Source organism: Pseudoalteromonas sp. SG43-6, assembly GCF_014164365.1.
GTDB lineage: Bacteria > Pseudomonadota > Gammaproteobacteria > Enterobacterales > Alteromonadaceae > Pseudoalteromonas > Pseudoalteromonas rhizosphaerae.
The window spans coordinates 1-42295 of sequence record NZ_JACJEZ010000044.1; the positions used below are offsets into that span (position 1 = coordinate 1).

At 40.5% G+C, this 42295-nt stretch carries 41 protein-coding genes; 31 read left to right on the plus strand and 10 right to left on the minus strand.

The window, feature by feature from the left end; genetic code table 11:
• Window positions 1-293 precede the first annotated feature (293 nt).
• Window positions 294-434 (plus strand): hypothetical protein, encoded by a 141-nt coding sequence (locus H5201_RS16880; RefSeq protein WP_182785099.1) that lies wholly within the window; start codon window positions 294-296, stop codon window positions 432-434.
• 336 nt (window positions 435-770) lie between these two features.
• Here H5201_RS16880 and H5201_RS16885 read toward each other — a convergent pair whose 3' ends face one another.
• From H5201_RS16885 to H5201_RS16910, 6 genes are all read right to left on the minus strand, one after another.
• Window positions 771-1607, minus strand: a complete 837-nt coding sequence (locus H5201_RS16885) for a hypothetical protein (protein WP_182785100.1) — start codon at window positions 1605-1607, stop codon at window positions 771-773.
• A gap of 2 nt (window positions 1608-1609) precedes the next feature.
• Window positions 1610-2197 (minus strand): hypothetical protein, encoded by a 588-nt coding sequence (locus H5201_RS16890; RefSeq protein WP_182785101.1) that lies wholly within the window; start codon window positions 2195-2197, stop codon window positions 1610-1612.
• Window positions 2194-3015, minus strand: a complete 822-nt coding sequence (locus H5201_RS16895) for a TIGR04255 family protein (protein ID WP_182785102.1) — start codon at window positions 3013-3015, stop codon at window positions 2194-2196. The genes H5201_RS16890 and H5201_RS16895 overlap by 4 nt, the downstream gene beginning before the upstream one ends.
• A gap of 202 nt (window positions 3016-3217) precedes the next feature.
• Complete coding sequence (locus tag H5201_RS16900) at window positions 3218-3856, minus strand: hypothetical protein (protein WP_182785103.1); 639 nt, start codon at window positions 3854-3856, stop codon at window positions 3218-3220.
• Complete coding sequence (locus tag H5201_RS16905; RefSeq protein WP_182739898.1) at window positions 3843-4394, minus strand: RNA polymerase sigma factor; 552 nt, start codon at window positions 4392-4394, stop codon at window positions 3843-3845. Before H5201_RS16905 ends, H5201_RS16900 begins: the two co-directional genes overlap by 14 nt.
• Before the next feature lie 26 nt (window positions 4395-4420).
• Entirely contained in the window at window positions 4421-5059 is a 639-nt protein-coding gene (locus tag H5201_RS16910; protein WP_182759493.1) for an energy transducer TonB, read from the minus strand.
• A gap of 152 nt (window positions 5060-5211) precedes the next feature.
• Here H5201_RS16910 and H5201_RS16915 point away from each other — a divergent pair, with 152 nt between their 5' ends.
• From H5201_RS16915 to H5201_RS16930, 4 genes are all read left to right on the plus strand, one after another.
• Window positions 5212-5718: a DUF3087 domain-containing protein gene (locus H5201_RS16915; protein ID WP_182739897.1), complete on the plus strand. Its 507-nt coding sequence runs from the start codon at window positions 5212-5214 to the stop codon at window positions 5716-5718.
• A gap of 69 nt (window positions 5719-5787) precedes the next feature.
• A complete protein-coding gene (locus tag H5201_RS16920; RefSeq protein ID WP_149981696.1) occupies window positions 5788-6306 on the plus strand; it encodes a hypothetical protein in 519 nt (172 codons plus the stop codon).
• A 306-nt stretch (window positions 6307-6612) separates the two neighbouring features.
• On the plus strand, window positions 6613-6828 hold the full coding sequence (locus H5201_RS16925) for a TIGR02450 family Trp-rich protein (protein WP_149981694.1): 216 nt from the start codon (window positions 6613-6615) through the stop codon (window positions 6826-6828).
• 72 nt (window positions 6829-6900) lie between these two features.
• On the plus strand, window positions 6901-7353 hold the full coding sequence (locus H5201_RS16930) for a low molecular weight protein-tyrosine-phosphatase (RefSeq protein ID WP_145240896.1): 453 nt from the start codon (window positions 6901-6903) through the stop codon (window positions 7351-7353).
• Window positions 7354-7427: 74 nt separating this feature from the next.
• On the opposite strand, the gene H5201_RS16935 is transcribed toward H5201_RS16930, so the two are convergent.
• Window positions 7428-8510, minus strand: coding sequence for an energy transducer TonB (locus H5201_RS16935; RefSeq protein WP_145240898.1), 1083 nt, complete (start codon window positions 8508-8510; stop codon window positions 7428-7430).
• A gap of 255 nt (window positions 8511-8765) precedes the next feature.
• On the opposite strand from H5201_RS16935, the gene ribA reads away from it, so the two are divergent.
• From ribA to csrA, 5 genes are all read left to right on the plus strand, one after another.
• Window positions 8766-9389: a GTP cyclohydrolase II gene (gene ribA, locus H5201_RS16940; protein WP_145240900.1), complete on the plus strand. Its 624-nt coding sequence runs from the start codon at window positions 8766-8768 to the stop codon at window positions 9387-9389.
• Window positions 9390-9467: 78 nt separating this feature from the next.
• Window positions 9468-10256, plus strand: a complete 789-nt coding sequence (locus H5201_RS16945; RefSeq protein ID WP_149981689.1) for a BPSS1780 family membrane protein — start codon at window positions 9468-9470, stop codon at window positions 10254-10256.
• 11 nt (window positions 10257-10267) lie between these two features.
• Complete coding sequence (locus H5201_RS16950) at window positions 10268-10720, plus strand: regulatory protein RecX (RefSeq protein WP_182718042.1); 453 nt, start codon at window positions 10268-10270, stop codon at window positions 10718-10720.
• 19 nt (window positions 10721-10739) lie between these two features.
• The gene (gene alaS / locus H5201_RS16955; RefSeq protein ID WP_145240904.1) at window positions 10740-13340 is read left to right on the plus strand and encodes an alanine--tRNA ligase; all 2601 of its coding nucleotides are present in this window, start codon (window positions 10740-10742) and stop codon (window positions 13338-13340) included.
• A 689-nt stretch (window positions 13341-14029) separates the two neighbouring features.
• Window positions 14030-14221, plus strand: a complete 192-nt coding sequence (gene csrA, locus H5201_RS16960) for a carbon storage regulator CsrA (protein WP_004587515.1) — start codon at window positions 14030-14032, stop codon at window positions 14219-14221.
• A 26-nt stretch (window positions 14222-14247) separates the two neighbouring features.
• On the opposite strand, the gene H5201_RS16965 is transcribed toward csrA, so the two are convergent.
• A complete protein-coding gene (locus tag H5201_RS16965) occupies window positions 14248-14715 on the minus strand; it encodes a YcxB family protein (protein WP_145240906.1) in 468 nt (155 codons plus the stop codon).
• Window positions 14716-14841: 126 nt separating this feature from the next.
• On the opposite strand from H5201_RS16965, the gene H5201_RS16970 reads away from it, so the two are divergent.
• Window positions 14842-15771, plus strand: a complete 930-nt coding sequence (locus tag H5201_RS16970; RefSeq protein ID WP_182785104.1) for a hypothetical protein — start codon at window positions 14842-14844, stop codon at window positions 15769-15771.
• Here H5201_RS16970 and barA read toward each other — a convergent pair.
• Window positions 15768-18533 carry a two-component sensor histidine kinase BarA gene (gene barA / locus H5201_RS16975; RefSeq protein WP_182785105.1) on the minus strand — a complete coding sequence of 922 codons (2766 nt, stop codon included), beginning with the start codon at window positions 18531-18533 and terminating at the stop codon, window positions 15768-15770. The two genes, H5201_RS16970 and barA, sit on opposite strands and share 4 nt — an antisense overlap.
• A 98-nt stretch (window positions 18534-18631) precedes the next feature.
• Here barA and rlmD point away from each other — a divergent pair, with 98 nt between their 5' ends.
• The 5 genes from rlmD to eno all read left to right on the plus strand — a co-directional run bounded on the left by rlmD (window position 18632) and on the right by eno (window position 26126).
• Window positions 18632-19957 carry a 23S rRNA (uracil(1939)-C(5))-methyltransferase RlmD gene (gene rlmD, locus H5201_RS16980; RefSeq protein WP_182785106.1) on the plus strand — a complete coding sequence of 442 codons (1326 nt, stop codon included), beginning with the start codon at window positions 18632-18634 and terminating at the stop codon, window positions 19955-19957.
• An 8-nt stretch (window positions 19958-19965) separates the two neighbouring features.
• Window positions 19966-22122: a GTP diphosphokinase gene (gene relA, locus H5201_RS16985; RefSeq protein WP_145240914.1), complete on the plus strand. Its 2157-nt coding sequence runs from the start codon at window positions 19966-19968 to the stop codon at window positions 22120-22122.
• 8 nt (window positions 22123-22130) lie between these two features.
• The gene (gene mazG, locus H5201_RS16990; protein WP_145240915.1) at window positions 22131-22943 is read left to right on the plus strand and encodes a nucleoside triphosphate pyrophosphohydrolase; all 813 of its coding nucleotides are present in this window, start codon (window positions 22131-22133) and stop codon (window positions 22941-22943) included.
• A gap of 138 nt (window positions 22944-23081) precedes the next feature.
• On the plus strand, window positions 23082-24716 hold the full coding sequence (locus H5201_RS16995; protein WP_182785107.1) for a CTP synthase: 1635 nt from the start codon (window positions 23082-23084) through the stop codon (window positions 24714-24716).
• 111 nt (window positions 24717-24827) lie between these two features.
• Entirely contained in the window at window positions 24828-26126 is a 1299-nt protein-coding gene (gene eno / locus H5201_RS17000; protein ID WP_145240917.1) for a phosphopyruvate hydratase, read from the plus strand.
• Between the two features lie 106 nt (window positions 26127-26232).
• Here eno and mutH read toward each other — a convergent pair whose 3' ends face one another.
• Entirely contained in the window at window positions 26233-26904 is a 672-nt protein-coding gene (mutH, locus tag H5201_RS17005) for a DNA mismatch repair endonuclease MutH (RefSeq protein ID WP_149981676.1), read from the minus strand.
• A 427-nt stretch (window positions 26905-27331) separates the two neighbouring features.
• On the opposite strand from mutH, the gene rppH reads away from it, so the two are divergent.
• The 15 genes from rppH to H5201_RS17080 all read left to right on the plus strand — a co-directional run bounded on the left by rppH (window position 27332) and on the right by H5201_RS17080 (window position 42207).
• Window positions 27332-27853: an RNA pyrophosphohydrolase gene (gene rppH / locus H5201_RS17010; RefSeq protein ID WP_145240920.1), complete on the plus strand. Its 522-nt coding sequence runs from the start codon at window positions 27332-27334 to the stop codon at window positions 27851-27853.
• A 17-nt stretch (window positions 27854-27870) separates the two neighbouring features.
• Complete coding sequence (ptsP, locus tag H5201_RS17015) at window positions 27871-30144, plus strand: phosphoenolpyruvate--protein phosphotransferase (protein ID WP_182785108.1); 2274 nt, start codon at window positions 27871-27873, stop codon at window positions 30142-30144.
• Window positions 30145-30388: 244 nt separating this feature from the next.
• On the plus strand, window positions 30389-31198 hold the full coding sequence (locus H5201_RS17020; protein ID WP_182761005.1) for a sulfite exporter TauE/SafE family protein: 810 nt from the start codon (window positions 30389-30391) through the stop codon (window positions 31196-31198).
• Between the two features lie 11 nt (window positions 31199-31209).
• Complete coding sequence (lgt, locus tag H5201_RS17025; protein ID WP_149981669.1) at window positions 31210-32013, plus strand: prolipoprotein diacylglyceryl transferase; 804 nt, start codon at window positions 31210-31212, stop codon at window positions 32011-32013.
• Between the two features lie 14 nt (window positions 32014-32027).
• Complete coding sequence (locus H5201_RS17030; RefSeq protein WP_182768048.1) at window positions 32028-32879, plus strand: thymidylate synthase; 852 nt, start codon at window positions 32028-32030, stop codon at window positions 32877-32879.
• Between the two features lie 35 nt (window positions 32880-32914).
• Complete coding sequence (gene galU / locus H5201_RS17035; protein WP_169019966.1) at window positions 32915-33793, plus strand: UTP--glucose-1-phosphate uridylyltransferase GalU; 879 nt, start codon at window positions 32915-32917, stop codon at window positions 33791-33793.
• A 122-nt stretch (window positions 33794-33915) separates the two neighbouring features.
• Entirely contained in the window at window positions 33916-34548 is a 633-nt protein-coding gene (locus H5201_RS17040; protein ID WP_259398479.1) for an SPOR domain-containing protein, read from the plus strand.
• 120 nt (window positions 34549-34668) lie between these two features.
• Window positions 34669-35262, plus strand: a complete 594-nt coding sequence (locus H5201_RS17045) for a DUF4402 domain-containing protein (RefSeq protein WP_182739892.1) — start codon at window positions 34669-34671, stop codon at window positions 35260-35262.
• A 7-nt stretch (window positions 35263-35269) separates the two neighbouring features.
• Window positions 35270-35737, plus strand: coding sequence for a DUF4402 domain-containing protein (locus tag H5201_RS17050; RefSeq protein WP_149981657.1), 468 nt, complete (start codon window positions 35270-35272; stop codon window positions 35735-35737).
• Window positions 35738-35745: 8 nt separating this feature from the next.
• On the plus strand, window positions 35746-36558 hold the full coding sequence (locus H5201_RS17055; RefSeq protein ID WP_182718035.1) for a molecular chaperone: 813 nt from the start codon (window positions 35746-35748) through the stop codon (window positions 36556-36558).
• A 93-nt stretch (window positions 36559-36651) separates the two neighbouring features.
• Window positions 36652-39525 (plus strand): hypothetical protein, encoded by a 2874-nt coding sequence (locus tag H5201_RS17060; RefSeq protein WP_182785109.1) that lies wholly within the window; start codon window positions 36652-36654, stop codon window positions 39523-39525.
• A gap of 10 nt (window positions 39526-39535) precedes the next feature.
• Complete coding sequence (locus H5201_RS17065) at window positions 39536-40201, plus strand: SPOR domain-containing protein (RefSeq protein ID WP_182785110.1); 666 nt, start codon at window positions 39536-39538, stop codon at window positions 40199-40201.
• A gap of 51 nt (window positions 40202-40252) precedes the next feature.
• Window positions 40253-40846 (plus strand): FlgO family outer membrane protein, encoded by a 594-nt coding sequence (locus tag H5201_RS17070; RefSeq protein ID WP_145240937.1) that lies wholly within the window; start codon window positions 40253-40255, stop codon window positions 40844-40846.
• Window positions 40847-40858: 12 nt separating this feature from the next.
• Window positions 40859-41539, plus strand: a complete 681-nt coding sequence (locus tag H5201_RS17075; RefSeq protein ID WP_182761007.1) for a FlgO family outer membrane protein — start codon at window positions 40859-40861, stop codon at window positions 41537-41539.
• An 8-nt stretch (window positions 41540-41547) separates the two neighbouring features.
• Window positions 41548-42207, plus strand: a complete 660-nt coding sequence (locus H5201_RS17080) for a FlgO family outer membrane protein (protein WP_404936356.1) — start codon at window positions 41548-41550, stop codon at window positions 42205-42207.
• The last annotated feature ends 88 nt before the right edge of the window (window positions 42208-42295 follow it).

Consider the following 42295-nt stretch of genomic DNA (forward strand, 5'->3'; position numbering starts at 1 on the left):
CGTTGGTCAGGAAAATCACGCGATTGGTCAATAATTAAGGAAGTAAATTTAAATCCTGAGAAAAAAGAAGAAATGCGGGTGGCATAAAATTTAACTTGAGGCGACAACTAACTTGAAAAACTCCGTAAGTTAACCTGCGTAGGCGCCAAGCTTGCTGGCGCGCGAGGTTTGGTTGGCTAAAGTGCAACGATAAAACCAATGGGGGCGTTTAAATTGTAGGTCGCCCTTTAGGGCGAGAAAGTGAATATCACCACCGAGAGCACAGAGGGGCTTCGCTACACAGAGGTTAAATATTGGAAGTAGGTGATGGCTTTAGCCACGAAGGATTTAACACCAGTGATAAGTTCACCACCGTAGGCGCTAAGCTTACTGGCGCGTGTAACTTTTGGTCATTGCTTGCTAACTTGTCGCTTTCAAACTCGCTAACTGTTTAAACAAACCTTATTCAAGGTTTTGTCGCGCTGGTGACAGCAGCCAAAGAGGGGCTTCCGCTGGCCTCTCTTTGGACTCTCTGTAGGAGCTGGCTTTAGCCGCGAATGTTTTCCACCCTAGCATCACGCTATTTCCTGTAAAGCATAATTGATGTGAATGTAAGCGCCGTTTTTTCGCCATCCTTGGCGAAGTCACGGCTTAACGCGCATCCATGCGCGATATTACTCATCAATTACTTATTTTCAGGGCGTGATGACGGGGGGAGGGTGTTAAACGTGGGATTGGCTTTTGTTATTGGCACTATGCTAAGCTTGTTTAAAATAAATTGATATATTTTCCTAGTCGATAGGTAACATTCCTTTTTTACCTAATGAAACATAGTCGAATTGCCATCGCTTTAACTTACCTGATTCTAGCTGGGCTACTGTCAATGTTTTTTCATTTATAAATACTGCTTTATTTAACACAATTCCTTCACAATCTTCAATTTTATTACTTATGGTAGTTAAAAATTTATTAAAGATAGAGTTTGGGTTATCTTCAGTTTCGAAATAGGCTTCATAGTCAGAATTTTGTAGTACAAAAAACATATGTAAAACATAGTCTTCATGTTTTTGTAGATCTCTGGTGAACTCATTTAAATTAATATAAACACTTTTACATTTTTTTCCGATATCACCAGCAAAAATTTTAGCTAGTTTTGATTTTTGCTTATTAATTCTACTTTCAAATTCGTCTGGTAAAGCCGTTGTTGTGTATCGATTTGCCATCCACCGCGTGACACTTTGTTCATTTGAGATTGAACCAACTAAAGGTTTTTCACTGTGAATAGAGATTTTATTTATAAATCCTCTCTTTTTTTGTAAAGCTCTAATTTTAATGTTATTTAATTCAGGAATTTCAAAATCCAGAACTCTTGGGTTTTTACCATAAGTATTGTTACCGTCGATATTATCTATTTTTTCACACACAATATATTCAAGTGTAGGCTCTAGATCTAAATTACCGTTAAGCAGTGAGCATAAATGAGATAACACAAGGTAGTAGTAGCTTTCATTCTGGTGGTTGCTTGGAATTTGATCGTATAGGATTGGTGATGAAGTTTTATTAAAAATTGAACATTGTCTCCATCCATTATTAATAGCTTGTGCTCGATCAAATGCCAATTTGCTCATACTTAACTTATACCTAAAAGTTCGTCAAGTTCATTAGACATTTCCATAGACTTGAGACCTAAATTAACTTTACTAAGTAGCTCAATAATATCTTCTTTATTTATAGCATTACTTTCTAATATTTCTCTTGTTGAAAGGACATCATTATCTAAAGGTGTTTTCAACCAGCTACCTAGTAGATTTTTTCTATTGCTGTGAATTCCGACTAAAGAATTATTAAGGATATTTAGCCTATTTAGATTTTTACTTTGTACTTTTTTTAATGGAGTATTTAGATCATGCCATTTATAGATAGTTGCGCGTGTAACTTTCATAATTTCGCTATATTGCTTAATAGAGAAACCATACATTTCCATCAGTTGTAAACTTAACTTTTGAAATTCTAAAGCTGAATTATTTTGTTGTTTATCTTTTTCTAAACTTATAGTTAAGTTATTGTTGATGATTGCACTTTGGGGATTGTAGCTTCTATCAACACTTGTAGCGGAAGAAAAAGAGCTCCCACCAGTACCAAGTAACAATGTCCCTAGTAAAATACCTGCAGACAAACTTGTAGAGCTAGAAACCTTTGTAGTAGCTTGATTCTTCATTTCCATTCCTCCATGCCTTCTTTGGTAACTACACTGCAAAATAAATGAGAAGTATATGTGTGCATTTGGTCTAAAAGCTTTATCACATTTATAGAGTCAGCATCAATTATCGTCTGAAATTGTTTGTAGTGATCCGTATCAACTAAAGCTGAAATACACTCACTCTCAGGTATACTTTCTTTATTACCTGCTTTTATAAATAAAGGCTCAACCATTGGGATAAGATCGTCAGGAACCATTTTATGATTCTTGCCAGCAAACACTCTTAAAAAGAGTATGGAGTCAAGATCAGTTCTAAAAGTATGTTGCATACGTGCTTCAACTGGTTTTACACTAGAAATATCTAAATTAGGACTTAAAACTGATGGTTTTAAGTAAAAGTCTAGATTATTTTTCCCTTTAGGCTCAATTAAATCGATATAACGTAGCCCAATAGCCCTAATTAATTTCATATCAGTAACAGATGAATATATTTCATGTGCTTTTTCTACGATCTCAGAAAACAGTTCAAAGTTTATGTAATTTTTAGTTTGAATAAAGATATTACCACCAGAAACAACAATTCCATTGTTATAATCACCACTGATGAAGTGGTAAGTATGAACTTCTTTTTCTTCTATACTGATACCATGACTGGTTTGTATGTGAACATCTTTAACTATTTGGTGATGAAAAATTGGAAAACCTTTTTTACGAAATAACTCTTGGCTTTCTTTCAAAAAATCATCAAAAGATAGCAAGTCACCGCAATCAATTTTGCAAATAACGTATTTAACTGGAGCGTTTTTCAAAGCTCCTGTTTTTCTTAGTGTTTTCAAAATAAGGCCCAATAATTAAACGTACGAAGTGTATACTTTGTCAAAGTATACAACAAAAAAGTTCAATTGGATCTAAATAACTTACAGTTTAGACAAAGAAATTTATAAATTTGGTTTAAACTTAGATCAAAAAACATATTCTTACTAATAACCTACTAGGGTTTACTTGAGTCGTGGGTCCGTTAAGTCATTCTTTAAAAACCTAACCCCTACAAACCTTCACCCCATCCCCTGCATGTTTAAGCGCTATGATCTGGCCTTGGCTGTTGTGGGCCATGGCGAGCATGTCGCCTTTCATTATATTGCTCTCTATAGCGTGTTTGGTTTTTAAGTTATTCAATAGCGAGTCTTTTATTTGAATGAGTACTTCGCTGTGGCAGCTGGCGATGTACCAGTCGTTATCCACTTTTACTAATTGCCCGTATTCTATATAGCGTTGTTGGTGTAGGCGCAGGTCGGCGGCGAGTTTGTCATCGAGTTGTTGTTTTTGGCGGGTTATCTCACTTGAATAACTGCCCGCATTATCTACTTGGTGTACTTCTATAAAGTGGTAACTGCTTTGCTGTACGGCAAAGGTGTTGTTAAGTGTGTGTTGTTGTTCTGTGTTGTTATCTGTGGTGTTATCTGTGGTATTAAACACGGTAAAGCCCAGTACTACTAGAGCGCAGGCGAGGCCGGTCATTTGCAGGGGTAATAAAAATCGAGTCGGCTTTTTATTAGCTTTTTGATTCGGCATTTGCGTAAACAATGCCTGTTGTTCTGGCGTCAGTGTGTGGCGTTTTTTACGCTCACTAAAATGCTGGTTAAGTTGCTGCTCAAACTGTTCGTTATGCTTGTTCATGGTAGCCTCCTAATAATGTTTTTAAGTTTTGTTTTGCATAACGTAGCCGCGTTTTTACGGTTTCATGATTGCTTTGGGTGATCTGTTGTATGTCTTCAAGCGAAAAGCCTTCTTGCTGTAAGCTGAGCGCTTCGCGTTGTACAAAGCTTAGTTGCATTAAAGCGTGGTTAAAGACTTCGTAATCAAAGCTTTGCTGAGTATTAGGTGCTGCAATTGCAGTATCGTCTTCTAATTCTACAAAACGCTGTTGTTTGCGAAACTCATCGATTAACGCATTACGGGCAAGGCGGAACAACCAGGCTTTCGGGTTGTCTTGCGGTTGATAATAATGGCGTTTTTCCATCACTTTTAACCATGTTTGTTGGCTTATATCAAAGGCGAGTTGCTCATTACTTTGCGTGACTAAGTAATGATATAAATCGTTGCCAAACAAAGTAACGAGTTTAGTTAAGTGGCGATTGTCGCCACTTTTTGCGTAGTCAGCCAAGTAGTCGTTACTGGGCTGACTAATAAACCATGACTTTAAGCTTGTAAGCATAGGCACCCTTATCCGTTAATGAGCTTTTATTGCGTTTGGTCTAACTTAAAATCAAGTTGTACACTTTGCCCAGTTTGCATTTGTGCTACGCCATCAATCACTTTTGGGCGGTATTTCCAGCGTTTAATTGCCCGTAGTGCTTCACGGTCGAAAATGCGTTTTGGTTCTGCGTCAGTAACTTGTGCATCTATTACTTCACCGGTTTGAGATACATTAAAGCTTAATTGTACCCAGCCTTCAATGCCTTCTCGTGCGGCAATGGGCGGGTATTTAGGATTTATACGTACTATGGGGGTCGCATCACCGGTTGGTCGCTGTAAGTTAGCTTTTATATCGCCACCTATTTTATCAATACTTATATCTGGCGTTATTGCGGTTGTTACTATATTAGTATCAGTACTTGGCGGTGTACGCGGCGGCACTTTAGGCGGCGTTTGCATTTTAGGTGGCGGCGGCAAGGTTTGCTTGTGCTGCACTTTAGAATCTTCTGGTGCTTGGAATATTTCTACAATGATGCTGTCATCAATAAAGCTTGGCGCGCGTTGCTCGCCACTAATTAAGTACTGCATAAATGCAAATGCCGCAAAGGTCATGGCTGCACCGCCAACAATGGCCGTTGATGTTTTTAAAGCATGATTAGTGTGTGGTAAAGCTACTGTTTGCATAAGCAAATCCTCGATAAGTTAAGTGGTATTCATCACTAAAACGTGCGCTAGATTAAAAAGGGGTGAAATATTTTTAAAAAGTTTCGTGTTTGCTTATGGGCATTGGTTACAATGGCGGCTGTGAATTTTGGTTTTTATTTTATTAGGCAGTTATGCAACTTATTCAAATTGATAAAGCTCGTTATCGTAAGCATTTAAACCGCGTTATTATCGGCTGCGGCTTGGCGTTGGCTATTGGCAGTTTAGCAATCTCACAACTACTAATCGCGTTATTCCCTGATGAAAGTGGCAGTCATTTTCATTGGAATTTAATAGGTGTAGTTATTACTAGCCTAACAATTGGCTGGGCGCTGAATAAATACCGCACACATGAATATATGACCGAAGTGGTGTATGTGTGGGATCTCAAACAAGCATTGAATAAAATCACCCGAAAAATGGCAAAATTAAAAGCGGCGGGGCGAGAGGGAAATCCTCAAGCATTGTTAGCAATTCATTATAGTTATGCTGGCTCGCGGTTATTATGGCAACTAGACGATAACACTATCACCATGGATGAATTAGCTATTAAGCAAGCTGAGCTTGACAGTGTGGCGGCTAAGTTTAATGTGACGTTAAACGTTGATGATTATGATGATGTTATTTTGAAGCAATTTTAGTTGCCTTTTTGTTTCTAAAATGTGTAAAGTAGCGTTCGCTTTATAATAAAAAACTTAAAAGGAACTTTAATGACATTAAACAAGCTTTGCCTAGGTGCTTTGCTAACGATTTGTACTTTTTCATCTAATGCAAACGATGTTAATTTTTCAATCGGTGGCGGCTACCCTTACTTTGTTATACCAGAGGTATCATTATCAGCAGCACAAGGTACACAGCGCTGGTATGCTAACTATAAAATAGGCTTAGATGATGGTTTTTCTGTCGGGTTTGAACATGCGCTAACGAGCGATAAAAAGCATGCTTTAGGCTTAGTTGTTGGCGCCATTGGTGCACAAGATGATGGTCGTGAGTGTTCGGATACTGATGATAAAGACATTGGTGAGGCATTTGGTAATATTTTTGGCTGTGCACTATCAGGTATGTTTGATACAGAAACGACCAACGGTGTAGGCGTGAGTTATAGTTACCTTTTTAGTGGTTTAAATGAAGGCGGTTGGCGCGTTCGTTTTGAATTAGGCTACGGTGAAGGCAGCAACAGTAATGAAAAACGCGCTGATGGTGGCGTGAGTATTAGTTACGAATTTTAATAATTGCATTAGCTTATATAGGCTTTAGTGATAAATTAAAGCCTACCTCTACCTTGTAATACATAGTGAGTCATCTGATGTAACTGGTTATTTAATTCCTCTTACTAGCACCGCAAATTCCAACCCTGCTTGGTAAATACTACCTGAAAATAGACAACCCACTTGATGGTCGAGCCAGACTTATACCTCTATGCAGCTGTGATTAGTTAGCTGTAAAATCACATTTCATTCAGTTAAATGTAAACGCAGTGGGTGGTGTTTACGTATCACGATGATCAATGCTTAATGATGTTAGATAGGAATCATATGAATAAAATTAACCACAGAAAACTATTAAACAGTAAATGGACGGCCGTTTCACCCGTCAATAAAGAAAAGCATTTTATGATTACCGATATGGAGTTTGATGAAGAGGGCGTTGTTATCAGCTGTGTTATTGAAGCGGTGATGTCAAAGCGTTCGATGGAAATAAATTGGCATGATTTAAAAGATCAACAGCGCTGGTTACAAGGTTGGAAGTAACCTTGGTATGCAGGTTTTAATTTTATTGGTATCTTATGAATGCATGTTGATGCTAGTGGATGAAATTTAATCATGAAAAAAATACTGATCGTTTGTTTAGGTAATATTTGCCGCTCACCGACTGCGGAGGCGGTGTTAAAGGCTAAAGCATTACAGCGTGGATCACAGTTTGAAATTGACTCAGCGGGTACCGCAGGCTACCACATTGGTAATCCTCCCGATAAACGCTCGCAAGCGGCGGCACTTAAACGTGGCTATAGCTTTGAGGGGATACGTTCACGACAAGTCAACGCTCATGACTTTGAGTACTTTGATTTGATCCTCGCTGCAGATAAAGCCAATTTAGCTGATCTAACTGCACTTTGTCCGGCGCATTTGCAGTATAAGCTGTCGTTATTTTTAGCTTATGGAACCTGCGTTGATGAGATCCCCGACCCTTATTATGGTGGCGAAAATGGTTTTGAACAGGTACTTGATTTAATCGAGGATGCCAGTGACAAAATACTCGATACCTTACAAAAATAGCCCAGTCATGCTGGGCTTAAAACGTGTTTATAAACAGTATTACAAACACTGATGTTATTAGTAATTACGTGTATTTACCTGCCAATTTTAAAGTCTAGCTGCACTTGAGCTTTTGCAACCACTGCTTTTCCGTCTTCAAACTTAGGGGCATAACGCCACTTTTCCATTGCTTTAATGGCTTCTTGTTCAAATGCTTCACCACCTTCAGATTTAATGATAGTGATATTTTTTACAAAGCCAGCGGTGTTAACGTCAAATTCCATTTGCACTGAACCATCTTGCCTAAACCTTGCTTTACTATCTGGGTAGTTAGGTTCTTGACGATAAAGTGGGGTTTGTTGCTGGTTTTCTTGCCACGGCACCATTTTAGCTATAGCTAAACAATGTTTGGTCGCTTCGTCACTTTTACCTGTTTTTTCATAAAGGTGAACTAATTTAGAGTGAGCACTAAGCTCTGTTTCATGATCGAAGCTAAGCGCATCATCAAATACACTTACAACTCGATTTAAACGCTCAATCGCTTTAGAATATTGTCTTTTACCTTCTGCAAAAGCGGCAACTAAAAAGTCAGCTTTGATCCGCTCTACTGAGTTCTCAGGTAAGTTTTGGCTGTAAAACTCGTCTGCCTCAAGTAGGTAACGTTTGGCTTGGTTGTATTTCTTCCCTTGAAAGCCATACGCTAATCCTTGTGCTGCAGCCAGTTTCATATCTGCTACTAATTTTGGGACTTTTTGGACTGCAGCGATTTCAATAACTTGTTTGTATAGGGCGTCGGCTCTATTTACCGAATCAGTATTGGTTGCCATACCAAGCAATGCATCGATGAGTTCAATGCTACTTGCTGGATGATTAGCCGCTAAAATAGTGTAAGCCTGCTCAAACAAGGTAAAACGTTTTTGTTTGTTTTCTGCAGGGTATTGATGAAGCTCATTAGCATAGTTTATGGCTAAATTTGCAGTGTTATCTGATTTATCTCCATAGATTTGCTTACCTAGCAAATAGGCTTGTTCAGCTTTATCTTCTGCGCCTTTGCCTTGTTGCTGTGCATCAAGGTATTGCTGGTAAACTATTTTAAATTGACTATGTATAGATTCATCGGCGTGACTATAACCAGAATAGGCGATGGCAAGACAAAGTAGTAGAGAGGAGGCTTTCATAATGTTCCTTATTATTATGTTTAATTAAATTCTACCAAATAGGTACAACCATGTCATTGATTTAGAGTATCGGGTAAGAATTTTGTTTTTGGTGGGGTGGAATTGTCGATTTAGCGCAGGGCAATGCTTGAATTGCGAGTAACTGCCTCAATATAGTTATTACTCATTGCGGTGTTGTATTATTTTCAATGCAGTTTGTTTTTGTGATATTATCACGTTTGCATTATCGCATTACTTTTTAATTTTGGATTTGTCGTGGCGCAAGTAAGAGCTAGAGTCCAGCTAAATGTTGGCAAAAACAGTGATATACCCGCAGAAATCGTGTCATTTAGCGATTTAAAAGATGGCCAAGAGCATGTTGCTTTGGTGTTTAATCGTGCTGATAGCGAGCAGTCTGTGCCGCTTATTCGTATGCATTCTGAATGTTTAACCGGTGATGTATTTCATTCATCACGGTGTGATTGTGGTGAACAACTCAACGAATGTATTGAAATGATGCATCAACAAGGTGGTATTTTACTTTATTTACGCCAAGAAGGGCGTGGTATTGGTTTATACAATAAAATTGACGCCTATGTATTGCAATCACAAGGTATGAATACCTATGAAGCAAATAATCATTTGGGCTTTGCTGATGACTTACGTGACTTTTCTGACGCGGTATTAATGCTAGAAGCGATGGGGTTGGCTCATGTAAAGCTGATGACCAATAATCCTAAAAAGCTTAATGCTTTGAAAGATGCAGGTATTGAAGTTGAATCAGTGGTTGGCACGCATGCACACATTAAAGCTGGTTTAGCGGGCAATAAAGCATACCTAGAGACGAAAATTAAGCATGGTGCGCATATGTTAGATATAAAGAAGATTAAAAAACCGTAATTTTAAGCTGTCGTCTATGTAATCCCATCCAACGCCGAGTTATACTCGGCGTGTTTTGTTGTTAATTTAAGAGCAAGTATGTCAATTGAATTACGAGTATTTAAGGCCGATGCAGGGCTGAAATGGTTTAAAGCAGGCTGGCTTATTTTTAAAACTCAGCCTTTTACCTTTATTTTTATGCACTTATTTATAGGTATTATTGGTTTACTATCGCTATTTTTACCTTTTTTACAAATTATAGCAGCCATTGCCACGCCATTCTTAACTGCGGGGTTTTATCAAGCGGTGATCACCAAACAGCAAGGCGGCAAAATTATGTTGGCCGATATCCTAAAGCCGTTTACCGCCAAGGGTAATCGCATGGGGCTGCTTCGTTTAGCGCTTTATCAAATGGCGGCAGGTGTGCTAATGGCCTTGTTAGCTGCTGGCTTATTTGCTGAAGCTGTTGAGATTATGAGTAATCCGAATGTCGATCCTAACATTGCCTTGCAGCAAGTAATTGATAGCATCTCGATGGCAAATTTGGCGCTGTTTTTAATTGCGTTATCGGTGTATTTAACGGCTTTTTCTTATGCAGTGCCGTTGGTTTATTTTAATCAACAAAAACGTATTTTTGAGGTGCTAAAAAGCTCACTTATGGTGTTTTACCACAACATGGCACCATTGAGTGTATATGGGGCAATTACTGCAGGCTTGATGATGCTTTCAATGTTTTTATCATTCTTGCCGCTGTTGGTTTTAATGCCAATTTGCTACATTAGCTTTTTTGTTTCTTATCAAGCTATTTTTATGCCGATCGTACCGCCTGCAGAGGCAGAGCCTGTTGCGCCGCAGCATAATGATCAAAGCGGTCGTTTTGACGCATAATGGCTGAAGAAATGGATGAAGCATTACAAAAGAAGTTAAAAAATTATGTACTTTGGTTACTCGGGCGCCAAGAATATTCGCGTCGAGAGTTAACCCAAAAATTACAGCAAAAAGAGGCGACGCCTGAATTTATCGAAGCTTTATTAGATTGGTGTGAAGAGCACAATTTTATAAATGAGCAGCGTTATGTTGAAGGTTTTGTACGTCGCCACATTGCTAAAAAACATGGCTTAAAACGTATTCAAAGCGAAGCCATGGGCAAAAGGATTGACCGAGCACTGTTAGAAAGTGTGATTGAATCATTCGAAATTGATTGGTTTGGGTTAGCGCAGGATGCGTATTTAAAGAAGTATTCAAATTCACAGGACGACTTCGATCACAAAGAAAAAGCTAAGCGCGTGCGCTACTTAATGTATCGAGGGTTCAGTTACGAACAAATAGATTTTGCAATGCAAGCACAGTAAAAATGGGTGAGACGTTCACATGCAGCACATGACTACCGCACAGATCAGGCAACAGTTTTTAGATTTTTTTGCCTCTAAACAACACCAAATTGTTCCATCAAGCTCGCTTATTCCGGGTAACGATGCGACGTTATTATTTAATAACGCCGGCATGGTGCAATTTAAAGATGTATTTTTAGGCGCCGAAAGCCGCCCTTATAACCGCGCAACTAGCTCACAACGTTGTGTGCGTGCCGGTGGTAAGCATAATGATTTAGAAAATGTAGGCTACACAGCACGCCACCATACATTTTTCGAAATGTTAGGTAACTTCAGCTTTGGTGATTACTTTAAGCAAGACGCGATTAAGTTTGCGTGGGAGTTTTTGACTGACGTTGTAAAACTGCCGAAAGAAAAACTGCTCGTTACTATCTATCATGATGATGAAGAAGCATTTGGTTATTGGGCTAACGAAATTGGTTTGCCTGAAGATCGCATTATTCGTATTGCTACTTCAGATAATTTCTGGTCAATGGGTGATACTGGCCCGTGTGGTCCATGTTCTGAAATTTTTTATGATCATGGCGAACAGATTTGGGGCGGACCTCCAGGCTCACCTGAAGAAGATGGCGACCGTTTCATTGAAATTTGGAACTTGGTATTTATGCAGTATAACCGTCAAAGCGACGGTACGATGGAGCCGCTTCCTAAGCAGTCTGTTGATACAGGTATGGGTCTTGAGCGCATTGCTGCAATTTTACAAGGCGTGCATTCAAACTACGAAATCGATTTATTCCAAGGCTTAATTAAAGCTGCTGCAGAAGTTACCAATGCACAAGATATGGATGATAAATCACTGCGCGTAGTGGCGGATCATATTCGTTCATGTGCGTTTTTAATTTCTGATGGGGTTATGCCATCAAACGAAGGCCGTGGTTATGTACTGCGCCGTATCATTCGTCGTGCAGTTCGCCATGGTAACAAGCTTGGCGCACAAGGTTCGTTCTTCTATAAGTTAGTTGCTGCGCTAATCGAACAAATGGGTCAAGCGTATCCAGAGCTTGCAAAACAGCAAGAAATCATCGAAAAAGTACTGCGTATTGAAGAAGAGCAGTTTGGCAAAACTCTTGAGCGTGGTTTAGCTATTTTAGAAGAAAGCCTGACTGATTTAACTGGCGATGTGATCCCAGGTGAATTGGTATTCAAATTATATGACACCTATGGTTTCCCTGCCGATTTAACCGCAGATGTAGCGCGTGAGCGCTTTATGACGATTGATGAGCAAGGCTTCCAAGAGTGCATGGCTGTACAGCGTAAAACTGCACAACAAGCTGGTAAATTTGGTGCTGACTATAACCAGCAATTAAAGTCTGACAAACACACTGACTTTAAAGGCTATGACGCAACGCACTATAGTGGCACTGTGATTGAAATGTTCGCGCAAGGTGAAGCTGTATCAGTACTTGAAGATGGCCAACAAGGCATTGTGGTACTAGATCGCACACCGTTTTACGCTGAATCTGGTGGCCAAGTTGGCGACACCGGCACATTAACGGTAGCTGGCGGTGAGTTTACAGTAACTAATACTACTAAACTTGGTAATGCATTCGCGCATCACGGAACAGTGATGGGGCGTATTGGTGTGAATGATAAAGTTGACGCTAACATTGATGATAAGCGCCGTGATCGTGTTAAAAAGAATCATACAGCGACGCATATTTTACATGAAGCACTACGTCAGTTATTGGGCGATCATGTGTCGCAAAAAGGTTCGCTCGTAGACCCTGAACGTTTACGTTTTGACTTCTCGCATTTTGAAGCAGTCACGAAAGCTGAACTACGTGAAATTGAGCGAGTTGTGAATGACGAGATCCGTCGTAACTTTGCACTAAATACTGAGCTGATGGCAATCGATGCCGCCAAAGAAAAAGGCGCAATGGCGTTATTTGGTGAGAAGTACGATGATGAAGTTCGCGTAGTGACTATTGGTGATTACTCTATAGAACTGTGTGGTGGTACTCACGTAAATCGTGCTGGTGATATCGGTTTATTCAAAATAGTTTCTGAGAGCGGTATTGCTGCCGGTGTGCGCCGTATTGAAGCGGTAACAGGTGCTGATGCAATTGCTTATGTAAGTGAGCAAGAGCAACACCTAAACGACGTAGCGGCTCTTGTTAAAGGCGACAGCGCATCAGTACTTGAAAAAGTAACTGCCTTGCTTGAAAAGTCGAAAGGGCTTGAAAAACAAATAGCACAGCTAAGCGACAAGCTAGCCAGTGCTGCGGGTGCATCATTAATTGATTCAATTGTTGAAATTAATGGTGTTAAATTACTTGTGGCAAACGTTGAAGGCACTGAATCAAAAGCCTTACGCGGCATGGTTGATGACCTTAAAAACAAGATTGGCTCAGGTGTTATTGCACTTGGTGTTGCTGATGGCGACAAAGTAAGCTTAATTGCTGGTGTGACTAAAGACTTAACTGGCAAAGTGAAAGCCGGTGAGCTGGTAAATCACATGGCATCACAAGTTGGTGGTAAAGGCGGCGGTCGTCCTGATATGGCGCAAGCTGGTGGCTCTGAGCCGCAAAACTTAACTGCAGCACTTGATAGCGTAACCGCTTGGTTAACTGAGCGTACTTAATAGCTCAGTACGTAAAGTTGATTTAACACTTTAGGAGGCTCAATTGAGTCTCTTAAGGTGTTTACTCTAAATCTGCTTTAACAGCTAAGCCACGTCCTAAATTTATAGCTAAAACGGCATACCTTACTAAATACACACTACCGCATTTTTTATTGCCACTGGATTTACCTTAATTACGAAAAAACTCGGAACTATCCCCATAAACTCTCCACAGCGATGATAAAACTAATTTTTATTGAAACTTTTTCTCGATAACTGCGTCCAAATAGTTAAGATTAATCATAACTTTGAAAAAATAGGCTATGCTTATATCGACTGCCGTTATAGTGCACAGAAAAGATTTTAGTAACTACTTGAAGTATTAAATGACAACCACCATTATATTAACAGTAAAGAAATTTCTGTTGGTTGCTCAGTTACTAAAGTCGCCATTGAGGCAGTGACTATGAAATCATATCGTAGTGTAGTAAGTTTGTTTTTATAGATTAACGTAAACACGTATCAAGATCTGATATTAAAATATTAGTTTGAATAGATGAAACATACTTAGAATTGGCAATAGGCGCATTATAAAGAGTTTTTTTAACAGAAAATGAATCGATTTAGAGTTTTTACTTACTATTAAGGCTTATTTTCTTTAATATACAGACGCGGAATCTTTTAATTTATTGGAATACGGGAGCAAGAGAATGCTAATACTAACTCGTCGAGTAGGTGAAACCCTAATGATTGGTGACGAAGTAACTGTCACTGTACTAGGTGTTAAAGGAAATCAAGTACGTATTGGTGTTAATGCACCTAAAGACGTTTCGGTACACCGTGAAGAAATTTACATGCGTATTCAAGCTGAAAAGTCTAACCCAAATCCGGGCAATGCTTAATCAATTTAATTGATATGAAAGAGCCACTATTTAGTGGCTCTTTTTTTTATGTATTCAATAATCTCATCACTCAGTACGCTGTTTGAAACGTACTGCATGCCGCGACGACTTTTTAAAATAATACCGCGAACAGTAAAAATTACTTCATCAATATCTTGCCATGCTAGCTGATAGCTTTTATGTGGGTTTTCGCTTTTAAAACCGCTTTCATCAATAGTTAACGTTGCCTCAGAGCCTGATGCTCGACTAAGCATTTGCCGCGTTACCCACCAAGGCCTGCGATAATAAAAAGCAACACATTCAAGTACTGCGGCCATGATCAAGAAATTTCCTAAATAGTGTTTTTCTAACCAATAAATAGCTGTAAGTCCTAAACTAACCAATAATACTAAAAAAACATATTTCGGCTTTGCTTGTGCGCTGTAAGGCAGAGACTCATCAAAACATTCGTAAAAGTAGGGTTTATCTAATGTATAAGTGGTGCTAAATGACATGATTAACAAATTCAGGATTACTGTGCGGTTATTTTAGCAAGCTTAGTCGCAAAAAGCCGTTCTTTTAACTGTTCATTTGTTTGTTACTATGAGAGCTTAAGATCATTTGCGTGATAGGGGATGGTGATGTTTAGTTTAATTGGTTTGACTTGGGCGCTGTCCAGTAATGCGTTTTTGGTGATGGGGGATATGCCATATACTCCAATTGATGAAATGAATTTAGCGCCAATAGGAGCTTTGGGTAAAAAAATAAAAACGACTGAGCATGCTTTTTTGATCCATGTTGGCGATATGAAATCCGGTTCTGAGCCTTGCACCAATGAGTTGCTTGAGAAGCATAAACAGTTACTTACCTCTTTAACTACGCAGCCATTCATTTACACCCCCGGTGACAATGAATGGACTGATTGCGACCGCAAAAATTTAACTCCTCGTTATGATGAATTAGAGCGCTTGGTATTTTTAAAAACCTTGATGTTTGATGATAAATACCTTGAAAAAGCCAATACCTTAGTTGATTTTCAGCAACAGCCTAGCATGCACGAAAATGCGCGTTGGCGGTTCGCTGATGTAGAGTTTATAACGCTGCATATTGCAGGCACCCACAATGGCCGTCGAGAGGTGCTAAAAAGTGATAAACAACTTGCTTATCAACAAGCTGATACAAGAGACGGCAACAACCTTAACTGGTTAGCGCAAGCAAACCCAGCAGCCAAAGGTTATGTGATTGCTTTTCAGGCAGATATTTACACCCATCAAACAGCACAACCGGCATGCAGTAAAACTCAGCCAGAACAGTGTGATGGTTTTAAAGTGTATCGTGATGCTTTGGCGGAATTTGCAAATACAGTAAAAAAGCCGGTATTAGTGATCCACGGTGATACAGGCCCTTATTGTCAGCAACCATTATCACAAAATTTAACGCGGCTTAATGTACCCGGTGATTTTATGTTTAGTGACATTGCCAAAGTAAGTCTGGTGCAACAAGATACAGATGTAACTTGGCAGATCAGTAGCTTAAAAAGTGGTAAATCACTTAAGCGGATCTGCCGTTAATGTTCGGCTAAGCCGGCATCGGTCATCAGGTTTTCAAGTTCGTCTTGCAGCTCAAAAAGCTCAGGCTCAATATAACTTAAATCACAATCGCCTTTTAACGCGGTTTCCAGTGCTTCAGCGAGTGCCTTGAGCTTGGGTACGCCAGTGTAACAACAAGCACCGTGAAATTTATGAATAATACTTAGCACATGTTCGCAATCTTGGCTGGCGGTTGCTTCTTCAAGTAGTCGCAGGGTTTCTGGCACACTGAGTAACAACATATTAAGCATTTCAAGCGCCAGTTCGTTTTTACCGCCGGCACGTTGCAGTGCTAATGGCCAATCCAGTGAAGAGCTTACAAAAGGAGGCTCAATAGCAACTAGCTCATTGCGGCTTTTGTCTCGTCGCAGCGGTGATTGTGGACTATGATCACTGATAATTTGTTTCAGCATATCTTCATCAATAGGTTTAGTTAAATACCCTTTAAAGCCATCGGTAATAAGTTGCTCTTTCTCGCCTGCTAAGGCGTGTGCTGTGACTGCAATAATAGGGGTATCTTCGTTTAAGGATGATTCTAGGATCAGTTTACAGGCGGTAATACCGTCCATAATGGGCATTTGAATATCCATAAAAATAATGTCGTATTTATGGCTTTTGCTCAAACTATAGGCTTGTGAGCCATTATGAGCGGTATCGATAGTTTCAATTTGCTCTTCTAATAAAGTACAAAGTAACTTTAAATTGGCATCATTATCATCAACGACTAATACTTTTAGCGGTAATAACTTTTCGTCATTTTCTTCAATATTGTGTACGGGATGATCGAGTCGATAAGGTGCTGCAAGCACTTCACAGAGCTTGCGGTGGTTCAGCGGTTTACTTAAACACGCATCTGCACCACAGCCAATATATGCTTCGCGCATATTATGCGATACCGAATTAAGCATTAAATACAGGTAGTCAGTCGATTCACGGACTGCTTTGATATAGCTTTTTAAGCGTTGCATTTCGTCAACTGCGGCAACATGACCAATAATACAAATATCGTAATTAAACTCTTTGTTTAACTCTTGTAAAAAGGTTTCTTGGTCAAAGCACGCAGTAACCCTTGTTTGCCACTCGGTGAGTAAAGAGAGCACCGCATTATGGGTATGTTCATGCGGTTCTAGGTATAAAATACGTTTATTTGCAAGAGATCTACTTGGTAAGTCGCTGTTATAAATATGGCTTGGAAGCCTAAATACACCATTAAAAGTAAAGCAGGTGCCGTTACCAGGTGCTGAGTTTAAGGTAATGCGGCCACCCATGGTTTCAACTATGTGCTTGGTAATAATTAAGCCAAGGCCTGTGCCACCAAATTTACGGGTAATGCTTGAATCAGCTTGGCCAAAAGGAGTGAACAAGGCATCTTGTTTATCCATTGGAATGCCAACGCCTGTATCGGTTACCGACACTAATACTGAGGTCCGTTCTTCATCAAGTAAACGATGGCCAACATCAATTTTAATTGAGCCTTTTTCAGTAAACTTAATTGCATTACTAATCAAGTTGATCAGAATTTGTTTAAAGCGGGTCGGATCACCAGTAATGTTATCAGGCACCAGTGAGTTGATATAAATCGATAGCTCTAATTGTTTTTCATGCGCACTGGGGGCCAGTAGCGTAAGTACTTCGTTTATTGTGTCACGTAGTTGAAATTGAATGGACTCAAGTTCCATGGCGCCTGCTTCAAGCTTCGAAAAATCTAAAATATCGCTGATGATAGTCATTAAACTATTGGCTGAGAGTTCGATGGTATCGAGGTAATCTTTTTGATGTTTATTAAGCGGTGTTTTATGTAATTGACGAGTAAAGCCAATTACACCATTGAGTGGTGTGCGCAGTTCGTGACTCATTTTCGCTAAAAAGTCCGATTTTACGCGGTTGGCGTCTTGGGCATCGGTTTTAGCAATACTGAGCTGAATATTTTGTGTTTCGTATAATTCTAACGACTCGCGCAAGTCACTGGTCGCCTGATCGATGTGCTTTTGCATTTCATCTTTTTGCATCACCATAGTATCAGAAATGGTGTTTAGCCCTTGGCGTAATAATTCAAACTCGCCCATCATCGGAGCGGTTAGGCCGGTTTCTCTTTTCCCTTCGATTAATTTGTCGGTAGCCAGTACTAACTTATTTAATGGGGTCATAAACATATGGCTAAGCCTGATGGCTAAAATAGCCGCCAACACTAAGGCTAAAATAATGACAATACCGCTGACTAATAATGCCTGTTGCTGACCAATAATCGCTTGGTCTTTGTTGAGCTGAATAACCACAGTGCCAAGGGATGTTTGAAACGTTGCATTATTCCACTGTGCGTCTGGCGTTGAGTGGTTGATGATCGGCGTAAAAAATGTAACTAGGTGGTCGCTGGGCACTACTTTGGTGTTTTTTCCTGCTTGCAAGTACTCACTGTGCAGTAGATCATCAAAGTCACGGTGATAGTTACTGGTTAATACCAGTTCATTATGCTCGTCAAAAATGGCGATGGTTTTAATTGCTGGTGAGTGTTTATTATGCGCATGGCTGATCAAACGGTTTAGTAGCTGTTTATTTTTTGCTAATAATGGCTGCTCAATGGCAATCGACAGTGGCTCTGAGATAGTCGCACCTTGCTGATATAAAATTTCATCAAGCTCAATGTAACGATTTATTGTAAAATAGCCGCCAAGTAGTAATCCGATAATCACTGTGGGAATAAGTGTTAGCGTTAAAACTGAGTCGCGCAAACCAAGTTTAGTCATAAGTGAACGTTGTTATCATTATTAGTTAGTTAAAGAGTATATACTTATAAGCTAGTAATCAATCACCCTCGTAGAATCAATATTTAAGGTGTTGCCCGATGGCGCAGTTTTTCCAAGCAAAAAAGAAAACCCTTTCTGGGCAGTCGTTAACTTTAGCCATTTCAGGAATGGATCATCAAGGTCGGGGGATTGCCAAGCATAATAATAAAGTGTGCTTTGTTAGCGGTGCACTGACAGGTGAAACGGTTAAGGCCAAACTAACCGAAGATAAAGCTCGTTATAGCGCGGCTAAAACGATAAAAGTTGAGCAGGCCAGTGAAGCACGGGTTAAACCGTTTTGCGAACATTATCAACAATGTGGTGGTTGCCAATTACAGCATTTGCGACTTGATCAACAATTAGTTGAAAAGCAAGTGGCGGTTAGCCAGCTGTTTTCAAAGTTTGCCAAGCTTGATGCAATGAATTGGCAAGCGCCGTTATTGAGCGAGCCGACGCACTACCGTCGCAGTGCGCGGTTAGCGGTGATGTTTGATAAAACCGCAAAAAAAATGCGGGTTGGTTATCGCGCGCAAGGTTCTAAACAAATTGTCAGTGTGCAGCAGTGTGCAGTACTGAGTGACGATTTTGCCGCAATTTTTACTGTTTTTGATCAGTTATTGAACCAATATGGCGAACTTCGCAGTGTTAGCCATATACAATTATGCCAAGCAGATGAGCAAAATTTTGTGGTGATCCGCCACACTAAAAGCATCAGTGATAAGCTAAAAGCAACTATTGAGCAGCAGGGGCTTGATCATCAGTGGCAAATAATATGGCAAGGAGATACTCAGCAAATTAACCACAGCCATTTACCTATGCCGTTTTATAGCTTACCTGAGCTTGGACTAAAATTTACGTTTGGGCTGGAAAACTTTATTCAAGTCAATGCGCAGGTAAATCAAGCTATGCTTTCTCAAGCGGTTGACTGGCTTAGTTTAAAAGGGGACGAACAGGTACTAGACCTATTTTGTGGGATTGGTAACTTCGCTTTAGCGCTGGCAAATAACGCAAAAAGCGTAATTGGTGTTGAAGGAGTGGCTTCTGCGGTTGCAATGGCGGCGCAAAATGCGCAAACTAACCATATAGCCAATGCTCATTTTCATTGTTTTGATTTAACACAAACAATGCAGCAAGCTCCGTGGTTTAGTAAAGAGTTGAATGTATTAGTACTGGACCCTTCACGTACCGGTGCCTTAGCTATTTTAGAGCAACTGCCTCTGAAGCAATTTAAAACGATTTTATATGTATCTTGCGACCCTGTTACTTTAGCCCGTGACAGCGCAATTATTACGCAAGCTGCATTTTCACTTGAAAAAATAGGGCTAATGAATATGTTTCCACACACGGGGCATATCGAAACGATGGCGTTATTTCAACGGAGGTAGAGCGCATTATGGTAGCTACTCGGCAATCACACCAACACGACAAACCGGGTGATTTTAGCACACGACTTGGTTTACTTAACTTAACGCAAGAAAAGCGCGAACTATTAAGTAAAGCGAATACCCTTTGCGCTGAACTGCATAATCATCAGCAACAAAATATTGCCATGGAAATGGTCGAAATTTTGGTGGAAATGAATCTCGATGCAGACACCCTCGCTACCGCATATATTACGCCGAGTTTTTTGGCTAATCTAATCGACATCGATACAGTAAGCGATGTGATGGGGAGCCATGTGGCAACTCTGCTAACGGGTGTTGCACAAATGGCTACTATTAGCACTTTGGCTCATCAAGGTACTGGCACCGTTCAAGTTGATAATATACGCCGTATGTTATTGGCGATGGTTGAAGATGTGCGCGCTGTGGTTATTAAACTTGCTGAGCAGGTATGTCATTTACGAGAGGTTAAAAACGCCAACGAAGAAGAGCGGGTGATTGCTGCAAAAGAAACCGCTGATATCTTTGCGCCACTTGCTAACCGGTTAGGGATTGGGCAATTAAAGTGGGAGCTGGAAGATCTATCGTTTCGCTATTTGCACCCTGATGTGTATAAAAATATTGCCAAGCAATTGGATGATAAGCGCCTAGGTCGCGAAGCTTATATGGTAGATATGGTTGAGCAAGTTAAAACTAAACTGGCTCAAGCAGGTATTAAAGGCGAGGTATATGGTCGGCCAAAACATATCTACAGTATTTACAAAAAAATGGCGCAAAAGAATTACGAGTTTGACCAGTTATTCGATATTCGCGCCATGCGTATTGTGGTGGATGAATTGCAAGATTGTTACGGTGCGCTGGGGATCGTACACACCAATTGGCGCCATCTAAATAAAGAATTTGATGATTATATTGCCACCCCTAAACAAAATGGTTATCAATCTATTCATACCGTAGTATTTGGCCCAGAAGGCAAAACGGTTGAAATCCAAATTCGTACCCACGCGATGCACCAAGATGCTGAGCTCGGAGTCGCTGCGCACTGGATGTATAAAGAAGGGGCGTTACCTGGGCGTGGTTCTGGGTATGAGCAAAAAATTAGCTGGTTGCGTAAATTATTGCAATGGCAAGAAGAGGTGGTTGATGGCAGCGATTTAGCCGAAGAGCTAAAAAATCAAGTGGTCGAAGATCGGGTGTATATTTTCACCCCTCGAGGCGATATTTTTGATTTACCGCTGGGCGCAACACCATTGGATTTTGCTTATTATATTCACTCAAATGTCGGTCATCGTTGTATTGGTGCAAAAGTATTTGGCAAAATTGTGCCTTTTACCCATCAATTACACACTGGCGATCAGGTTGAAATTTTAACCCAAAAACAACCTAATCCTAGCCGCGATTGGTTAAATCCATCACTGGGATATATTAAATCATCCCGCGCGAGAGCGAAAATACACCACTGGTTTAAACAACTCGATCGCGATAAAAATCTCAGTGCTGGTAAAGAAATTCTAGATAATGAATTGCAAAAGCTCGATCTGACCTACAAAAACTTAGAGCCGGCTATTACTCGCTATAACTTTAAAGAGTTAGATGACTTAATGGTTGCGATTGGCGCCGGTGATGTGCGTTTAAATCAGTTGCTGAATTTTATCACGGATCGCTCTGATGACGAGCCCGTCATCCGCTTTAAGAACCCGACTAAAATCAGCGGTGATAAAAATGGTATCGTGGTTGATGGGGTTGGTAGTTTAATGAGCCATGTGGCTAAATGTTGCCGCCCAGTTCCTGGTGAGTCAATAATCGGTTATATCACGCAAGGGCGTGGCATAGGTGTGCATAGGACTGATTGTGATTCTTTTAATAATCTAAGAACACAACATCCTGAGCGTGTTATTGCGGTTAGTTGGTCAGACGAAATTAACGGCTCTTATGCCCTGTGTATTAAAATTGAAGCAAGTGACAGAGCTGGGCTTATACGTGATATTAGTTCGGTACTGGCCAATGAAAAAGTTAATGTGCTGAATATGAATATGGAAACCGTGGACGACCGCCAATTAGCGTTGTTTACCATGCAAGTGGAAGTACATGATTTATCAAGTACCAATCGATTACTATCAAAATTAGATCAAATCGAAGGCGTGCATGAAGCAAAACGTAGTCACTAGGAATGTAAATGAACCAGACAACTAATACCTCAACGAATACATTAACTGAGTTATTAGCCATTATGGCTAAATTACGTGACCCAGCAACAGGCTGCCCGTGGGATTTAAAGCAAGACTTTACATCCATCGTACCGCATACCTTAGAAGAAGCATACGAGGTAGCCGATTGCATTGAAAAAGGTGATTTCGGTGAGCTTAAAAATGAACTGGGTGATTTACTCTTTCAAGTGATTTTTTATGCGCAATTGGCACAAGAGCAAGGGTTATTTGATTTTAATGATGTAATGGCTGGGCTAAATAATAAGTTAGTGCGTCGCCATCCACATGTATTTGCCGATCAGCAAGGGCTGACTGAACAACAACTCAGTGAGCAGTGGCAAACCATAAAAGCACAGGAGCGGGCAGCAAAAGCTGAACCGCAGAGCAACACATTATGGCAAGATATACCTGCAAATCTGCCTAGTTTGAGTAAAGCCAAAAAAATTCAGCAGCGGGTTGCAGGATTAGGCTTTGATTGGCCTAGTTATCATGGTGCATTAGATAAAGTGGCTGAAGAAGTTGATGAAGTAAAAGAAGCGTTAGCCGTTGATCCATTTTCAGCACACAGCGCAGAAGAAATCGGCGATTTATTGTTTGCTACAGTTAATGTAGCACGGCATATTAAACGTGACCCAGAGCAATTATTACGTAGCGCCAACGATAAGTTTTCAGCGCGATTTGAAAAAGTACAAGCCTATTTATGTGAGCGTGGGCAATCGCTTGATACAGCAACCCTTGCTGAAATGGATGCCGCATGGGATGCGATAAAAAAGCAGCAGTAAATAATGCGAAACGCTGAGTGCGTTTTTTGTGCAGAGAATTACTAACTTTCGCTGGATTGATGGCAGTGCCTTTGCTATAATTTCGCCCCGTCTTGATTCTATATTTTTCCTTTTAATTCCTGATATTCTAGGGTTCGCATGAGTACAAAATTTATCTTCGTTACCGGCGGGGTTGTTTCCTCGTTGGGTAAAGGTATTGCAGCAGCATCGTTGGCAGCTATTTTAGAGGCCCGTGGTTTAAATGTTACCATTTTAAAGCTGGATCCTTATATCAACGTTGACCCAGGCACAATGAGCCCAATTCAACATGGTGAAGTATTTGTCACCGAAGACGGCGCTGAAACCGATCTTGATTTAGGTCACTATGAACGTTTCATCCGTACCAAAATGACAAGCCGTAACAACTTCACACAAGGTCGTGTATATGAAGATGTGCTGCGTCGTGAGCGTCGTGGTGAGTACCTTGGTGCAACAATTCAGGTTATTCCACATATTACCAACGATATTAAGCAACGTGTTTATGACGGTGCTGAAGGCCATGATGTGGCACTCGTTGAAATTGGTGGAACGGTTGGTGATATTGAGTCACAACCATTCTTAGAAGCAATTCGTCAGCTTGGCACAGAGATTGGCCGTGAGCGCGCATTGTTTATTCACTTAACGTTAGTGCCATTCTTAGGCCCTGCGGGTGAAGTGAAAACCAAACCAACACAGCATTCTGTTAAAGAGTTACGCTCGATTGGTATTCAACCAGATATTCTTATCTGCCGTTCAGATCGTAAATTACCAAATAACGAACGTGCAAAGATTGCTCTTTTTACTAACGTTGAAGAAAAAGCGGTTATTTCATTACCTGATGTAGACAGCATTTATAAAATTCCTGCGCTATTAAAATCGCAAGAGCTTGATAACTTTGTATGTCGTCGCTTCCATCTTGATTGCCCTGAAGCTGATTTAGTTGAGTGGGAACAAGTGTTATACCAAGAGTCAAACCCAACGGGTGAAGTGACTATCGGTATGGTTGGTAAATACATTGAACTACCTGATGCCTATAAATCTGTAAACGAAGCACTTAAACATGCAGGTCTTAAAAATCGTTTAACAGTAAACATTCAATATGTTGATTCACAAGATGTTGAAAGTAAAGGTACTGAGTTATTAGCTAACCTTGATGCTATTTTAGTTCCTGGTGGTTTTGGTGGTCGCGGTGTTGAAGGTAAAATTTTAGCGGCACAATATGCCCGTGAAAATAAAGTACCTTACCTTGGTATCTGTTTAGGTATGCAAGTTGCGCTAATTGAGTATGCACGTAATGTTGCAGGCTTATTAGATGCAAACTCAACCGAGTTTAATGCTAACTCGTCAAGCCCTGTGGTTGGTTTGATCACAGAATGGTTAGATGCTGAAGGCAACATTGAAACACGTAGCGAAAAATCTGATTTAGGTGGCACTATGCGTTTAGGCGCACAAAAATGTCATTTAACACCAGGCTCAAAAGTACGTGAAGTATATGGTAGTGATGAGATTGTTGAACGTCATCGTCATCGTTACGAAGTAAACAATAATTTTGTTGAACAGCTTGAAAAAGCTGGCTTGAGTTTCACTGGTTTATCGGAAGATAAGAAGCTAGTTGAAATCATCGAGAATAAAGATCACCCGTGGTTTATTGCGGCTCAATTCCACCCGGAATTCACCTCAACACCGCGTGATGGTCATCCGCTATTTGAAGGGTTTGTTGCCGCTGCGCATATTCATCAAAAAGCGTCATCGTAATATGAATAAGCCGTGCACTATGCACGGCTTATTTGTTTTCAAAGTCGACGGCATTAAGGAAAATTAATAAAGTCGGAGTAGACTCACCATTTTGGGAAAAGAGGAATCAAGATGTCAAATATCGTAAAAGTGATCGGTCGCGAAATTATGGATTCGCGTGGTAACCCAACTGTAGAAGCTGATGTTCATTTAGCTGACGGTTCATGGGGCCGCGCTGCTGCACCATCAGGTGCATCAACAGGTACTCGCGAAGCACTAGAATTACGTGATGGTGATAAAGCACGTTACTTAGGTAAAGGTGTATTAAAAGCGGTTGGTTTTATTAATAATGAAATCGCGACAGCCTTAGCTGGCCAAAATGCACTAGAGCAAAGCACTGTTGACCAAGTAATGCTAGATTTAGATGGTACCGAAAATAAAGAAAAATTAGGTGCAAATGCAATCTTAGCAGTGTCATTAGCAACTGCAAAAGCTGCTGCACAATCTAAAAAAGTAGAGCTTTATGAGCACATTGCTGACTTAAACGGTACACCAGGTGTTTATTCTATGCCGTTACCAATGATGAACATCATCAATGGTGGTGAGCATGCTGATAACTCAGTTGATATTCAAGAATTCATGATCCAGCCAGTTGGCGCTGCCAACTTCCGTGAAGCGCTTCGCATGGGTGCAGAAATATTCCACAGCCTTGCCAAAGTACTTAAAGCTGATGGTCATTCAACCGCAGTGGGTGATGAAGGTGGTTTTGCACCAAACCTTGCCTCTAACGAAGCGGCACTTGCAGCAATTAAAGTTGCTGTTGCTAATGCAGGCTACGAGTTAGGCAAAGACATTACTCTAGCACTTGATTGTGCTGCGTCTGAGTTTTATGACAAAGAAGCAAATATCTACGACCTTAAAGGCGAAGGTAAAAAATTCACCTCAGAAGAGTTTAACTACTTCTTAAAAGATCTAACTGAACAGTACCCAATCGTGTCTATCGAAGATGGCCTTGATGAGTCTGATTGGGACGGCTTTGCACACCAAACAAAACTACTTGGCGATAAGATCCAATTAGTTGGTGACGATTTATTCGTGACAAACACTAAGATCTTAAAGCGTGGTATCGACAACGGTATTGCTAACTCAATCTTAATCAAGTTTAACCAAATTGGTTCACTAACTGAAACGTTAGCTGCAATCAAAATGGCTAAAGACGCTGGTTTCACTGCTGTTATTTCTCATCGCTCAGGCGAAACTGAAGATTCAACAATTGCTGATTTAGCAGTGGGTACTGCAGCTGGTCAAATCAAAACAGGTTCATTGAGCCGTTCTGATCGTGTAGCGAAGTACAACCAATTGCTACGTATTGAAGAGCAATTAGGCGCTAAAGCACCTTTTAATGGTCTTAAAGAAGTTAAAGGTCAGTAATTCTTTTATAAGAAGCTGATTTAAACTTTTGAAAAATCCTCGCAAATGCGGGGATTTTTATTTAAGTGCCTTGTAGGCGCGAGTTTATCTCGCGCATTTTTAGGCGTTAAAGCTGAAATTGCTGCTTCAAAATCTGCCCTGTAAAGCTGGTTTTTAAATAAAAACCTCGGGGTAGGGTTTTAATAATTTGCCCGTTTGGACCGATGGCATCGGTGACTATTCTGCTATTAGCTGCTTTTGGGCGAATTTGCATCGCATCCCCTAAATGCCCTGAGATCTCATCAACACGTCCCAGTGCTATCAGCTCCATTTGTTCTTCCCAGTCTCGCTGTAACTGCGCATCTTGCTCTGCTGAGGGTTGCCATAAAAAGCCACTACCAATGGTTCTATCAAATGGCACAATGTCGCGCTCGCCTAGTATGGGTAGCCACAAGACATGATTGAGTTTTTTACGCACATTACTTTGCTGCCATGTCATACCTGTGACATTCAATAACGGTGTCACAGACACAAAAGTGGTCTCTAATGGTTTGCCTTTATATGAGATTGGTAGCGTTTTAAGTTCAATCCCGAGCTCTTCAAAATCAGGGGTAGGTTTGGAACCTGCTGTAGCACCTAATGCATATTCAATCAATTGCCCCGTCCAGCCTTTCTCCTTTAATAAATGCTCAGGTGTTTTAAACTGATAATGACTTGCTAATTGGCCTAATGTCAGTCCTGCAATGTTGCTAACACGTTGCATTAATTCATTGATTGAATGTGGTTTTATCGGTTTCATAGCGAGTTATTTGGTTGTATAAATTCACTACTCATGATAGCAAAAGAGTTTAACCGTGGATATCTTTGCGTTTGGGTGTTTTTTGTCCAGTGATAGTTCGCTGTGTTTTTAGACAAGGTGAAACTTGCTGACTTTAAGCTTAATGTATTGAATTTAATGGTTTTTAACTGTTGAATTTGTAAAGCCTTTAAGCTGTGTTGAAAACTTGTTGGGATAAATACATAACTATGAACAATGTTATCCACAGAAACTGTGGAAAAGGCAAGTTATTGGATCTGTTATTGTGGATTTGTTTGCAAAATGAGCTGTATAAACTAAAGTTATGCACAAGCTGTGAGTAAGATGCGTAAAACTCTGAATATTGTTTGCCGTATTGCAGGTAATGTGGAACAATCATTAAAAATCGACTTACAAATGAGGCACTAAGGTGATTGATGCCGAAGGTTTTCGTGCCAATGTCGGAATTGTAATTTGCAATAATCAGGGACAGGTCTTTTGGGCCAGACGTTATGGTCAGCATTCTTGGCAGTTTCCTCAAGGTGGTGTTGATAGTGGCGAAACAGCAGAGCAGACCATGTTTCGTGAATTACACGAAGAAGTCGGCTTGCGCCCTGAAGATGTAGAAATTGTCGCAAGTTCAAAACATTGGTTACGTTATAAATTGCCCAAGCGTTTGATCCGCCGAGACTCCAGTCCGGTGTGTATTGGGCAAAAGCAAAAATGGTTTTTATTGAAACTGCGTTGTAAAGACGAAGACGTCAACTTACTAAAAACACATCATCCGGAATTTGATGATTGGCGGTGGGTAAGTTATTGGTATCCGGTAAGGCAAGTTGTATCGTTTAAACGCGATGTTTATCGCCGTGTTATGAAAGAATTCGCACCCTTTGCGATGCCTTTTAATAAACGTGAACAGTCCAAAGATACGTGGCGCCATAAAGGTAAATAATATAAAGGAGCAGTATTATGCTGGCTACACTCAGAGCTATTGCAGAGTCCGTTTCGCAACAAGCGAGTTTGGATAGTGCGCTAGCATGTTTTGTTGAAATGGTGAAAGATGCCATGAAAACTGAGTGCTGCTCCATTTATTTTGCTGATTACAGTCAAGATAATTTTGTATTAATGGCAACCAGAGGGCTTAATCCCGCAGCCGTGGGTAAGTTTAGAATCGGTTTTACCGAAGGTTTAGTTGGCTTAGTAGCACAACGAGAAGAACCTATTAATATTGCCTTTGCCAAGTCTCACCCGCGTTTTAAACTCTCTCCTGAAGTGAATGAAGAAGGCTTCAACGCATTTTTGTCTGTGCCTGTAGTTCATCAAAAAAAAGTGCTGGGCGTTATTGTTGTACAACAGAAAATTGCCCGTGTATTTAGTCAAGATGAAGAGTCCTTTTTAATTACGTTATCTGCGCAACTAGCGTCGCAATTAGCCCATGCAGAAATCAAAGAAGTACTACGCCAAGATGAGTTTTCTCATCAGACCTCGGTGCTAAAAGGGGTTTCTAGCGCGCCAGGAATTGCGATAGGGCAGGCGTTTGTTATTCTGCCGAAACTTGACTTTAAATCGATAGAATTAAAAAAAGACGATAACTGTACTGAGCAACGCCGCTTATTTACTCAAGCTGTTGCTGCAACCCGCAAAGAATTTAACACCTTGTCGATGACTCTTAGCGATTCTATCCCTAAAGAAGCGTTGGCAGTGTTTGAGGTGTATCAGCAACTACTGGATGCAAAAAGTTTAGGGCAGAATGTTGAAGCACAACTGCAAGAAGGCTGGTGTGCAAAAAGTGCATTGAAAATTGTGATCGAACGATTGATCTCGCAATTCAATGCCATGCAGGATCCCTATATCAAAGAGCGTGCGGTTGATGTTAAAGATATCGGCCTGCGCGTACTGCATCATCTCGTCAATACTGAACACGCCGTAAAAAGTTATCCTAAAGATACAGTACTGATCGCTAATACTTTAACCCCAGCCATGCTTGCAGAAGTGCCTAAAGGCCATTTAGTTGGCGTAGTAAGTGTTAACGGTGCGGCAAATAGTCATGCGTCAATTTTAACCCGTGCAATGGGGATCCCTGCAATTTGGGGTATTGAAGATTTACCGCTATTGCAGTTTGATGGTAAACCAATGATTTTAGATGCATACGCAGGGCGATTATATATTTCGCCTTCGCAAATGCTACAAGATGAATATTTACAATTACAGCACCAAGAAAGTCTATTAAACGACAAGTTTGTGGCTGAGCAAGAATGCGATGCAGTGACATTAGATGGCGAGCATATTAGTTTGTTGCTCAATGCTGGTTTGGAACTCAATACTGAAAAAGCTAACACCAAAGTCTGTGATGGCGTTGGCTTATACCGAACTGAAGCCTGGTTTATGCAAAAAGGCCAGTTTCCATCACAAATAGAACAAGAGAATTGGTATCGCGAAGTATTAGCCAGTTATCATCCAGAACCTGTAGTGATGCGTACGCTTGATATTGGTGGTGATAAAGCACTTGATTACTTTGATATTACAGAAGAAAACCCATTTTTAGGCTGGCGGGGTATTCGTGTCACATTGGACCACCCAGAGATCTTTTTAGACCAGCTCAAAGCCATGGTTAAAGCAAACATTGGTTTAGGTAATTTAAAAATTATGCTGCCAATGATAAGCGGTACCGAAGAGGTTGATGAATCTTTAGCATTGTTAGAGCAAGCCTATTTTGAACTGGAAGAAAAATACCCAGAGCAAGCCATTGAACGCCCAGAGATTGGCGTAATGTTAGAAGTCCCTTCAAGTGTATTTATGCTCCCTGAATGGTCTAAAAAAGTAGATTTTTGTTCTGTGGGTAGTAACGATTTGACGCAATACTTACTTGCCGTCGATCGTTCTAATGCGCGTGTTGCTGATTTATTTAATCCCTATCATCCTGCGGTATTAAGAGTACTACAAAAAGTTGCAAAAGAGTGTCAGCAATATGAAATGTCCTTTAGTTTATGTGGTGAATTAGGTGGCGATCCTGAAGGTGCAATACTGCTGATTGCGATGGGGTATCGTCGCTTGAGTATGAACTACTCATCATTAAGTAAAGTTAAATGGGTATTAAGACGTTTAAAAGCCAGCGATATGGAAGCATTACTGGCGGAGTGTTTAGCACAATCTACTGCAAAACAAGTGCTTAGGTTAACGCGTAATTTTATGATTGAGCATCAACTTGGTGAATTATTTTATACCCCAAATCAGGCTTCTTAGTTATACCAATCGACTTAAATATTTAACCATTCTAGCGTGCCAAATAAAGCGCTAACTGCGTTATAAATTTCTCAAGTAGAACAACTACATGTCGAAATTTATGCCTTGTTATCACTCTATTTATCTGTCGCTATAAATGGCTAATAACTTAACACGATTGGTATTACCAAAACGAGTGCTGTAAAGATTCGATATAATCGATTAGTATATGCATATAATAAATCCAATTTTATAAGAGTGTACGATGCATGATTTAGTTATCCTGATTATCAGCTGCGCGCTATTAGGTTGTGTGGTTGGTTTTTTAGCTGGGTTATTAGGCATTGGCGGTGGATTAATTATTGTGCCAGTACTGAGTTCATTATTAGTGCATTTTAATGTTGTTGCGGTTGATCATGTACTGGTTATTGCGATTGCTACCTCGCTTGCCTCTATTTTATTCACTTCAACGTCATCTGCATTAGCACACCATAAAAATCAAAATGTGCCATGGGAAATTGCGCCTTGGGTTATGTCTGGCGTTGGACTTGGTGCTCTGATCAGTGGTTTTGCCGCGAGTTTAATTCCAGAACAGTTATTACGCATCGTTTTTGCTGTTAGTGTGGTGTTTATTGCTGCTCGTATGGTGTTGTCTGCTCGTAATAAGCCTGTCGCGGTCAAACCTATGCCAAGTGGCCCAGTTATTGGCGCTATTAGCGCAGTGATGGGCGGATTATCAGGTTTGATTGGTATTGGTGGCGGCGCATTGATTGTGCCGCTACTGCACTATTTTTCAGTTGATATTAAAAAAGCCATAGGCTGCGCGGCAGCATGTGGCATTGTGATTGCGCTATTTGGCTCTGTGGGATATGTCAGCGCTGGTTGGCAAGTAACCGATTTACAACATGGCTTTGCAGGTTTTGTGTATTTACCGGCATTATTAGGTATAGTAATAACCTCGTGGTTTATGGCACCAATAGGAGCCAAAGCAACGCATTATTTACCCGTTTCAACGATAAAAAAAGTGTTCGCGGTGTTACTGATTATCATCGCGCTTCAAATGGTTTTTAGTTAAGGTTTAATTTTATGGCTCTTGAATTTCCAGAGATCGATCCGATCATTTTCACTGTCGGTCCTCTTAGCGTACGTTGGTACGGTTTAATGTATTTAATTGGTTTTGCTTTTGCGATGTGGTGGGCAAATAGGCAAGCAACTAAACCAGGCTCGGGTTGGACGAAAGAAGAGGTCAGTGATTTACTGTTCTACGGTATGTTAGGGGTTATTCTGGGTGGTCGGATTGGCTATGTACTGTTTTATCAATTTAGTTACTTTTTAGAAAATCCACTGTATTTATTTAGAATCGATCAAGGTGGTATGTCTTTCCACGGTGGCACTTTAGGGGTGATAACCGCTATTTGTGTGTTTGCCTGGACACGTAAAAAACAGTTACTTGCAGTGGGTGATTTTGTTGCACCGCTAGTGCCGGTTGGCCTTTTAGCTGGACGTATTGGTAACTTTATTAACGGCGAATTATGGGGCAGAACTACCGATGTGCCTTGGGCTATGGTATTCCCAAATGGTGGGCCATTGGCGCGTCATCCTTCACAGTTGTATGAAGCCTTTTTAGAAGGCTTCGTGCTGTTTATTATTTTGTATGTGTTTACTAAAAAGCCACGTCCAGCGGGTAGTGTCGGCGGATTATTTTTACTATGCTATGGGGTATTTAGATTCTGCGTTGAATATGTGCGCGAACCAGATGCACAACTAGGATTGTTTGCTGATTTTATATCAATGGGTCAAATATTGTCATTGCCAATGGTCATTGCTGGTCTTGGTTTGATAATATGGGCATACAAAAAGCCACAGCCTGCTGTTGCCAGTAAAGCATAAAAAAGAAGCGAATAATGAAACAATATTTAGAGTTATGTCAGCGCATTGTTGATGAAGGTATCTGGGTTGAGAATAAACGTACGGGAACGCGTTGTTTAACAGTCATTAATGCGGAGCTTGAATACGACGTTGCGAACAACAAGTTCCCAATGATCACCACCCGAAAAAGTTATTACAAAGCGGCAATCGCAGAGCTGTTGGGTTATTTACGTGGTTATAGCAGTGCTGCGCAATTTCGCGACATAGGTTGTATGACTTGGGATGCTAACGCTAATGAAAACCAAGCATGGTTAAATAATCCGAACCGCCAAGGTGAGGATGACATGGGCCGTGTATATGGCGTACAAGCTCGTGATTGGCGACGCCCTGATGGAACACCGTTAGATCAGCTAAAAAAGGTCATTGATAATCTTAAAAATGGTGTGGATGACAGAGGCGAGATCATCACTTTTTATAATCCGGGTGAGTTTGAGTTAGGGTGTTTGCGCCCATGTATGCACACGCATACTTTTTCGCTTCTTGGCGATACGCTTTATTTAACCTCGTATCAGCGCAGTTGTGATGTGCCACTTGGTTTGAATTTCAATCAAATTCAATGTTTTGTATTGCTTGCACTGGTCGCGCAGATCACTGGCCACAAAGCAGGTAAGGCATACCATAAAATCGTTAATGCCCATATTTATGAGAACCAACTGGAATTAATGCGTGATGTGCAGTTACAGCGTGAGCCATTTGCATCACCTACGTTGACGATTAATCCAAATATTAAATCACTCGAAGATATCGAAACGTGGGTCACCCGTGATGACTTTGAGGTAAATGGCTATCAATGCCATGAAGCAATTAAATACCCGTTTTCAGTGTAACAATTAATAAGCATCATAGTTTTAAGGAGAGAATAATGAAAGCAGTGATCCCAGTCGCAGGACTTGGCACCCGTATGTTGCCAGCTACTAAAGCTATTCCAAAAGAGATGTTACCTGTTGTAGATAAACCCTTGATTCAATATGTAGTTAATGAAGCGGTTGCTGCGGGTATTAAAGAAATTGTATTAGTGACTCACTCGAGTAAAAACTCGATTGAAAACCATTTTGATACCAGTTTTGAGCTAGAAGCAACGCTAGAGAAGCGGGTAAAGCGTCAGTTACTTGCTGAAGTACAAGCTATTTGCCCTAAAGATGTGACAATTATTCACGTTCGCCAAGGTGAAGCAAAAGGCTTAGGGCACGCAATCAACTGTGCAGCGCCAATTATTGGTAACGAACCGTTTGTGGTTATTTTACCTGATGTAATCATAGATGATGTTGAAAGTAATCTTAAAAAAGATAATTTAGCTGAAATGATTACTCGCTTTAATACAAACGGTGAGAGCCAAATTATGGTTGAGCCTGTGCCTATGCAGGATGTTGATAAGTTTGGTGTGGTCGATTTAGGCGACGTAAAGCTTGAACAAGGGCAAAGCGCAGCGATCCTTAATATGGTTGAAAAACCTCCCTTGCATAGCGCACCATCAAATTTGGCTGTGGTAGGTCGTTATGTGCTAAGTAAAAATATTTGGCCATTACTTGCAAAAACTCCCGCAGGCGCCGGCGACGAAATTCAGTTAACAGATGCAATTGCGATGCTAATGGAAAAAGAATCTGTTGCTGCTTATGCGATAAAAGGGCGTAGTCATGATTGCGGTAGTAAGTTGGGCTATTTAAAAGCCACTATTGAATTTGCACTGCGTCGTGATGAATTTAAAGATGAACTAAGTGATTTTATTAAAACCTTAGTTTAAGCTCATTTATTGAGCCTAACTTATAAAAGTGCCTTAGTGGCACTTTTTTATTGCTTAAAAATCCTGAAACTGGCACTGACTTTGCTTATAATATGGCATTATTTATTTTGTGATGCTAACAGATGATGTGTTTTAAAAAGCAAGCTTGGTATACCACAGTGTTGGTTACAGCAACTGTCTGGCTTAGTGGGTGCAGTAGTATTAATGCTAACCCGGTGGAACAGCAGCCTGCATTAATTTCTGATCAACAAGTCAAAGAGTATGTTCAGCAATGGCACTCGCAACAAGAGAGTATTACTCGTTTAGCTGCGATGGAGGAAGACTTGCAACTATTAATAATGGCACTTTCCTCTCAAACTGATATTGCAGAAAACCCAGCGGTGCTTCGCGAAGATAATGTTACGGTGGCTCATTATGCTGAAAAAATACAGATCCCTGATACTGCTAACTCCTCAAAAACTATCGAAAACCGCCCTCTGCCACTGTATGGCAACTCACTGCCAGGCGCGCAACTTGGGCTGTATTTAAAACCGCAAAGAGTGAGAACGCAAATAGCAAGGTTGCAGCAACAATATCCGCAGGCATTTAGCCAATTAGATTTTGTAATGACAGAGCGTCACAATAAAGGCGTTACCTTGTATGGGTTACGAGTTGGGCCATTTCAAAATTATACAGAGGCCAATCTATTTTGTTCATTAGCACAAAATTTAGGCCAAAAATGCCTGAGTGCCCCATTTGTTGGTCAGCCTTTGTAATTAAATAAGCTATTTTTCTGATTTTTCAGTAATTAAGCTTAAAGTAATTGTTCTGAGTGTCGATAATATCTAAGATAGGGGCAACATAGGGTAATGTCCCATCACTTATAAGGATTTAATATGAAATTATCTTTAACTCTTCTGGCAGCAGCAGTTACAGCAAGCTCATTCGCGACTTATGCAACAACCGAAAGCTTTGATGCGAAAGTTAAAGTGCAAAATACTGTCGTTTTAACCAAAGGAAATGACTTAGATTTTGGTACAATTCGAGCGGTTGCAGATCCAGACGGTGTTAACCAAGCTACATTGGTTATAAACCCTGAGCCTACAGCAAGTCCTGTATCGTCTAGAACTGATAACGCACCTGCGATTATTTCAATAATAGAGCAAGGTTCGCCTGCATCTTTTACAGTATCGGAAGTAGTGCCAAATGCTCGTTTATCAATTACTAACCCAACAGCAACAACCCTGAGCTCTAATGGCCAAGGTTTGAATGAGCCAAACTTTACGGTTGGTACTTGGACATACTTTATCACTAGCGGTCCAAATGCAAACGCTTATTATTCATCAGTGACGCCTAATTTAACTGCTGACGGTGATGGCAGTGTATCGTTTAATATTGGTGCAACTCTTTCTACAGCATCAACAATTTCTAGCGAAGCGTACCGAGATACTGAGTATACAGGCACTTTTCAATTAGAAGTTGCTTATTAATTTAATCATGCGTTTTTTCTTGTTATTTGCGATGCTTTCAATACTGTATTCACAGTCAACAAGAGCCGCGAGTATAGAGCAACAAGCGCTTGATTTTGGCACCTTAGTTATTCTTAAAAGTGATCAAATAGGTTCTGTAATTATCAAGGATGATGGTTCGATTAGCACTTCTGGCGAAATCTATATCCTTAAAGAAGGTCGCCCAGCTGAGCTGATACTCACTGACATCCCCCCTGGCACTCGAGTCTCTATGAATTTAGTGGCTCCTGCAACTATGCAACACAATACTAAAGGAAGTAGTAGTGCCGACTTTAGAGTGACCTTAAATGGCTTTCCTAAAGACGCAACAAGCGATGAGTTTAGCGAAGTGCATGTATTTATTGGTGGTAAATTAGAAATAAATACAAGCAGCAAACAATATGTTGACGGCGACTATTCAACAACCACAAACTTAGAAATTTCAGTGGATTATTAAGGATTTAAATGTTTAATAAATTAACCGTGATACTGCTTTTAAGCTTTTGTTTTTTTAGCCAGGCGGTAATGGCGAATTTACTTATTTCTCCTACTCGTATTAGTTTTGATGAGCGTCAACGTACTGCAAAGGTCACAGTGATCAACACCAGTGACGAGTACAAAACTTACCGAGTGCATTGGAGCGAAAAGCAATCCACATCAACCGGAGGGTATGTAACCTTACTTGAGCCGACGGCGACAAGTTTAAGCCCGATGACGCGCTTATCACCAAAGCAAATGCGTTTGGCGCCTGGTGAAAAGCAAACCGTTAAAATTGCAATTCGAAAACCAAAACAGTTAGCAGATGGTGAATATCGTTCGCATTTATTATTTCAGGCGTTGCCAAATGAAAACCCAAATAGTACGAGTTCAATAAAAATTAATATGATCATGAGCTACAGTATTCCAGTCATCCTTCGTGAACATGCTGAAGTACCAAAAGTACTCATTGAGCAAGCGCAAGTGATTAAAAACCAGGGCAACCAACGACTACAATTTAAATTAAAACTCAATCGTGAAACTCACTTTAGCAGTTATGGTAAATTAACCGCGTTTTATCAACAAAATGCTAATGCTAAGCTGGAAGCTATCGCTGAAATTGGCAATTTAAGTATTTACTCGGATGTAAAAAATGCCGAGGTAATGTTGAGTTTATTTAGTGATAAAACCCTAGATAAGCCTGGTACTGTTATTTTTAAATATATCGGTGCAGATGAATATCAAGACATAAATTTTGCCGAGTATGCTTTAGCGATTAGTCCAAAAATGCTGCAACTTTAACTCTTCATGACCAAGAATACAGGGCTAAAGTGCATTACACTATGGCTAAGTTTATGCCTTAGTAACAATGCATTCGCGACTAATAACGTAACTGTGAATGATGCATTAAAAACACTTCGCAAGATTGAAGCTAAATTAACCGACTTACCAACAGCTTCTCAGCCTAGCGTTAACAGCCCTGTTGCGTCAAACCAACCGCGGATCGCAAGCGGTGAGTTTTTATTATTTTCGTTGTCTTTAAATGATTACTACTTAGGCGAAGTGTTCGCTTTAAAAAGTGATCAGGGTATTCAACTTGGCCTTAGTAGCCTAGCTGATATATTGCAATTTGGAATAGATGTTGATCTTGTAACTCGTTCTGCTCAAGGCTGGTATCGAGATCAACAGCCTTTCATTTTAGATGCCAGCACCCTGCCTGCAACACTGATAACTGACGCAGGTATGCTTGAACTAACGGCTGCTGATATTAGCATTGATGATGACATGTATATTGAAATGGCGCAGTTAAAAGAGGTTTTTGGGCTGCAATTTACAGTCGATTATGGTGATTTAGAAATAGAGTTAAGTTCGGCCATCTTATTACCAATTGAACAACAGCGAGAACGCCATGGTAGAAGGCTTAACCCCTCGAATCGTAATGCCAAGCCCACCTTGCCTTGGAAAGCCAGCCCGTATCAAGCGCTTTCATCACCTGTTGCTGATTTACAATTAAACTACAGTGCTGATAAAAATCAAAATAGAACAAGTTACTCATTATTAGGTGCACAAGACTTTGCTTATTTATCTGCCGAATACTTTTTATCTGGTCGCGAGGGCGATTTACTCAGCGATTCGCGTTTAACATTTACTAAGCAAGACCCGCAAAGCTCATTACTGGGAGTGTTAGCAGCCAGTGAAGTTGAGTTTGGTGATGTAACGGCCACACAAGTTGGCAGCCGTTACAACAGTCAGTATGGTCGTGGTATTAAGTTTTCAAACCGCGGACTGACTCAACAATTTGATAGTAACCGTATTAATTTAAGTGGTCCGATTCAGTTAGGCTGGGACGTTGAGCTTTATCGTAACGGCGTATTGATTGCGCAGCAATTAAGCTTATCAGATGGTCGTTATATTTTTGATAATGTTGATTTGTTTTATGGTGAGAATAACTTCGAGCTTATTTTTTATGGTCCTCAAGGGCAGGTCGAGCGAAAAAGCGAATATTATTTTATTGATAGTAACCAATTAGCACAAGGTGAAGGATTTTATGAACTATCAGTCTCTGAGCAGGGTAAAAAATTGCTTGGCAATACTGCCTTCAATAATGACAGCACGGGCTGGCAAATAGCAGGGCGCTACGAGCAAGGTATTACAGACGACTTCTCGATATATACCGCTGCATTGGCACAAAAAAGAACACATGACGACCTACAACACATGTCACTGGGGACTAACCTTAGCTTATTTAGCGCTCTGCTATTAAACTTAGACTACCAGAAAAATAATCAACATGAACAAGAGCTTGAACTTACAGCACGCACGCAATTTGCTGATCAATCTTTACTTTTTAGCGCAACGAATCGAACCGATGAATTAAAACAAAAATACGACAGCTATCAGTTTGATATGGCTGGCGAGTTGATGCAAAACAGTTACGGGCGGCTAAACTACCAAAACAATTTATTGTATCAAACATCAGATAACCGAGGCATCTATAAGCAAGCACAGAACCGTTTGAATTATGCGATTGCAGGCCTAGCTTTGAGCAACCAATTACAATGGCAACAAAGTAATAATGTTGAATCAGTGTATGGCTCAACACGTTTGCAAGGGCGTTTGGGTCGTATTTATAGTCGTTTTAGTGTTGATTACACATTATCTCCTATCAATGAAGTCACCAGCTACGAGGCTGAGTTTAACCGTAGTATTACCAGTCAACTGCAAGCAGAAGTCACCTTACGTGATTCTCGTATTAATGATATTCAATCGGCTGATTTAGGCTTAAGTTGGCAAAGCAATAAGTTTAGTCTCACTAGTAATCTAAACTACGACAGTGAAGATAACTGGCAGCTTGGCGTATATAGCAGATTCAGCCTTGGTTATGACACACAAAACAATCACTATTTTGTGTCTAAGCAAAGCTTAACAACGACAGGTACATTAATGTTACGGGTATTTTTAGATCAAAATAACAACGGCATTATGGATCCTGACGAGCAAGGTGTTGCAGGTATAAAAGTAAAAGGGCTGCAAAATTATCGCCAAGCAATAACCGATGAAAATGGCATTGCATTGTTAACCTCAATGCCAGCTAATCGCACCACAGATATTGTGCTCGATAGAGACAGCTTCCCCGATCCGTTTTTTGTGCCTGCCAATGAGGGCTTTTCAATCACGCCAAGAGCAGGATTTATTGAATACATGGATTACCCGCTAAACAACGCCAGTGAAATTGAAGGGGTGGTCTATCAGCAGCAAGGGGATCACACTTATGTGCAGCCTTATGCAAAAATAACCTTATTAGATCAAAACGATAAAGAAGTTGCCAACACCCAAGCGGCTTATGATGGCTATTATTTGTTTACCGACCTACGGCCAGGGCAGTATCGGGCTGTGGTTGACGATAGCTTTAAAGAACGTAAAGCATTAAAAAACACCCAGCAAGTAACAGTTGATTTATCAGCAAAAGGGGATGTGTTGGTTGGGGTTGATTTTACTTTAAAATCACTCGAAGAAGTGTCGGGGACTATTGTTAATGCGGGGAATTTTTCATCGTTAATGATGTTAAAGGCATACTTACGTTTGATAAGCCCACGCTTAAAATTACAACAGCAAGACGTGTTTTATATTCATGATCAACAGCAAAGTAAGTACATACTCGCCTTAGCATACGCTAAGCAAGCACAGCCTGAATTTACGGAGCTTTGTCAGTCATTAATAAAACAAAGATTGAAGTGTGATATCGAACAACGAACAATACTTCATTAAAGGAATAGCAATGAATATCAAACAATCGTTTAGTGTAATGCAATCAGCCGTATTAATAATGAGTTTAATTATATTATCTGGCTGTACCAGCACGACGGATAGCGCGCAAAAAAGTACCAGCAGCACAGCTGAAACTAATCATGAAACCTATGTGCAGATCACGCAACAAGAGCTACAACAGTTACAAACTAGCTCTGCACAGTGGCAAGCGATTAAACCCGATCTTGAACGATTATTACTGATTGAAAGTGATTTGAATTTATTGATAGCACAGTTAACCGCGATAGCAAATGATGACGAGAACACAGGTAAGAAGAGCCATTCATCTGCTGCCTTGGCATCACAGCAAGTACCGTTAGATAGACCTGCGCAATCTATAGCAACACAGTCAAACATAACTAACAACGCGCTTTTTGCGCTGCAAATTATTGCGGTCACTCAACAATCGCAATTAGCTCCAAGCTGGCAAACAATTCAACAAAAAGTACCGAGTTTATTGTCAGATAAATTTATCACCAATGTCGAAACTGCTCAGGTAAAAGGCATGACTTATTACCGCTTAAAAATCGGGGCATACCAATATCAAAAAAACGCCCAAGCTGATTGTGATAAATTAAAGCTACAACAGCTCAACTGCATGGTGACTCACTACACAGATAACCCAATAAAATTATAAATAGGCATAATACTTGCTTTGTTATTGCCATGTTTAGTGAGGATGGCAATTATGCGCCTTTTGTTATGTTTATTATTGCTGAGTCTAACTGCGTGTAGTTTAACGCAAGAAAAACCGCCAGCACCAAGTACCAATGCCCCAAAAGCAACAATGGCACCTTATACTGTGCATCAGTATGTGAGCGACTTGAGTAGTCAATTGAGCCATGTGCAAGGGCCGTTTAAAAGCTCTGCACGGATTGCCGTTACTAGCTTTTACTTAGCCAACGCGCTAGACAGTGAGCTGGCACAAGGGCAGGGCGCAGGGCTGAGTCAGCAAATTCAAGAAAGCTTACTTACTCAGTTTACCCAACTTGGCTATAACACTATTGAATATCGCCTTGAAAAACACCTTAATTTAGCCAGCAACGCAGATGGTATATTAAGTCGCGACATTAGCAAGTTACGCCAACGTCAGAATATTGACTTTGTTATCACGGGTACCTTAACACGGCAACAACATGCCTATATAGTTAACGCCCGTATGGTAAATACGCAAGATAGCCGCGTTGTATCTGCAGCCAGTACAGAGATCCCCATAAATGTGATGTGGGGCGATGAAAAAATACAACAGCGCGACGGTTATATTTACCGCAGCGAATACTAATTAGGAGCTCTCATGAAACGCTTAATATTAACTTTATGTTTGCCACTGGGTTTTGGTTGCGCGCAAATGATGGAACCGGGCAAAACAGCACAAACTGATAACTCTGCGCAGTTAGAGGGTGATCAAAGAATGGTTGCAGCTCCTGGGCAAAGTAATACATTTTATCAAAATAATATTCCAGTGATGAACGATAGCAGCCAAGTCACAGTCCCAACACGTAAAAATATTAATCATTATGTACGTGGCATAATGCAAGATATGGCTGAAAATTTACAATACGTAAATACCAAAACGCCGCTGGCCGTATCAAGCTTTATCTTTTTAGATGATGATTACAACGACGGCACATTGTTAGGTAATCAAATCGCCGAAAGTTTTATGCACGAGCTACACAGTTTTGGTGTACCGGTGATCGACTTTAAAACCACCGACTACATGCGTGTTACTCCCTCTGGCGACTTTGTATTTAGTCGCGACTATTTAGAGCTAAGCCAAGATCAAAACTTCAACTACGTACTGGCGGGCACTATGGTAAATCACCAAGGTGGTGTACTAGTCAATGCCCGAATTATTGGTTTAGCTAGTAAGGCTGTGGTTGGCTCTGCACAAGGGTTTATTCCGCAATCCGTTGTTGATGCACTCGACAGCAGCTATCGCACTGATGGCGTAATGCTAAAACAAGCGAGTAAGTGAGGCCAATGATGGGTAAGCTAATCCACAGCACTAAGTTATTAACCGTAGGGGGGGTGATCAGCATCCTCAGCGCATGCAGTATGACCAATGATACGGCTGAGCCTGTTCAAAGTACGACTAGCCAATATGACCTTACTCAAATACTACAACAAGCACAATTAAACGACGCCGAGCCATTAGATAGTGGTGCGCAGTTTATTCCTAACAAGCATCATAAAACACTGGTTAATTATGTAGAGCAAATGGCGTTAGACTTAGTCGACACAATGCAAACAGAGCTTGATACCTCGATTGCCGTTACTTCATTTGTAGATTTAGATGCCAGCCTTAATAACAGTAGCCAATTAGGCAACCAGTTATCAGAGAGTTTTATTCATCAACTGCAAAAATTTGGTTATGGTATTGTTGACTTTAAAACCACCGACCAAATAACTATGAACCCACGCGGTGACTTTGTATTTTCACGCGATATAGAGCAGTTAGCGGATCAACGCATCGCCAGTCATGTGTTATCAGGCACCTTGATCTACCGCAGCAACGGTGTTGAAGTAAACGCCCGTATTATTGATATCACCAGCAAACGCGTAGTTGCCAGTAGCAACAAAATACTGCCTTATTACGTACTCAACAACGCCGATATTCACCTACAACGCGCGAGTGTTAACTAGCATCGTTATAAAATCCATTTAACTGCTTGATTGTAAATAGGATAAACCGTTATAATTTTGCTATCAGCTATCAGCTATCAGCTATCAG

What these genes read in the sequence shown, in the direction of transcription:
- H5201_RS16995 (WP_182785107.1), top strand. Translation starts at nt 23,082, where the DNA reads ATGAGTACAAAATTTATCTTCGTTACCGGCGGGGTTGTTTCCTCGTTG.
- H5201_RS16925 (WP_149981694.1), top strand. Translation starts at nt 6,613, where the DNA reads ATGAATAAAATTAACCACAGAAAACTATTAAACAGTAAATGGACGGCC.
- H5201_RS17050 (WP_149981657.1), top strand. Translation starts at nt 35,270, where the DNA reads ATGCGTTTTTTCTTGTTATTTGCGATGCTTTCAATACTGTATTCACAG.
- H5201_RS17040 (WP_259398479.1), top strand. Translation starts at nt 33,916, where the DNA reads ATGATGTGTTTTAAAAAGCAAGCTTGGTATACCACAGTGTTGGTTACA.
- H5201_RS17065 (WP_182785110.1), top strand. Translation starts at nt 39,536, where the DNA reads ATGAATATCAAACAATCGTTTAGTGTAATGCAATCAGCCGTATTAATA.
- H5201_RS16885 (WP_182785100.1), bottom strand. Translation starts at nt 1,607, where the DNA reads ATGAGCAAATTGGCATTTGATCGAGCACAAGCTATTAATAATGGATGG.
- H5201_RS17070 (WP_145240937.1), top strand. Translation starts at nt 40,253, where the DNA reads ATGCGCCTTTTGTTATGTTTATTATTGCTGAGTCTAACTGCGTGTAGT.
- mazG (WP_145240915.1), top strand. Translation starts at nt 22,131, where the DNA reads ATGAACCAGACAACTAATACCTCAACGAATACATTAACTGAGTTATTA.
- csrA (WP_004587515.1), top strand. Translation starts at nt 14,030, where the DNA reads ATGCTAATACTAACTCGTCGAGTAGGTGAAACCCTAATGATTGGTGAC.
- rlmD (WP_182785106.1), top strand. Translation starts at nt 18,632, where the DNA reads ATGGCGCAGTTTTTCCAAGCAAAAAAGAAAACCCTTTCTGGGCAGTCG.
- H5201_RS16945 (WP_149981689.1), top strand. Translation starts at nt 9,468, where the DNA reads ATGTCAATTGAATTACGAGTATTTAAGGCCGATGCAGGGCTGAAATGG.
- ptsP (WP_182785108.1), top strand. Translation starts at nt 27,871, where the DNA reads ATGCTGGCTACACTCAGAGCTATTGCAGAGTCCGTTTCGCAACAAGCG.
- eno (WP_145240917.1), top strand. Translation starts at nt 24,828, where the DNA reads ATGTCAAATATCGTAAAAGTGATCGGTCGCGAAATTATGGATTCGCGT.
- relA (WP_145240914.1), top strand. Translation starts at nt 19,966, where the DNA reads ATGGTAGCTACTCGGCAATCACACCAACACGACAAACCGGGTGATTTT.
- H5201_RS16910 (WP_182759493.1), bottom strand. Translation starts at nt 5,059, where the DNA reads ATGCAAACAGTAGCTTTACCACACACTAATCATGCTTTAAAAACATCA.
- H5201_RS17055 (WP_182718035.1), top strand. Translation starts at nt 35,746, where the DNA reads ATGTTTAATAAATTAACCGTGATACTGCTTTTAAGCTTTTGTTTTTTT.
- H5201_RS16905 (WP_182739898.1), bottom strand. Translation starts at nt 4,394, where the DNA reads ATGCTTACAAGCTTAAAGTCATGGTTTATTAGTCAGCCCAGTAACGAC.
- H5201_RS17075 (WP_182761007.1), top strand. Translation starts at nt 40,859, where the DNA reads ATGAAACGCTTAATATTAACTTTATGTTTGCCACTGGGTTTTGGTTGC.
- H5201_RS16900 (WP_182785103.1), bottom strand. Translation starts at nt 3,856, where the DNA reads ATGAACAAGCATAACGAACAGTTTGAGCAGCAACTTAACCAGCATTTT.
- mutH (WP_149981676.1), bottom strand. Translation starts at nt 26,904, where the DNA reads ATGAAACCGATAAAACCACATTCAATCAATGAATTAATGCAACGTGTT.
- galU (WP_169019966.1), top strand. Translation starts at nt 32,915, where the DNA reads ATGAAAGCAGTGATCCCAGTCGCAGGACTTGGCACCCGTATGTTGCCA.
- lgt (WP_149981669.1), top strand. Translation starts at nt 31,210, where the DNA reads ATGGCTCTTGAATTTCCAGAGATCGATCCGATCATTTTCACTGTCGGT.
- H5201_RS17045 (WP_182739892.1), top strand. Translation starts at nt 34,669, where the DNA reads ATGAAATTATCTTTAACTCTTCTGGCAGCAGCAGTTACAGCAAGCTCA.
- H5201_RS16890 (WP_182785101.1), bottom strand. Translation starts at nt 2,197, where the DNA reads ATGAAGAATCAAGCTACTACAAAGGTTTCTAGCTCTACAAGTTTGTCT.
- H5201_RS16915 (WP_182739897.1), top strand. Translation starts at nt 5,212, where the DNA reads ATGCAACTTATTCAAATTGATAAAGCTCGTTATCGTAAGCATTTAAAC.
- alaS (WP_145240904.1), top strand. Translation starts at nt 10,740, where the DNA reads ATGCAGCACATGACTACCGCACAGATCAGGCAACAGTTTTTAGATTTT.
- barA (WP_182785105.1), bottom strand. Translation starts at nt 18,533, where the DNA reads ATGACTAAACTTGGTTTGCGCGACTCAGTTTTAACGCTAACACTTATT.
- H5201_RS16920 (WP_149981696.1), top strand. Translation starts at nt 5,788, where the DNA reads ATGACATTAAACAAGCTTTGCCTAGGTGCTTTGCTAACGATTTGTACT.
- H5201_RS17030 (WP_182768048.1), top strand. Translation starts at nt 32,028, where the DNA reads ATGAAACAATATTTAGAGTTATGTCAGCGCATTGTTGATGAAGGTATC.
- H5201_RS17020 (WP_182761005.1), top strand. Translation starts at nt 30,389, where the DNA reads ATGCATGATTTAGTTATCCTGATTATCAGCTGCGCGCTATTAGGTTGT.
- H5201_RS16970 (WP_182785104.1), top strand. Translation starts at nt 14,842, where the DNA reads ATGTTTAGTTTAATTGGTTTGACTTGGGCGCTGTCCAGTAATGCGTTT.
- H5201_RS17080 (WP_404936356.1), top strand. Translation starts at nt 41,548, where the DNA reads ATGGGTAAGCTAATCCACAGCACTAAGTTATTAACCGTAGGGGGGGTG.
- H5201_RS16930 (WP_145240896.1), top strand. Translation starts at nt 6,901, where the DNA reads ATGAAAAAAATACTGATCGTTTGTTTAGGTAATATTTGCCGCTCACCG.
- H5201_RS16950 (WP_182718042.1), top strand. Translation starts at nt 10,268, where the DNA reads ATGGATGAAGCATTACAAAAGAAGTTAAAAAATTATGTACTTTGGTTA.
- H5201_RS16935 (WP_145240898.1), bottom strand. Translation starts at nt 8,510, where the DNA reads ATGAAAGCCTCCTCTCTACTACTTTGTCTTGCCATCGCCTATTCTGGT.
- H5201_RS16965 (WP_145240906.1), bottom strand. Translation starts at nt 14,715, where the DNA reads ATGTCATTTAGCACCACTTATACATTAGATAAACCCTACTTTTACGAA.